Source organism: Pseudoalteromonas sp. KS88, assembly GCF_004766475.1.
GTDB lineage: Bacteria > Pseudomonadota > Gammaproteobacteria > Enterobacterales > Alteromonadaceae > Pseudoalteromonas.
In genome coordinates, this window is sequence record NZ_PYHV01000018.1 from 57672 (window position 1) to 115342 (window position 57671).

Sequence of the window (57671 nt, forward strand, 5' to 3'; positions counted from 1 at the left end):
ACCTACTTTCGCTCTGACATTTGAAGGGCTTGAGCCGCGCCAAGTGTCTGAGTTTTTAAGTAAACAGCATATCTGCGTGTGGGATGGTAACTTTTACGCTCAGGGCTTGTGTGAGCAATTAGGTGTTTTAGACAAAGGCGGTGTAGTTCGCATCGGTTGTATGCATTACAACACTATTGAAGAGCTTGATCAGCTGTTTGATTTGTTTGATCAATTATTTTAGAGCTATAAGTTATAAGCTGTAAGTTTTAAGCGACCAGAGTGCTTGGTAAGCCAAAAATCTAAATTGAGTAGATTTTTGGCTTACCGCTTACCGTTCGTTTAGCTCTGCGGAGTCCCGTATATTTGCTCTGCACGGTTAAACATCACCCATGAAGTCAAAATATACTTATCGTTAGAGATGGGCTTGTTGCCACGGTGAGTATGGGTAAAATAGCCCGGAGCAATGACCATGGTCCCTTTTTTTGGTGAAATTTTACGTTGTTGATAGTAAAACTCAGTCTCGCCACCTTCTTCAACATCGTTCAGGTAAAACATAAAGAGTAACACTCGGTGCAGCGCTTCGTTATGCCCAGCCTGTGGGTAAACTTCACTATGCCAATAAGGGTAGCCGCCTTTGTTTGTCTCGTATTTTTGCGCTTGAATATTGCCCAGGCGAAAAATCTGCTGCACTAATAAAGGCAGTTGAGGTTTGCCAATTTCATCAAAGTTAGCTTGCGTTAAATCGGTCGGCACGCCTGTTTTTGGGTGATACACTTTTAGTCCAAATGCACCAATCATCATGAAAATATGTTCTTCAAGGTATTTAAATACATAGCCTGCAGTGGTCTGCTGAATGTGTTTTAGTTGTTCTGAATATTCAGGATAATTATATAAATGTAGATCTTGGCTGTCTTTTTTAGCTAAATCTACACCGCCTGAAGTCATACCTTGTTTTAGATGCGGGCTTTGTTCAAAGAGCGTGATAAAATTATCACAAAATTCATTGCTTAGGGCGTTATCGTAAACGCGAATAAAGTCCGTCATGAGCTGCCTTTATTGGAATTATTATGTTTGTAGAAAAAATTACACCGCGCTTTAGCGAAACCGATGTACTAGGACACATCAACAATACCGTACTACCGGTATGGTTTGAAGCTGCTCGAGCGCCTATTTTCAAATTTTTTACACCAGATCTGAATCCTCACGAATGGAAATTGATCATAGCTAAAGTAGAAGTAAGTTTTGTCGGTGAGCTTTTTTATGGTCACGACGTTGAAGTTAAATCCACAATTGAGCATATTGGTTCAAGCTCTTTTGTTATTCGCCAAGAGGCTTATCAACAAGGGCAATGTTGTGCTGTAGGCAAAACCGTAATGGTGCGTTATGACTTTGAAAGTAAGTGTTCTGTCGCGCTATCAAAAGCTGAAAAAGATGCTTTGTCAGCGCATTTAGTCATGAGTGAACAGCTTTAAGACCTCTAGTTAGTGAGTCTCCAAGCAGGTACTGTTTACAGATCTCGAATGTTTTTAGAAGACAATACACTGCAACTTGTCAGTGATTAAGATAGAATGCCATCCCATTATTCTGATGATGCTTTTGGGTTACTAAATTCATGCTGTTGATGATCGATAATTATGACTCGTTCACTTATAACTTGGTGCAATACTTTCAACGCCTAGATCAAGAAGTGTTGGTAAAGCGTAATGATGAGTTAACAATATCGCAGATAAAACAATTAAAGCCGCAGCATGTTGTTATTTCACCAGGACCATGTTCGCCGAATGAGGCGGGTATATCGCTCGATGTGGTGAAACAATTAAAAGGTGTTTTTCCTGTGCTAGGTATTTGCCTTGGGCACCAAACCATTGCCCAAGCATTAGGTGCAAATGTTGTGCGCGCAAAACAGGTTATGCATGGTAAAACATCACCGGTATATCATCGTGAGCAAGGTGTTTTTAAAGGCTTAGCACAGCCGTTAACTGTATGTCGCTACCACTCATTGGTTGTTGAGCCACAAGGGTTACCCGCTGAACTTGATATAACAGCATGGACACAAACACAAACAGGTGACTTTGAGTATATAATGGGGCTTGCGCACAAAGAGCTTGCTTTAGAAGGGGTGCAGTTTCATCCTGAAGCAATATTAACAGAACAAGGGCTTGAATTACTTGCCAACTTTTTAACTCGGTTCTAGGCTTAGGGTTAATTTACCGTTCTCCGCTTATTTATTAAAGAAAAGATTAAATGACAGACATCAAGCGCCAACAGATCACAGCCAATGTTTTAGAGCAACGAGCACATGACTTATTGCTTGGTCATAACTTTGCGCAACGTCAAATTGGTTATATTCATACGCTTGAGATCAATTACGGTGAGCCGATAAAGCAGCGTACATTACTTGAAGTAGAAATGGCGGCGCATACGAAACGTAAAGAGACGAGCACAGCACACCATAAGTACCGCGCGCAGGCTAGCCAGCAGCTACACAATGCAATTGAAGCTGCAATGAAAAAACAGCTTGCTGATATAGACAGTGTATTACATGAAACAATTGGTATTGAAGATAATGTGCCTGCTATTTTAGATATCTTGTCTGTTAAGTCTGCGTCTGTCGGTCGTTTGGAGCCCCTTGTAAACGATTTGAGTTGGTTAGGGCGCGAGCTCGTCACTTTCGTAAACTTACCCTACTATCGCAAACAGCGTAATAAGCACACCTCAGTTAAGGTCGACAGTCCTTCACTTGCATTACGATACATAGGCCTTGATAACTTAAAGTTTGTGGTGCCAACATTTGCTGTTCGCCATTGGATGCCGCATAGCACAGAGCCTTTCCCATTACTTAAACGTCGCCTGCGTGATAATTCAATGGCATGTGCAATTGCCGCACAAGAAATTGCAAAATTAAATGGCGTTAATGAAATTCATGCCTTTACGCTCGGGATGTTATTAGATGTTGGCAAAATAGCATTGGTTCGCTTGTATTTGCGTACATTTGAATTAGTTTGGCGTCGTAAAGTCACTTTAGCCAGAGAAGAACAACATAAAGACTTACATACAGCACTGCTAGAATTAAAGCCAGATCCTTTGTTTTTGAGTACGTTACTCAGCGAGCAATCATTAAAAATAACAGCAAAGGTAATTGAAAAAATGGCATTTCGCTATTTGCCTTTTAACTATGTGATGGAGCAATTGACTACAGGGCTTGCAAAAGGCGATTCACTGTTGCCTTTAACAGCGGTAATGCAAAAAGCGCGCTGTTACTCGCAGTATGTTACGCTTACAGAGCACCAATTGGTTGAAAGCGATGAGGCACAGCGGTGGTTTGAGTATATAGACTTTTCTAAAGCTGAGTTGCAGCATTTAGAGAAGGTTAATTTACAGAACTTCCATATTAAATTAGATTGATCACACCCTACGATTGACCACGTTAATGCAAAGCCAGCCTGGCTTTGGCTCTGCTATCGGTAATTGTGCCTATATGATTGCAGCAGTTCTGAACGTAATCATGCAATATTTTTATTTTTACAGACTAAAACTCAACTAATTATAAAATAATTGTTAATTTTTTTGCGACTATTCATTCATCATTCAGTCCATTCTTTCTCCACTATTTCAATGTGACAGACTCCTGCAGTGAGTTACAGAGCGGCTTGATGCTCTAAAAAAGAAACAAGCGCTCACTGCAAATAGTTATTCACTATCTATGAAATAATATCTCAATCCCTTTATTTACAAGGGTTTCATGAAAGTTTTATAAGAGACAATAGCGTTAAACTCTGAAATAATGGTTACCTGAAAATTGAACCAGAGAGTCTTCTTTTAAATTTAGGCTATGCTGATTTGCATCATTGAACATGTGGTGAAGTTTATAATCTAGCGGCTTTGTACTCTCTGCGATATCACAATTAAGAGGAATTAAAATGACAGTCAATCGCGAATTATTTGATCAAGTAATGGTACCTAACTACGCACCTTCAAGCGTAATTCCTGTTCGTGGCGAAGGTTCGCGCGTATGGGATCAGCAAGACCGTGAGTATATCGACTTTGCTGGTGGTATTGCCGTTAACTGTCTGGGTCACTGCCACCCTGCATTAGTCAATGCATTAAAAGAGCAAGGTGAAAAAATTTGGCATTTATCAAATGTTATGACCAATGAACCAGCACTTCGCTTAGCTAAAAAGCTAGTTGATGCAACATTCGCTGATAAAGTTTATTTTGCCAATTCAGGCGCAGAAGCAAATGAAGCGGCGCTTAAATTAGCGCGTCGTTTAGCACTTGAAGAATTCGGTGCTGAAAAATCACAAATCATTGCATTTAATAAAGGCTTCCACGGCCGTACATTCTTTACTGTTACTGTGGGTGGTCAAGCGGCTTACTCAGATGGCTTTGGTCCTAAGCCTGGCGATATTGTACATTGTGATTACAATGACTTAGCTGCATTTGAAGCACTTATCTCAGATAAAACATGCGCCGTAATGATGGAACCTCTACAAGGTGAAGGCGGTATCATCTCACCAACAGACGAGTTCGCAAAAGGTGTTCGTGAGTTATGCGACAAACACAATGCGCTACTTATTTTCGATGAAGTGCAAACAGGCGTTGGCCGTACGGGTGAACTATATGCATATCAAGGTTTAGGCGTAACGCCAGATATCCTTACATCAGCTAAAGCGTTAGGTGGTGGTTTCCCAATTGGTGCAATGCTGACGACGACTGAAATAGCTAAACACCTTAAAATTGGTACGCATGGCTCTACATACGGTGGTAACCCACTCGCATGTGCTGTAGGTGAAGCGGCTTTTGATACAGTTAATACACCAGAGGTTCTTGCTGGCGTTAAAGAAAAAGAGGCGTTATTCCGTGAGTTATTAACCGCAATCAATGACAAGTACAACGTGTTCTCTGAAGTACGTGGTCAAGGCTTGTTGATTGGTGCTGTAGTTAACGAACAGTTTAAAGGCCGCGCGAAAGAGTTTTTAGTTGCTGGTATCAATGAAGGTGTTATGTCATTAGTTGCAGGCGCTGACGTTGTTCGCTTTACTCCTTCTCTTGTAATACCAGAAGCAGATATTCGCGAAGGTATGGCACGTTTTGAAAAAGCAGTTGCTAAAGTTGTGAACGGTTAATTACCCGTCTCATCTTATTTAGGGCAAGTAGAAAGCTTGCCCTGACATTCTAATTTACCGTTATATATAAGGGAGCAAGCGGACTCATGATGATCCTTCGCCCAATCCAGCAATGTGATTACCCAGCTTTATTGAAAATAGCCCACGAATCGGGCCATGGCTTTACGTCTTTACCGAATAACGAAGCGTTATTACAAAAGAAAATAGACCATTCATTAAGCTCATTCGCAAAAAGTGCATCTCACCCGGGTGATGAAGGTTACTTGTTTGTTCTTGAAGATAGCGAAACAGGTGAAGTCGTCGGAACTTCGGCTATTGAAGCCGCTGTAGGTTTAGATGATGCATTTTACCATTATCATTTAAGTAAAGTGATTCACTCATCACGTACGCTTGATGTATACAAAGCGGTTGATATTTTAACGCTCTGTAACGATTACACCGGCGCTACTGAATTGTGCACGTTATTTTTGAAAGATGGTTACCGTAAAAATAATAACGGTAAACTGCTGTCAAAAGCACGCTTTATGTTTATAAAACAACATCAGCAGCGTTTCGCTGAAACAGTTATTGCAGAAATGCGTGGTGTATCGAATGAAAATGGTGATAGCCCATTTTGGCAATGGCTCGAAGAGCACTTTTTCTCAATGGATTTCCCAACGGCAGATTACCTAACTGGCATTGGCCAAAAAGTGTTTATTGCTGAACTAATGCCTAAATACCCAATTTACGTGAACCTGTTAAGTAAAGGTGCACAAGAAGTGATTGGCAAAGTCCATAACAATACACGCCCAGCAATTGAGTTATTAAAAAGTGAAGGCTTCACCTTTAATGGCTACGTTGATATTTTTGATGCGGGCCCGACTGTTGAAGCGAAAGTAGGTAATATTGCGACTATTCGTAATGCCAAAAACTTTACCGTAAAAATTGGTGAAAACAGCGGTGATACGCCAGTAATGCTAGCGAATGATAAATTAAATGACTTTAGAGCAACTGTCGCACAGTTAAACTTCGATGCGACAAGTGCAGAGCTTACATTGCCACAAGCAATGGCAGACGCACTTCATTTACAAGCGGGCGATACCGTTACCGCAACAAGCTTATAATTTAGGAGAAAGTATATGACTCATCCTGCACAATTTATTAATGGTCAATGGTCACAAGGCCAAGGCGATTCATTTAATTCAGTAAACCCTGCAAATAACGACGTTATATGGCAAGCGAACTCGGCATCTGCTGAGCAAGTAGATGTTGCTGTTAACTCAGCGCGTGAAGCTTTTTACAGCTGGGCAGACAAATCATTCGAAGAGCGTTTAGCGATTGTTAAAACGTTTGCAGCAACGCTTAAAGAACATAGCGAAGAACTTGCTGTAGCGATTGCACAAGAGACAGGTAAGCCATTATGGGAAACCCGTACAGAAGCGGGTGCCATGGTAGGAAAAATCGCTATTTCTGAAAAGGCTTTTTTAGATCGCACCGGTGACGTTGAAAACCCAATGCCACAAGGTCGCGCGATGATCCGTCACAAGCCACACGGTGTTGTTGCTGTATTTGGCCCTTATAACTTCCCAGGACATTTACCTAACGGTCATATTGTTCCTGCTCTTTTAGCCGGTAACACAGTGGTATTTAAACCATCAGAGTTAACGCCTATGGTAGCTGAGCTAACGCTTAAGCTATGGGAAAAAGCAGGTTTACCAGCTGGGGTTATTAACCTTGTGCAAGGTGAAGTTGAAACAGGTAAAGCACTCGCTGCACATAAAGAGATTGATGGCTTGTTTTTCACCGGTTCATCACGCACTGGCCATATTTTACATGAACAGTTTGCAGGCCAGCCAGGTAAAATTCTCGCATTAGAAATGGGTGGTAATAACCCGCTTATCATTACTGATGTGGCAGACACAAAAGCGGCGATCCACGATATTTTGCAATCTGCATTTATTTCAAGTGGTCAACGCTGTACGTGTGCTCGTAAATTATTTTTACCAGCAGGCGAGCAAGGTGACGCAATTCTTGCTGGTTTAATTTCCGCGACTAAGGCAATCAAAGTAGGTAACTACGATGATGCTGATCAACCATTTATGGGGTCGATGATTTCATCAGCTGCCGCTGCAGGTATGGCTAAAGCACAACAGCAACTCATTGAACTAGGTGCAGAAGTTTTAGTTGAGCTTACACACACTGAAAATACCGGTTTTGTAACACCTGGTATTTTAGAGTGTAGTAATGTTACTGACTTCCCAGATGATGAGCATTTTGGTCCTTTATTAAAAGTATTCCGCTTTACAGACTTTGATAGCGCAATTGATAAAGCAAACGACACTAGTTTTGGCTTGTCGGCTGGTTTACTAAGTGATAACGCAGCTGATTATGATCACTTCTTACGTCGCATTCGCGCGGGTATTGTTAACTGGAACCGTCCAATAACAGGTGCATCAAGCGCAGCCCCATTTGGTGGTATTGGAGCGTCAGGTAATCATAGAGCAAGTGCATATTATGCGGCAGATTACTGCGCATACCCAGTTGCTTCTGTCGAACTTGAAAAAGTCGCGATGCCAGCAACATTGAGCCCAGGTCTAAAAATTGACTAATATTGTGCTCTAGTTTGGTACTAAATAATTAAAAAAGCAGCTTCGGCTGCTTTTTTTGTATTGGTTGCTGGGCAAAGGTAGCAATTAAAAGCGCTTTCTGCTTAAATCATTAGAGTCCCAATAATTTTATTACAGGTGTTTTAATTATGGTTTTAGATAGGCAAGGGTATGATGATCTCATCATGTATCTTACTCAAAATTTAGCGTTATTTGAGAAGCCCGGCGAAATAAAACCTGGCGCTCCTACGATAATGGAGTTAATTGAAGACGATATCGCTGAAAACGTTATGTTGTTATGCGAGCAACACAGTGAGCTTTCAACAGAGCAACGCGGCATGATAGTACGTGAGGTTGATGGCATTGTTTATGATTTACAAGAAGTGCTCAGCAGTGTTACTAGCAAACAGGTGACCATAGAGCAGCATGCCTTTATTGATGAGTTTGCCGGATTAGTGAAGAATTTATTTGATAATGCTGTTGCTGAAGGGGCTTAAATAAGCTGATTATCGCTTTTTATTGCATCTATTTGTGACTTGCATACAATCAAGAAAACAATTTTTTAGAGTAGAAAAATGCAAGCAAATGTAAAATGGGTTGAAGGCGATACGTTTATTGGTCTTTCAAATTCTGGTCATAATGTAGTATTTGATGCCGGCAGTGACAGCGCAGCACCAAGTCCAATGGAAATGGTATTAATGTCTGTTGGCTGTTGTTCATCTGTAGATGTGGTAAGCATTCTTAAAAAAGCTAAACAAAACTTCTCTGACGTTCAAGTGCAACTAAGCTCAGAACGTGCTGAGTCAGCTCCTCGTGTATTCACCAAGATTAACCTACACTTTGTTGTAACTGGCGATAACGTCTCTGAAAAGCACCTTGCACGTGCGGTGCAACTGTCTGCTGAAAAGTATTGTTCAGTTGCATTAATGCTTGATAAAACAGTAGAAATTACCCACAGTCACGAAGTTGTGCAACAACAGGTAAAATAACGCTTTTTCCCGTGGTGAAATTCGTATAAAATCCGCGAACTTTCATTCTGCAGTGGCAGATTTCACTAGTTTATAGGTTGGTTTATCATGAACAAACCCTTCGATAAAATTAAACTACATGGCTTTAATAACTTAACCAAAAGTTTAAGCTTTAGTATTTACGATATTTGCTACGCAAAGACCGAACAACAGCGTAAAGAATATATTGAATATATCGACGAACAGTATAATGCTGATCGACTAACCGATATTTTAGGTGAAGTGGTTGATATTATCGGCGCAAACATTCTGAATGTTTCTCGCCAAGATTATGATCCGCAAGGTGCCAGTGTCACAATATTGGTGTCTGAGGAGCCAATCGAGCAGCAGCAAACGTATGATGTTGACGAAACACCAGGGCCATTGCCTGACACTGTTGTTGCGCATTTAGACAAAAGCCATATCTGCGTTCACACGTATCCTGAAGCACATCCTGATGATGGTATTTGTACCTTCCGTGCTGATATAGAAGTATCTACGTGTGGCATTATCTCGCCACTAAAAGCATTGAACTTCTTAATTCACAGCTTGGATTCAGACGTGGTGACAATTGACTACCGTGTACGTGGTTTTACCCGTGATGTAGATGGCGTAAAACATTATATCGATCATGCGATTAATTCGATTCAGAATTACATGACTGAAGATACTAAAGAAGCGTATCAAATGATGGATGTGAACGTGTATCAAGAAAACTTGTTCCACACTAAGATGATGCTAAAAGAGACCGATTTAAATACTTATTTATTTGGTGTGTCTACAGATGACTTATCAGATGACGAAGAAGAAGAAATTCGTTCTAAGTTAACCCGTGAGATGCAAGAGATTTTCTACGGCCGTAACTTACCTGATACAGAATAAGCTCAGTTTTATTTTTAAAAAGGCGCATAACGAAAGTTGTGCGCCTTTTTTGTTTGTGCAAGATAGTGAGAGTAAAGTTAGTTTGAATAAAGTGCTCTCAGTGTCGGTGGTAAACTTGCCAGTAGACTTTAGCGCCTAATAAAAAGCAAATACCAACGTATAGCCAAACCGAGCTGGCGACTAATTGCCAAATATCAAGCTCAGTTGAGCGAATAAGTAAGGGTACTGCAATTAAAGCACGGGCTACGCATATCAATGCTATGGTTGATAAAGCCGCTGTGGTTAAAGGCATTTTTCGTATTGTGCTCGCAGCTGAGAGCGCATAGGCACCACAGGTAAATATAAGGCCAGCAACTATAATGGTAGCAACAGGCGCAAGGTAGGTGCCTTGCTGAGCTGACTCAATTAAGGCTTGCGGCGCCCTAGCAAAAGCATACCAGCTAGGCCCACCCCAAATACAGAGTAAGTGCCAGGTAGCCGCGGCAAATGCGATAACCCCTGCGCTGATTAACAGTCTCTCAGTATTATTTTTTTGCATTATCTAAATCTACTTTTATCATTCTATGGTTTCATCATCAGGAGGGGCGCCAGAATCTTCTTTACGCTTACGTTGTTCTTGTTTGGCTTTTTGAACATTCTCAAATTGCGGAGGCGGAATAGGGAATAACGAAATCAGTGGGAAGAACGATAAAAATAAAAATGCACCCCGCGACATGGTTTGACCCGAGGCCAGAATTTTTATTATGGCCCACACGATAATAAGTAACAGTAATGTGACCACAAGCCAATGTAGTAGTAATGTGCCAAGGCCAACCCTATCTAATAAATCCATTTGTTTTCAATATGGTCACTAATAAATAGTTAATGAGGGTTAATTGAACAATATCAAGTCAGTGAAACTCACTTGTTATTTGACTGCTATTGTCACCGCTTATATGCTGATAAAAAGCCATGATTAAGGTTGAATATGTCAGCAAAATTACCCCAATGTGTATTTAGAGCCGAGCAAGTACGCAGATACGAGCCTAGTGCAGCAGAGCAAAGCGCTGTGTCTATGTATACGCTGATGGAGCGTGCAGGGAAGGCAGTGTTTGAGCAGGTAATTAAACATTACCCACATGCGCAAAATTATGTCATTTTAGCTGGCGTTGGCAACAATGCTGGTGATGGCTATATTATTGCAAGCTTAGCAAAACAAGCTGGTAAACAGGTTACGGTGATTGCTGCATTACCAGATAAGCCTTTAACAGGAGATGCGCTAACAGCGCAAAAAGCGTGGTTGGCTGTTGGCGGTGAAATATCAAATTATGACCCGAAAACGATAAAAACTGCTGACATTATTATAGATGGATTACTGGGAACAGGCCTTAAAAGTGAGGTGCGAGAGCCATTTACTAAGCTAATAAAAACGGCCAACAATAGCCCTGCACCCATTGTTGCGATTGATTTACCTTCGGGCATTAATGCTGACACCGGGATTGTACAAGGTGTTGCTATTCAAGCTGAGTTTAGCGTTACTTTTGTTGGCATAAAGCAAGGCTTAGTGACGGGCGAGGGCAGAGCACACACTGGTAAATGTGAGTTTGCAGACTTAGGCGTTGGTCAAGCGTTTATCCAGTTGGCTACACCCAGCGCAGAGCTTATTAATTATGACGGCATTCAAGGCTTAACTAAGCGGCAGAACAACAGCCACAAAGCCAGTCATGGCAAGTTACTATGTGTTGGTGGTAATGCGGGCACTGCTGGGGCTATACGCTTAACAGGTGAGGCCGCGCTGCGCAGTGGTGCAGGTATGGTAAAAGTATACACTCATCCAGAGTCAGTCCTTGCAGTGAGTATTGGTCGGCCTGAGCTGATGGTCACCACGGCTGATTTAACTTCAGCACTCGAGTGGGCTACATGCATAGCCATTGGTCCAGGGCTTGGCCAAGACTCATGGGCTAAATCCACTTTTGAGGCGGTCATTCAACACTGTGTTGACCACAATAAAGCAATGGTTGTCGATGCCGATGCGTTAAATCTTATTGCTCAGCAATCAGCGCCAATTACACTGAAAAACACGGTATTCACCCCGCACCCAGGCGAAGCCGCACGGCTACTTGATTGTACCATTAATGATATAGAGTCAGACCGTTATCAAAGCGCACAAAAACTGGCAGAAACATATTTAACTACCTGTGTACTCAAAGGGGCGGGCAGCATCATCGCTGATGATTCTAATACGCGGGTATGCACAGATGGTAACCCCGCACTAGCCGTAGGCGGCAGCGGTGATGTACTCACAGGCATTATTGCAGGCCTGATTGCACAAGAGTTAACAACTGAGCAAGCTGCGTGTTTTGGTGTTACCTTGCATGCTAAAGCGGGCGATGTTTTAGCAAAGGCTGAAGGAGAGCGTGGAATGTTACCAAGTGATTTGTATATCGTTGTAAGGCAGCTGATGCAAAAATTGGCGAACAACGATAAATTTGTGAGGTGAGCAGAAAAGGTTTTAAACTTTAGTCTAAAACAATTCTAGCTTGAACAAGCCAATATTGAGTTAACATTTTCATTGATTCAACTAAATCAAAATAACTTGATGGTTTGGTCATGAATGCATTCGTGCCTAAGCTATAGCATTGTTTAATATCAATTTCTGAATCTGAGGTAGTAAAAATAATAATCGGAATATGACGGTAACGCTCCGATTTTTTTAGTTCAACTAATGCTTCTTTCCCACCCTTTCTTGGCATGTTTAAATCTAATAGGATAAGACTTGGTAAAATTTTATTTTTATCAAGTGCTTCAATTAATTGCATGCCGTCATCTACAAATTGGATTTTACTTTCGTCGACGTTGTTTTCAACAAGGGCATCGCGTATGAGCTCTTGATCATCAAGATCATCATCAGCAACTAAAATAAAGCTCACAGAGCGTAATTTTTTAGTAAATAATTTGTCGTTAAACATTGGAAACCCCTGAGTTTATGGAATGTGGCTTATCTTTGTTATTTAGCTACTTTTTCATTAAAAACAACAATTAAGTAATTTTTTACTCAAGTAGTATATACTTCAGCTAAGCAGGTGTTATATTAACTTGCTTATACCCATAACACAAACATAAGTTTATTAATAACGCGATGATATTAGATAATAGTAGTACAAATAGAGTGACAGCTCTACGCGAAAAGTTGAACCTATCGCAACAAGAGTTTGCAGATAAGATAGGCATAACTCAAGGGGCTTTATCGCAATTAGAATCGGGGAAGTCGACCTTATCTCTCAGTACTATTACTAAAATAAGCAAAGAGTTTAATGTTGACTGCAATTGGCTTATTTTGGGAATAGAGGGGTATGATGATTCGCATTTTCAGAATTATCAAAAGGTCCTAGAGTCTTCATTTATTCCACTTGTAAAGGAAGAGGCGCATGCAGGTTACATAGACCAATGCAGCGATGAAGGCTATATAAATACCTTAGATGTCTATAAAATTCCAGGATTTGAAAATGGTAACTATCGACTCTTTGAAGTAGAAGGCGACAGCATGTTGCCTACTATTCGCCCCAGAGAAACGGTTATCACTGAGCAAGTTAAAGACATTATACAGTTAGAAAACGGTTCTGTTTGCGTTGTTGTCACTAAGGATGGCATTGTCGCTAAGCGCCTTTTTCGCCATGAAACAACACCTGTCAGTTACTTATTCAAAAGTGATAACCCGGAATACAAAACTTACACTATCCACGCAGATGATATTTTAGAGGTTTGGCACGTGAAGGCAAAAATAAGCTCTATAACTGATCAGGAATCTTATATTCAAAATCAGCGTTTTCAGTCTATTGAAGATGAAATTAGACAATTAAAAGAGCATATTAATAGAGTTTTACCGCCACAAACGTAGCGGTAAAATACTAAAGCTGATTTAACTCCACTTCTCTTAGCGGCAACGTAACGTAAAATTGCGCGCCTTCATTAATGCTTGATTGTGCTGTAATGGATCCATAGTGGCGTTCGATTATTTTCTTACAAATTGCTAAGCCTAATCCTGTTCCTTCGTAGGCATGTTTAGAGTGAACACGTTCAAAGAGGTTAAATATTCTGTCTTTAAACTCACTGTTAAAACCAATTCCATTATCAATAACAGCAACGACTATATGTTCATCCGATCGTTCAATTAACTTAATTTCTATAACTGGTGGTTGATTTAAGTGACTGAATTTAAGTGCATTGAGAATTAAATTTTGAAATAAGCGTTGGATTTGCCGCTTATCGCCATAGATTTCACCGATGTCGTCTATGTGAAACTTGGCTGACTTATCAGCTATAATTAGCTCCAAATCATCAAGAATTTCGTCAAAAATATCTTGTGCTAAAAAGCGACGGAAATCTTCACCTTTTCGATTAATCCTAGAAAAGCTCAGTACCCCTTTGATGAGTTTTTGCATTCTTTCAGCAGAATCCATCATGCGTGAGATATACGAAGCGTTTTTTTCTCCAATCGGTTCTTTAGAGTTTTGCAGGCGATCGCCAAACATTTGTATTTTACGTAAAGGCTCCTGTAAATCATGAGATGCAACAAAAGCAAAACGTTCTAACTCTTTGTTAGACTCTTCAGCTGTTCTAAGTGCAATTTCAAGGTCAAGTTCGGCTTGTTGTCGGGTAAGTATTTCCGCTTTTAAAGCGACGGTTCGCTCATTAACTTTAGTTTCTAATACGTTATTTAGCTTTTTAAGTCGCTCTGATTTTTCAATTACATGATTAATCAAATGATTGCGAAACTTTAAGGCGCAAGATATTTCGTTGGCTTGCCAAGGAGTACACTTATTACGAACATTTTCTTGCCATAAACGAAATGAGCTGCGAGGCATCAGGCGATGGCTACCATCATCAAGAAACTCAATTATTTTTTCGGGCTTTCCGCCCCAATTTTTTGTTTCAATAACCTCTTTACGAAACCACATAATAAATAGGTTTTCATTGGTAGAAATAGGCATAGCGAGTACGCCGCTTGCTAACTTAGCAAACTTTCCAAATTCAGCCTGTTCATTAGATAAATGATGATTATGATAAAGTAGCTCATCTTCTAAATGATGCTCTTTTATCCATTCAAACAAATTATCAATATCTTCATTTTTAGGCACACTACCAAAATGTTCAATATCTTTTTCCAGCCGCCATGCAACACCATCAGCATGTAGCATGCTAAGTAAGGCTGGGGCTTGTTTGCGTAAACCATCAATGAAAAAGACCTCTTCAGACATATGCTCTGCTATTTCTGCACTGATTGAGGTGGCATTGGCTTCTTGAATTGCTTCAGCTGATTGCGTTTTGAGCGAGATAATATAAGAGAGCATCAGCCCCATATATTGTGCAACTTGGCGTGCTTCAAAGGGAACAACATGGCTCGAGTAATGGTGGCAAGCAATCAATCCCCATAATTTATCGGCAATAATAATGCTGATGGACATTGATGCTTTAACTCCCATATTGCGCAAGTATTGGCAATGGATAGGAGACACACTTCTTATTGTACAAGAGCTTAAATCTACCGGTTTATCTTGTGGGTAGATAGGCGATACCTCTGCATTTACATCAGCAAGTAACCTGATCGGGTTACGTAAATATAAAGCGCGCGCTTGCTTTGGAATATCTGACTCAGGAAAATGTTGGTGAAGGAATGAGTTTAACTCATCTTTTTTGGCTTCAGCCACGACTTGACCATTATATTCATGGTCAAATTGATAGAGCATAACGCGATCAAAGCCGGTTAAGTTACGAACCTCTTTTACTGCGGTGTCGTATGACGAGCTTAGCTCTTTTGAGTCAGTAATTAGATGAAGTGATTGCTTCATCAGGTAATTCATAGGGTCAAAACTTGAGTGGTCTTTCTTTTTGCTAAACTCAAGTTCAATGAGTAGATATTCATCGTTACGAGAAATAGCGCCTTTAAGCGAGGTGTCGGTCGGTTTTCCTTTTATCTCAATGGCAAGAGGGTTAATAGTATGAAAGTCTTGCTCAGCTTTGTTTCTCTGGATGATGCTGAATGTATTCGCCTCAAAAATATCACTTATATGTGAGCCTAATAAGCACTCTTTTTGCATATTTAAAAGTGGTAAAATGTTTTCGCTAAAATAGCATACCTTGAGAGTTTGAGGATCAACAACAAGCAAGTATCCATGGGGTTGAATAGAGCCAGGGATATGAATAGGTTCTTTGTGGCAATTATCTAACGAGACTTCAAACTTATTGTTCAATTTATATCTCCAAGTGATTGGGAGATTATGCTAAATGCCGCGTTCGCTCCCAACAAAATATCATCATCCGAATTGGTGTTGTGGTCATGATATTGTTTTAATGCATGTATATATTGAGCCCACTTTTCACCTCTAAGATCGCCATAGCTATAGAAAAAGCGGATCCCTTCAAGCTCATTTATCCAATTATGTTTTTTAAGCGCTCTAAATATGTGACCTCCACCCATGGTGGCGCCTTCCATTACATACATCATTCCGAATGCTTGTGATACGTTGCAGATTTTATTTAGATCAATACATTTGTTCGAATTAGCAGGTAGGGTTGGCCGAGATACTTGTAAATAAGCAATATCTTTATCTAACCAGTCAAGCTTACTGCGGCCAACAAGCAGTTGCTGTGTAGCTTTAAAGGATGATATGGCCTGTTCCATAATAGAATAGCTATTGCGCATCGCGATTAAAATATTTAAATACGTTTGTTGCGTCATATCCTTATCGAACAATATAGCTCCTAGCTGTTTTTCTACCTGAGAGTGAAGAGAGTTTGTACGATTTTTTAAAAAGGTATGGATGTTACTATGACTGCTATCTCTAATTATTTTTGTGGTGCCTGATACAGCTGAGTCCATTATTATCCTGAAAGTTTCTTAGTGGATGTGAGGTTTTTCGAACAGTATATACATAGGTACTAGTATGTTAAATAGAAATTTAAGACTAAAGTGCATGAGTAATCAGTAAGCGCTATTTTTTTAAAATCGACCCCGATAGCAAGTAAGTATCTATTTTTGGAAGTGAAGAAGCGATCAATCAAGGGCAAAAACCCAGCCGAAGCTGGGTTTTTATAAGCGAGGTGCTTAGGAGGTGATGTTTATCACATCATGCCGCCCATGCCACCCATGCCGCCCATGCCACCCATATCAGGGGCACCAGCTGGCTCATCTTTTGGAATTTCAGCAACCATGGCTTCAGTGGTGATCATAAGGCCCGCAATTGAACCTGCAAATTGTAGTGCAGAGCGCGTTACTTTAGTTGGATCTAAGATACCCATTTCAAGCATGTCGTTGTATTCGCCAGATGCTGCGTTGTAACCGTAGTTACCTTCGCCGCCTTTAACTGCGTTAATGACTACAGACGCTTCGTCACCTGCGTTAGTTACGATTTGACGAAGCGGCGCTTCCATAGCACGTAGTGCTACTTTGATACCGTGGCTTTGGTCTTCGTTGTCGCCTACAAGTGCAGCTAGTTTGCTAGCAGCACGTACTAGTGCAACACCACCACCAGGCACTACGCCTTCTTCAACCGCTGCGCGAGTTGCGTGTAGTGCATCTTCCACGCGGTCTTTTTTCTCTTTCATTTCGATTTCAGTTGCTGCGCCAACTTTGATTACTGCAACACCGCCGGCAAGTTTTGCCATACGCTCTTGTAGTTTCTCTTTGTCGTAGTCAGACGTTGCTTCTTCGATTTGTGCTTTGATTTGTGAAACACGACCGTTGATGCCATCTTCTTCGCCAGCACCGTCGATGATCGTTGTATCATCTTTAGTGATTACTACGCGCTTAGCTGTACCTAAGTCTTCGATTGTTGCTTTTTCAAGCTCAAGACCGATTTCTTCAGAGATAACAGTACCGCCAGTTAATACAGCGATGTCTTGTAGCATTGCTTTACGACGGTCGCCAAAACCAGGTGCTTTAACAGCTGATACTTTAACAATACCGCGCATGTTGTTTACTACGAGTGTTGCCAGTGCTTCACCTTCAAGGTCTTCAGCAATGATAAGTAGTGGTTTGCTTGCTTTAGCAACAGCTTCTAATGTAGGTAGTAACTCACGGATGTTCGATACTTTTTTGTCTACAAGTAGAATGAATGGGTTATCTAGTTCAACCGCGCCTTTTTCAGCGTTGTTGATGAAATATGGCGATAAGTAACCACGGTCAAACTGCATGCCTTCTACAACATCAAGTTCGTTCTCAAGTGATTGACCTTCTTCAACTGTGATAACACCAGTGTTGCGTCCTACTTTTTCCATCGCTTCTGCAATGATGTCGCCAATCTCTTTATCAGAGTTAGCTGAAATAGTACCTACTTGTGCAATCGCTTTAGTATCAGCACATGGTACTGAAAGTTCTTTAAGCTCTGCAACAGCAGCGATGATTGCTTTATCAATCCCGCGCTTAAGGTCCATTGGGTTCATGCCCGCAGCAACTGCTTTTAGGCCTTCATTTACAATAGATTGTGCTAAAACTGTAGCGGTAGTTGTACCGTCACCCGCTGCATCATTTGCTTTAGATGCAACTTCTTTCACCATTTGTGCGCCCATATTCTCAAACTTGTCTTCAAGCTCGATCTCTTTTGCCACTGATACACCATCTTTAGTGATCACTGGAGCGCCAAATGATTTGTCTAATACAACGTTACGACCTTTAGGGCCTAACGTTACACGAACTGCATTTGCTAAGATATTTACGCCAGCTAACATTTTACCGCGTGCGTCACCTGCAAAAAGTACTTCTTTTGCTGCCATGATTTTTTCCTCTAAATTCTTAAATGTTTGTTAAACGAAAAGTAGGTTTAGCCTACAATGCCTAAAATGTTGTCTTCACGCATGATCAGGTACTCTTGACCTTCGATCTTTTCAGCTTTTTCAACATACGAGCCGAATAACACAGTGTCACCGACTTTAACTTCTAATGCTCTCACATCACCGTTATCTAGAGTACGGCCATTACCAACAGCGACAACTTCTCCGCGCGTTGATTTCTCAGCAGCAGAGCCAGTTAATACAATACCGCCAGCAGACTTGGTTTCTTCTTCTAGACGCTTAACGATCACGCGATCATGTAAAGGACGAATGTTCATTTGTTTAGTTCTCCTAACAGTTTCTGAACAGGACAGAAAAAAGTTTTGTGTGTACTCGTGCAGCTAACTCAGTTGTATTTAACTGCATCGATTTAGTTGTACTCAGTAATGGGGGTAATGCGGAAAAATCCAAGAGAAAAAAATAAAAATTTTAATCTTTTCTCTCGTATTCACCATCAATTGTGGTTGGCTCACTCATTTTACGCGGTTCAGGCTCTTGTTGAGTCTGTTGCGTAAAAGGTGAAGGGCCTTGCTGCATTCCTGCACTCATGCGAACAGTTGCTTGGCTGGCAAGTCCTGCGGCTAGTTTGTTGCGAATCGATGGAGTGAGTAGTAAAAAGCCAAATACATCGGTCATAATGCCTGGGGTTAGTAATAAAACACCGGCAATGATCACACATAATCCAGTAAATAATTCTTTGGCGGGCATTTGCCCTTGGGCCATTTGTGTTTGCACATTTTGCAGTGCGCCCATGCCTTGCTGTCTAACTAGTTTTGCACCGCAAATAGCAGTTAAAATCACTAGTGCAATAGTGGCAAAGCCACCAATTACATCGGCTACTTGAATGAGTAACGCGATCTCAATAATTGGTACGAGAATAAATAACAAAAATAAAAATCTAAACATAAAGCTCTCTAAAGTGTGCTCACGTAACATCGTGATGAAATATAAATATGGGCTTACAGGTCTTTTTTCAATAGTAAACGTATAGCGTAAGTACATCGCTACACTTTGCTTTAGCTATCAGCTACTATGAGTTGGGCAGAATTAACAACTAAAGGTTCAATATGATGACAACTCATTTTCGACTAGTTTTTACCACATGTGAAAACGCTACTGAGGCGCGTGCTATGGCAGAGCAGTTGGTTAGCCTAAAATTAGCCGCGTGCGTTAGCATTTTACCCAATGTTGAGTCAGTTTATATGTGGGAAGGTGAAGTAACGCAGGCTACAGAATGCAAGCTGCTGATTAAAACTAAGTCTGAAAAAATGAATCAAGTTATCCAAACTATAAAGCAGTTACATAGTTATGAGATTCCTGAAATTCAGGTGGTTGATGTATCAACGGGCAATTTAGCCTATTTTAATTGGATGGATGAGGTACTTAATTAATGCGGTTTTTTGTTTTCTTGCTTTGTACGCTGTGGTTTGTGCCAGCACAGGCTGCGTCTAATAATTTATTGAATGATTTACTACAGCCTGCTGAGCAAACGTTTTTACCTGTAGATCAAGCCTTTAGTTTTGACTTTGATCAGCAAGGAAGTACTTTATTTATTGGCTGGGACATAGCCCCTGGTTATTACCTTTATAAAAAGAAGCTTGAGATCATTGCTAAAGATGCTGATATCAAGGTTCCAGAGCTAGGTGAAGGGGTGGTGATTGAAGATGAGTTCTTTGGTAAAACTGAGGTCTTCTTCGACTCATTTAGCGTGGTAAGTAAATTAAGCAATGTAGCGCAACAAGGTGTAGTGAAAGTACGCTATCAAGGCTGCGCCGAAGCAGGACTTTGCTACCCTCCTGAAATTATTACCATTCCACTGAGCGTTATTTCAGGTGAAAACCCGCCCTCAAGTAATAGCGCGACAGACACATCAAGCGCATTAGCTGCTCTTAATAGTGATCCATCAGCTGTAAATGAAACTGCTGCTGTACAACAAGATGACGTTGAAAAAGAACAAAACTTTACCGAAAAACTGGCATCACAAGGTTTGCTAACTAATTTAGCTATTTTCTTTTTAGTGGGTATTGGCTTAGCATTTACTCCTTGTGTATTTCCTATGTTTCCTATTTTGTCGAGCTTGATTGCTGGGCAACAAAACCTCTCCACAAAAAAAGCATTTTCACTATCGTTTGTGTACATTCAAGGCATGGCGGTGACTTATGCGGCATTGGGCTTAGTGGTGGCATCGTTAGGTGGGCAAGTGCAGGGCTACTTACAGCACCCCTATGTTTTGATCAGCTTTAGTTTATTATTTGTTTTATTAGCCATGTCGATGTTTGGGTGGTACGAAATAAAGTTACCAAGCTCTATGATGAATAAGCTCACTCAAGTGAGCAATAATCAAAAAGGCGGCAATTATATTGGTGTATTTTTGATGGGGGTTTTATCTGGCTTGATAGCATCACCTTGCACAACAGCACCATTATCAGCAGCTCTATTATTTGTTGCTCAAAGCGGCGATTACTTAGTTGGCGGTTTAACGCTTTATGTTTTAAGCCTTGGTATGGGCATACCATTATTGTTGTTAGGTACCTCAGGCGGAAAATTACTGCCTAAAGCAGGCGGTTGGATGGAGCAAGTTAAAACCCTATTTGGTTTTATTATGTTGGTTGTGCCGCTAATACTGTTAGAGCGTATTGTTGATTTTGACATCATACTATTAATGGCAGGTTTATTAGCACTGGCAACAGCGCTTTATTTACATCATTGGCAAAGTTCTCAAAACCAAGGCAAGCTCAAAACTGCACTGTGGTTTGCAGCAACCTTGTTAGTTATTGCGGGTGCCAGCTTGACTAAAAATTACATTTGGCCAACGCCAGTGGTGACAGCTCCTGCTGAACAGCAATCACAAAAGCGTGAATTTAAATTGGTTGCTGATTTAGCTGAACTGAAGCAAGCAATTAGTGATGCAAACGATGAAGGTCGTTTGGTAATGGTAGATTTGTATGCTGAATGGTGTGTTGCGTGTAAAGAGTTTGAAAAATACACCTTCCCTGAACAAAATGTGCAAGCCGAGTTTGCTCACTTTGAGTTATTAAAGATTGATCTCACTGAAAGCGATGAAACCACCATTGAAGTGATGGAAGAATATACGGTATTTGGTTTACCAAGTATCTTGTTCTTTAATACGCAAGGTGAAGAGCTTGCAGCGCAACGTGTGACAGGCTTTTTAGACGCAGACGACTTTACTGAACAGCTTATTAATGTGCGTGAGTATGCTAAATAACTACTTTTTGTACAATTTAATACAACGCCACTCTCTGTAGTGGCGTTTTTGTTTCTTGGGTATACCTAGTCATTAGACCAGTATTTTGCTGCTATTTACATCGAACTGGCTATAATAGGTGGTTAACGTGAGAAATACTTGTTATTTTATGTTTAACCCCAAGCTAATTAGTGGGTTTTATAGTAAAAATGGCTTAACTCATTATTTATAGGATTATCGCGTATTATGGCTGCAAAATTTAAGATTTTTGTTCTAAATGGCCCTAACTTAAATATGCTTGGTAAGCGTGAACCAGAGAAATATGGTTCACAAACACTGGGCGAAATTATGAGCGAACTAACAACCCTCGCCCATGGTCTAGATGTTGAGTTAACGCATTATCAAAGTAATAGTGAACAAGCTTTAATTGAGCATATACATAGTGCTTGGCAAGTTATTGATTGCATAATTATCAATCCAGCAGCATTTACGCACACAAGCGTAGCTTTACGTGATGCATTGCTAAGTGTTGATATCCCGTTTTATGAAGTGCACTTAACTAATGTGCATGCGCGGGAGGCGTTTCGTCATCATTCGTATTTTTCGGATGTAGCACAAGGCGTGGTATGTGGATTAGGTGCAATGGGTTATCGCGCAGCATTAGAAGCGGCGGTTAGTCGGTTGCAAAACGCAAATTAATTTTAAACACACAAACTAGAAGGCGGGTCGTTCATGGATATTCGCAAGATCAAAAAACTAATTGAACTAGTAGAAGAATCAGGTATTGCTGAATTAGAAATCACCGAAGGTGAAGAGTCAGTACGTATAAACCGTAACAATATGAGCGCAGGTCCAGCTTACGCTCCACAATATGCTCCTCAGTATGCACCAGCTCCAGCAGCGGCACCAGCACCTGCGGCTCCAGCAGTATCAACTGAAGCGGCAGCGCCAGCAGCACCAACCGGTCATCAAGTATTATCACCAATGGTTGGTTCTTTTTATGCAGCAGCATCACCAGAAGCACCTGCATATGTTGAAGTGGGTTCTAAAGTTAATGTGGGTGACACACTTTGTATCATCGAAGCAATGAAAATGATGAACCAAATTGAGTCAGACAAAGCCGGTACAGTAAAAGCTATTTTAGTTGAAAATGGTGAGCCAGTAGAATTTGATCAACCTTTATTCATCATTGAATAATAGTGCAACCTTAGAGGCCAACTCTCATGTTAGATAAAGTAGTCATTGCAAATCGAGGTGAAATAGCACTTCGTATATTGCGCGCCTGCAAAGAGCTTGGGATCAAAACGGTTGCTGTGCATTCAACGGCGGATCGCGATCTTAAGCACGTATTGTTAGCAGATGAAACAATCTGTATCGGTAGACCTTCAGCAACTGAAAGTTACTTAGACATTCCGCGTATTATTGCTGCGGCAGAAGTAACCGATGCGGTTGCGATTCACCCAGGTTATGGTTTCCTTGCTGAAAACGCTGATTTTGCAGACCAAGTTGAGCAAAGCGGTTTCGTATTTATTGGTCCTAAAGGCGATACTATTCGCCTAATGGGCGATAAAGTATCGGCAATCAATGCTATGCGTAAAGCGGGTGTGCCGTGTGTTCCAGGTTCTGACGGTCCAGTATCAGATGACAAAGAGCGCAACATGCAAATTGCTAAGCGTATCGGTTACCCGGTAATCATCAAAGCAGCTGGTGGTGGCGGTGGTCGTGGTATGCGAGTTGTACGTAACGAATCAGAGCTTATAGATTCAATCGCACTGACTCAGCAAGAAGCAAAGCAGTTCTTCGGTAATAGCATGGTTTACATGGAGAAATTCCTTGAAAACCCACGCCATATCGAGATTCAAGTACTTGCTGATGGTCAAGGTAACGCGGTTCACTTAGGTGAGCGTGACTGTTCAATGCAGCGTCGTCATCAAAAAGTAGTTGAAGAAGCGCCAGCGCCGGGTATCACTGCTGAAGTACGTAAATTCATTGGTGAACGCTGTACACGTGCGTGTATCGAGATTGGTTATCGTGGTGCAGGTACGTTTGAGTTCTTATATGAAAACGGCGAGTTCTATTTCATCGAAATGAATACCCGTATTCAGGTTGAGCACCCTGTAACTGAAATGGTTAGTGGCGTTGACTTAATTAAAGAGCAGTTAAAAATTGCTGCTGGTCAGCCGTTGTCTTTCACACAAGATGACGTGGTTATTCGTGGCCATGCTATTGAATGCCGTATCAATGCAGAAGACCCTGAAACGTTTATTCCTTCGCCGGGCAAAATTACCCGCTTCCATCCTGCGGGTGGCCTAGGTATTCGTTGGGATAGCCATATTTATGCAGACTATAAAGTACCACCACACTATGACTCAATGATTGGTAAGCTCATTACTTACGGTGAAAACCGTGATGTAGCTATTGCCCGTGCACGTAATGCATTAAATGAGTTGGTGATTGACGGTATTAAAACCAATACGCCACTGCATAAGAAAATCTTAGCAGATGAAAACTTCCAAAATGGTGGAACCAATATCCACTATCTTGAGAAGAAATTAGGTTTATAAGCATTTATAAAACTAATAATTTAAAAAACCGGCAACTTTGCCGGTTTTTTTAGCTCTAACGAACAGTGGCACTGTATTCGCGATACAAAAATAATCTGGTATGATTAATACAGTAATAACTTATTTGTTTTTCATGAGGTAATAATGGCCCTGAGTGTTGGTTTTCAACTTGCTGATGAAGCAGCAACGGTCGCAATGGGTAATAAGCTTGCAAGTTTAACTGAGCAAGGCGTGGTTATTTATTTACATGGTGATTTAGGCGCCGGAAAAACCACATTAACACGGGGTATAGTGCAAGGGTTCGGCCATCAAGGTAAGGTTAAGAGTCCAACCTATACATTAGTCGAGCCTTATGAATTAGCAAAAGCCAATGTGTACCACTTTGATTTATACCGCTTGGGTGACCCTGAAGAGCTAGAATATATGGGTATTCGTGATTATTTTTCAAATGATGCAATTTGTGTTGTTGAATGGCCTGAGAAAGGCGGGGAGTGTATACCTGTTCCTGACTTAGATATTACAATGCGCTATGTTGGTGAGGCCCGTGAAATTGAAGTTTGTAGCGTGAGCCAGCGCGGCAAAGCAGTAGTAGAGCAATTAACTCGAGATTAAAAAATAATAATTAAAGGTGTAGTGGATCAGATGGGTCGAGTAGTCATTAAATGGGTGTGTGCTTGTTTGTTATTTGCAATAAGCCAAGGGGTTTTTGCACAGAACACTATTAACAGTGTGCGTGTGTGGCCGTCTCCTGATAGCACTCGTGTTGTTTTTGATTTAACTGACAAACCAGACTTTAGCTACTTTATGCTGAAGAATCCTTTACGCCTCGTGGTTGACTTAGAACATACTAATAAAATTAAAAACCTGCCTAGCATTCCTAAAAAACATCAAATTGTTAGTAAACTGCGTTATTCCAAAGCTAAAAATAGTAAAGGTGTACGTTTTGTTTTTGAGCTAACCGGTTCAGTTAAACCGGTATTATTTGCTTTGGCTCCAACTGGGCCATATAAAAATCGTTTAGTGGTAGACCTTTACAACAAAGAACAGGCAAAACCCGTTGCGCAAAGTAGCAATACCGCAGTTAAGAAACGTGAATTAAGTAAACAACGGGACATTGTGATTGCTATTGATGCAGGCCACGGTGGTGAAGACCCTGGCTCCATAGGGCCATCAGGCACCTATGAGAAAACAATTACATTGCAAATTGCAAAACGTTTAGAGCGTATGATTGATGCCGAAAAAGGTATGATTTCTAGAATGGTACGCCGAGGTGATTACTTTGTTAATTTAAACACTCGAACTAATCGTGCGCGAGAGAAAAAAGCAGACTTTTTTGTATCAATTCATGCTGATGCATTTACTAGCCCTCAGCCCAGTGGTGCGTCTGTGTGGGTTTTATCATTGCGCCGTGCCAACTCTGAAATAGGTAAATGGCTTGAGGATAAAGAAAAACATTCGGAACTTCTTGGCGGTGCAGCAGGTGTAATAAAAAATACCGCCAGCGAGAAATACTTAGCACAAGCGTTGCTTGATATGTCGATGGATCATTCCATGAAAACGGGCTTTAGCGTTGCTGAAGAAGTGATGGATGAACTAAAAAAAGTAGCCAAAATGCACAAAAAGCGTCCGCAAGCGGCAAGCTTTGGGGTATTAAAGTCTCCAGATATCCCGTCAATACTGGTTGAAACTGGGTTTATTTCCAACCCACGTGAAGAGCGCTTGTTGAAAACAGCGGACTATCAAGAGCGGCTGGCGAGAGCAATCTTTACTTCATTGAAAAATTATTACCTTAAAAACCCACCCGATGATTCGTTGTTTGCATCATTAAAATCGCAACACCCGACCACACATAAAGTTCGTCCAGGAGAGTCATTAAGCTTACTTGCGAATCGCTATGGGGTGAGTGTGAATAAATTGAAACGCGCCAATAAACTCAAATCAAACACTTTATTTATCGGCCAAGAGCTCGATATCCCACAAAGCTAAAATCGTTAGGATGAGTATGAGTATTGAAATATTACCAGCGCGATTGGCTAACCAAATTGCAGCAGGTGAAGTGGTTGAAAGGCCAGCGTCTGTTGTTAAAGAGTTGGTTGAAAATAGCTTAGACGCAGGTGCAACGCGTATTCAAATTGATATTGAGCGTGGCGGCCACAAACTTATTCGAATTAGAGATAATGGTTCAGGCATTAATAAAGATGAGCTTACATTGGCGCTGTCTCGTCATGCTACGAGTAAACTAAAATCCCTGGATGATTTAGAAAATATTTGTTCATTGGGCTTTCGTGGTGAAGCTTTAGCATCAATTAGTTCAGTATCTCGGTTGACGTTAAGTTCGAAGACTAAAGCGCAAGAGGCAGCGTGGCAAGCTTGTGCTGAGGGTCGCGATATGGCAGTGCAAGTCAAACCGACCGCCCACCCTGACGGCACCACGATTGAAGTAAAAGACTTATTTTTTAATACGCCAGCACGGCGTAAGTTTTTACGTACTGAAAAGACCGAGTTTAATCACATTGATGAGCTCATTAAGCGGATTGCCCTAAGCCGCTTTGATGTATCGATTACCTTAACGCATAACGCTAAAGTGGTACGCCAATATCGCGCCAAAACAGATCCTAACCAAGCAATTACCCGGGTCGCGCAAGTTGCTGGTAAAGCATTTGCTGAGCAAGGTTTGTATATTGAGTCCGGTGATACAGGTTTGCAGTTACACGGTTGGGTATTACCTGTGGGTTCAAGCAATACCACGCAATACACCTATGTAAATAATAGGATGATGCGTGACAAACTGATTTTGCATGCTATTCGCCAAGCATTTGAAGAAGTGGCAGGACAAGAAGAGTTACCCGGCTTTGTGATATATATTGATATTGATCCGCGCCAAGTTGATGTAAACGTGCACCCGGCAAAACATGAAGTACGCTTTCATCAGGGGCGCTTAGTGCATGACTTTATTCTACAAGCCGTAAAACAAGTCGTTGTGCCTTTGCAGGATGACTTTGTAGCACCGCAAATACTAGCGCAGGCGCAACCAAGTGAGCGCTTCTCAAGTGCGGCGTCAGTTGAGCAAGCTGACGTGTTTGATTACCCAAAAACGCCTTTGCAACCGAGTCAGCCTGTTAGCTATTCGGGTGGCTCATCCCGTGCAGGTGGCTCTGCTGCGAGTGGGCCTTCTGGGCAAAGAGAAAGTAAAGCGTCGCTTCATGATGTGAACGCATTTTACCAAGGGGTAAGTGAACAACATGCCGCACATTTTGATAGTGTAGCCACCTTAACAACACAACACACACCAGTCTTAGCGCCTGCACAGAGTATTAGTACAACCTCATTAATAGTACAACAAGATGGTAGTTGTGTTTTCACTGAGCAACAGCAACTTTATTGCTCTCATTTTAAATATGCTTTAGCTGATTACTGGCAGCAGCAAATTACAGAACAAGCAAGCCTTGAAGGTAAAGCACTACTGCTCCCTGTGCGCGTCAACATTAGTGTTGACGACCAAAAAGTATTAACCGAGCAGCAGTCATGGTTTAATTTACTAGGATTTGAGCTCAATATTGAAAAGCAATTTGTAATGGTGAAAAAGCTGCCTCATAGTTTGTATTTACTAGATGTAAGCCAAGCCATTGACGCTTTGCTGCTAATCAGCAAAAAACAACTCGATAACCTAACAGATTGGCTTAATTGGCAGCAGAGCAACGTGCCTGAACGCTATTTTTCAAGCCAAACATTTGCAGGCGAGTTACAACAAATGAAAAATAATCCGCAAACAATTCAACGTTTGCGCGAAAAAGCAGTTAAAATAGACCTACATCACTATTTAACACAGCTAGATTAGGGTTAACGCGTTGAGTAATTTACCGGTCATATTTTTAATGGGTCCAACAGCAGCAGGCAAAACTGCACTCGCTATTGAGCTTTGTCAGCATTTAAAAACCGAAATAATCAGCGTTGATTCAGCCTTAGTGTATAAAGATATGGATATCGGTACAGCCAAGCCAAACGCGCAAGAGTTAGCGCTAGCACCACATCATTTGATTGATATGATAGATCCTGCCCAAAGTTACTCTGTGGCCGATTTTCGTCGTGATGCGATTGAAAAAATTGACCAATTTCATAAACAGGGTAAAGTGCCTGTATTGGTTGGGGGGACAATGATGTATTTTAAAGCACTCATTGATGGTTTGTCGCCGTTGCCAGAGGCATGCCCTGTTATTAGAGCTGAACTTGAAGCACAAGCACAACAGCATGGCTGGCCTGCGCTTTATAAGGAGCTGGTTGCGGTAGACCCGCAAGCGGCAGAAAAAATGAGTGAAAACGATTCTCAGCGTATTAATCGTGCGTTAGAGGTTTATCGTTTAACAGGTAAAACAATGACTCAGCTGCAAAAACAAAAGCAGCCAAAGTTACCTTATACGTTTCATCAATTTGCTATTGCGCCTGATGATCGCGCTGATTTACATGAGCGTATAGAACAAAGGTTTAAAATAATGCTTGATGAGGGGTTTGAAAAAGAAGTTTCGTCCCTATATCAACGTAATGATTTGCACCCAAACTTACCCTCTATTCGTTGTGTAGGGTATAGACAAATGTGGGATTACATTGCTGGCGAGACAGACTATGATGACATGGTGTTTCGCGGTATTGCAGCCACTCGACAACTTGCTAAACGTCAGTTGACCTGGTTGAGAAGCTGGCCCGAGGTAACTTGGTTAACGACCGGTGATGAAGAAAACTTGCAACGTGTTGTAAGTTCGCTAAGCTAGTAGTAGTTGAATATTTTTTAGCTTTGTTAAATGAGTTCAGCCACTTAATTATAATAACACCTAGAACGAAGGATAATAACATGGCAAAAGGCCAATCGTTACAAGACCCATTTTTGAATGCGCTACGTCGTGAGCGTATTCCAGTATCAATCTTTTTGGTTAATGGCATCAAACTACAAGGTAAGATTCAGTCGTTTGACCAATTTGTAATTTTACTTGAAAACACAGTAAATCAAATGGTGTATAAACACGCCATTTCAACAGTAGTCCCTGCTCGCGCAGTAAACTTCCAAGGTGTTCAAGGAAGTGAAGAAGGTGATGAGCAGCCAGAACCTGGAAATTTTTAAATTAGGAGCGTAATGCTTGTTTGACCGTTATAAAGCCGGCGAACAGGCAGTCTTAGTTCATATTGACTTTCCTCAAGAAGGAGATCGCGAAGATCTTCATGAACTGGAAATGTTAGTATCTTCTGCTGGTGTTAGCAGTTTGGCGGTTGTGCAAGGCAGCCGTCAATCACCACATCCGAAACTATTCGTCGGTAGCGGTAAAGCAGAAGAAATTGCTGAGATTGTCAAAATCCACAATGCAGATGTCGTCATATTCAATCATCAACTCAGACCCTCTCAAGAGCGTAATTTAGAGCTTGTTTGTCAATGTCGAGTGCTTGATAGAACGACCCTGATACTTGATATCTTTGCTCAGCGAGCGCGTACCCATGAAGGTAAGTTGCAAGTTGAGTTAGCACAGTTGCGTCACATGTCGACTCGTTTAATACGAGGCTGGACCCACCTTGAGCGCCAAAAAGGCGGTATTGGTCTACGTGGGCCAGGTGAGACACAGCTCGAAACCGATAGACGTTTATTACGCGCGCGTATTCAAAGTATCCGTGCACGCTTAGATAAAGTAGCAGTGCAACGTGAGCAAGGACGCAGAGCAAGAAACCGTAATGAAATTCCAACAGTCTCTTTAGTTGGTTATACTAATGCGGGTAAATCTACTTTATTCAATCGCATTACCAACTCAGATGTTTATGCAGCGGATCAGCTGTTTGCAACCCTAGACCCAACATTACGTAAACTTGAAATAGGCGATGTAGGTTCAGTCATTCTTGCCGATACGGTTGGTTTTATTCGTCATTTACCTCATGACTTAGTTGCTGCTTTCAAAGCGACGCTGACGGAAACCCGTGAAGCTGACTTACAGTTGCATGTTGTGGATGTGGCTGATGCACGTCGCAAAGAAAATATAGAGCAGGTACAATCGGTTTTAAAAGAAATTGAGGCAGATGAAGTGCCGCAATTACTCGTTTATAATAAAATTGATGCACTGGAAGATGTTGCTCCACGAATTGATCGTGATGACGAAGGCATGCCTATAAGAGTATGGTTGTCTGCACAAAGTGGTCTTGGTTGTGAGTTGCTTTCAGAGGCGATAAGCGAACTGCTTGCTAAGAAAATGTTCGCGCATACACTCAAACTTGCACCGCAATATGGGCGCTTACGCGCTTCATTGTTTAGTTTAAACGCTGTGCATGAAGAAGATTTTGATGAACACGGGCAGTGGTTGTTGACCACACGTATGCCAATGGTTGAATGGAACAAATTAAAGAAAGAGTTTGGCCCAGAAATCGATTCATTTATTTTATAGATGTAAAAATTTACTGCATGCTGTCGTTTTTAGTATGAGAACGGCAGTATATTTGGTAGATTTAACACAATTACCTAAATTATTTAGATAACAATGGAGTATAGCTATGGCCTGGAATGAACCGGGTAATAATGGCAATGACAAAGATCCGTGGAACAAAAAAGGCGGACGTGATCAAGGCCCACCTGATTTAGACGAGGTGTTCCGTAAATTCAGCAATAAGTTTGGTGGCATTTTTGGCGGTAATAAATCCGGTAAAGATGGCGGCGGGCTTGGTGGCGCGGGTTTATCATTCGTGCTTATTATTGCAGCAATTGTATGGGCATTGAGTGGTATTTACACTGTTAAAGAAGCTGAGCGTGGTATCGTTTTACAATTTGGTCAATACGACCGAATTGCACAACCAGGTCTTCGTTGGAAAATGACGTTTATTGAAACGGTTATACCAGTGGACATTGAGGCTGTTCGTTCGTTATCAACATCAGGTTTCATGCTAACTGAAGACGAAAACGTAGTAAGCGTTGAGTTTCAAGTTCAGTACCGTGTCATTGACCCTTACCTTTACAAGTTCAGTGTCACAAATGCTGACTCTAGCTTAGAAGAGGCACTAGAAAGCGCGCTACGTTATGTTGTTGGTCATTCTAAAATGGATCAAGTTTTAACAAATGGCCGTGAAATTGTGCGTCAACAAACGTGGGATGAACTTAATCAAATCATTGAACCTTACAACTTAGGTTTAATCGTTACCGATGTGAACTTTAAAGATTCACGCCCACCTGCTGAAGTAAAAGACGCTTTCGATGATGCTATTGCAGCACAAGAAGATGAGCAGCGTTTTATTCGTGAAGCTGAAGCTTATGCTCGTGAAATTGAACCGCGTGCACGTGGTCAAGTTACGCGTATGACCCAAGAAGCAGAAGGTTATGGCGAACGTATCATTTTAGAAGCACAAGGTGAAGTTGCTCGTTTTGAGAAGCTATTACCAGAGTATCAAGCTGCTAAAAGAGTAACACGTGAACGTTTATACATTGATACTATGCAAGAAGTGCTAGGCAATAGCTCTAAGGTGTTAGTTGACGTGAAAGGTGGTAATAACATGATGTATTTACCGCTTGATAAAATCATGGAAAAACAAGGCACAGCTACTCGTGTAGCGTTACCGAGTTCTAGTGATATAAATGATTTACGTAATAAAATAAATACATCACGCAATAGCACCGTGAACTCAGGTTCAGACCGCTTTAGCGCAGATCGCTTTAACGACGGGAGATAAGCGTAATGAAAAACTTTAGTTTAGTTCTATTATTAGCTGCCGTTGTTTTGTCATTTTCGTCGGTATTTGTAGTACCTGAAGGGCAAAAAGCAATTGTGATGCTATTTAGTAAAGTACAAAAAGACAGTGACGATAAAGCCATTGTCTACAGCCCTGGCTTACAGTTCAAGGTACCTTTTTTCAGTCAAGTACGCCGTATGGATGCGCGTATTCAGACACTAGATGGTGCACCTGACCGTTTTGTAACCAGTGAGAAAAAAGACTTAATCGTTGATTCGTTTGTAAAATGGCGAGTAAACGACTTTAGCGCTTTTTACTTACGTGCACGTGGTGATAAGCAATATGCTGAAACACTACTTAAGCAAAAAGTAAATAACGGCCTACGTACTAACTTTGGTTCACGTACAATTCGTGAAATTGTATCTGGTGAGCGTAGTGAGTTGATGGAAGAAGCATTAGTGCAAGCCTCTGAAAGTGCAAAAGAGCTGGGTATTGAAGTGCTTGATGTGCGTGTTAAGCAAATCAACTTACCACAAGAAGTAAGTAGCTCGATTTTCCAACGTATGCGTGCTGAGCGTACTGCTGTGGCAAAAGAGCATCGTTCTGAAGGTCAGGAAAAAGCAGAAACAATTCGTGCAGAAGTTGATCGTCGTGTAACAGTAATGCTTGCTGATGCAGAGCGAAATGCGCGTGCAGTGCGTGGTGCTGGTGATGCGCAAGCAGCGGCTATTTACGCAAATGCTTATAACAAAGATGCTGAATTCTTTAGCTTCGTTCGTTCATTAGAAGCCTATAAGCAAACGTTTAAAGATAAGCAAGATGTGATGGTATTATCACCTGATAGCGATTTCTTTAAATACATGAAGGGCGCTACAGCGCAGTAATTTTTTCCTTCATAACTAGACCAAATCCAAACCCTGTGTATGCAGGGTTTTTCTTTTAGTAAAACGAATTTTTATGAATAACTTAATGTTATTCAACCAGTTAATTTTTATTGTAGGTATTGCTTTTGCCTCTCGCAGAAAAAATAACCTAAACGGGGTGATCTTTGCCCTCATTTTCTGGTAAAATCTCGTCCTAATTTTTTCTAAGTGAATTTACAATGGGCAAAAACGTTGTTGTATTAGGCACCCAATGGGGTGACGAAGGTAAGGGTAAGGTAGTTGACCTCCTTACAGACAAAGCATCTTTAGTAGTTCGTTACCAAGGTGGCCACAATGCAGGGCATACTTTAGTAATCGACGGTGAAAAGACAGTTTTACACCTTATTCCATCGGGTGTATTACGTGACAATGTTAAGTGTGTGATTGGTAATGGTGTTGTAGTTTCACCAGAAGCGCTAATGAAAGAGATTGGCATGCTTGAAGAACGTGGCGTACCAGTACGCGAACGTTTATTGATCAGTGAAGCATGTCCGCTAATTTTGCCTTTCCACATCGCATTAGATGTAGCCCGTGAAAAAGCACGTGGTAATAAAGCTATCGGTACTACAGGTCGTGGTATTGGTCCAGCTTACGAAGATAAAGTAGCCCGTCGTGGTTTACGCATCGGTGATTTATTCAACCCTGAATTATTTGCTGCAAAACTTAAAGAAGTATTGGAATACCATAACTTCACACTAGTGAACTACTACAAAGTAGATGCAGTTGATTTCCAACAGACTTTTGATGATGCAATGGCTGTTGCTGATATCCTTAAAGCAATGGTTGTTGATGTTACTGAATTACTAGATCAAACTCGTCTTGCTGGCGAAAATATCTTGTTTGAAGGTGCTCAAGGCACGTTACTTGATATCGATCATGGTACTTACCCATACGTAACATCGTCTAATACGACTGCCGGTGGTGTTGCAACGGGTGCTGGTTTTGGTCCATTAAACCTTGATTACGTGTTAGGTATTATCAAAGCATACACAACGCGTGTAGGTTCTGGTCCTTTCCCTACAGAGCTTTACGATGGTGTTGAAAAACAAGACGAAATCGGTAAACACTTAGGTACAGTTGGCCATGAGTTTGGGGCAACAACGGGTCGCCTTCGTCGCACAGGTTGGTTAGATGCAGTGGCAATGCGCCGCGCGGTACAAATTAACTCAATCTCAGGTTTCTGCTTAACTAAACTAGACGTACTTGATGGTTTAGAAACGTTAAAAATCTGTACTGGTTACAAACTTGAAGATGGCACAGTTACTAACGTAACGCCACTTGCTGCTGAAGGTTACGAGAAAGTAACACCAGTATACGAAGAAATGCCAGGCTGGTCTGAAAACACAGTCGGCGCGACGTCTGTTGATCAGTTACCACAAGCAGCGCTTGATTACATCAAACGTATTGAAGAAATCACAGGCGTACCTGTTGATATTATTTCTACTGGCCCAGATCGTGTAGAAACTATGGTATTACGCAGCCCGTTTGCATAAATACTGTTAGTACTAAAAAAGCTGCCTAGTGCAGCTTTTTTTGTGTCTTTATTTCAATATGGAACGATCTTTGTATAAACTTTATTAAGATGGTTTTAAAATTAAAGTGGCCTAAATGCGTTTGTTATCTTGTTTATCATTAGTGTTGTTATCAATGCTGCCTGTTAGTTACGCCAAAGCAGATGAGCCTTTAACGGCTGTCCCTTTGTATACTGAAACAGAGCTGTTAGCGCTGATCAATAAAAATACCCATTTAGCTCGCGTAAAGGCAGATGATTGCCAGTTAGTGCAAGATATTGAAGCGAGAGCCAATAAAATGGCACTGCCGTCTTATCAGTTTTTATATGGCGATATGCTGGCATATGCTGTGTGTGTTGATCGCAATGTTGAACTAGGTGTTTATTATATGCGCCAAGCTGCAAATCAAGGTTTGGCAGCGGCATTGGAACAACTTGGCCGCTATTATGACGTTGGCCAACTAGTGCAAAAAGATAAAGCTATGGCAGTCACTTACCTACGTGAAGCCTCAGCGCAAGGTAATTTAAAAGCCCAATTAAGGTTAGTTAAACTATTTAACGATGGTTTTGGCAGCCCACGTGATTATGAAGATGCCTATAGATGGTTATTTCATGCCATGGTTGCTGACATGGCAACCCATAAAAAAATAGAACGTGCACTAAGCCAACTAGCGAAAAAAATGCCTGATAGTGTTATCGCTCGCGCTCGCTTACCGATGTAACTAGATTTAACTCTATCTCTTTTATTTAACAAGACCTTGTCAGTACTCATTGAAGAAATTACCTCAATTGTATTTTGTTATGGTATATCATATCCAAACTGTTGATTTTAATAAATATTACTTTTTTTCTTAACCTCATTGTCATTGATAATCACCGTTAGCTTCATAAATCTTCACTAATATCTCTCCCGTACTTTAACTCATCCCCCTTGGGGCTAACGATTCTATATCAAAAACATAGAGACGGAATTTAGAATGAAAATCAATAAAATTGCGACCGCAATTGGGTTTACATTGGCGATATCTGCAGTAGCAAATGCAGGTGTTTTACCGCAAAGCCAAACACAAAGCCAGTGGTACGAAAGTGCTCAAACTACACTTGCTACTAAGCAAAACCAAGCTCAAGAAGAACAACAAACTAAAGCTAAAAATGTGATCTTGTTTGTGGGTGATGGCATGGGTGTATCCACGTTAACTGCAGCACGTATATTAGCTGGCCAACGTGAAGGTCAATTGGGTGAAGAAGGGTTGCTTAGTTTTGAAGCATTTCCTTATTCAGCTCAAGTAAAAACATACAATGTGGATGCGCAAACACCAGACTCTGCAGGCACAATGACTGCAATGGCCTCTGGTGTGAAAACCGATGTGGGTGTGATTGGTGTTAATGAAAGCATTCAACGAGGCGATTGCTCTACCGTGTTTGGTAATGAATTAATTACCACTACAGAGTTGGCTGAAATTAAAGGTTTAGCAACGGGTGTGGTATCAACCGCGCGCATTACTCATGCGACACCAGCAGCGACTTATGCCAAATCAGCAGATCGTAACTGGGAAGATGTATCTGATATGCCAGAAGATGCAGTGACCGATGGTTGTGAAGATATTGCATCGCAGTTAGTGAATTTTGAAAAAAACCTAGAGGCAAGATTTCTAGGTACTGATGTTGACGGTATAGATGTTGTAATGGGTGGCGGACGTCGTCACTTTTTACCAAAAGATGCTGCTTTTAACTCAGATGATGCAATGAGCGAAGTAGAAGGCGATAGAACAGATGAACGTGACTTAACAGCTGAATGGCAAGCAAGCTATCCTGATGGCCAATATGTAATGGATAAAGCAGGTTTTGAGGCTATATCTGCGGATACAAAGCAAGTATTGGCGTTGTTTAATGAATCACATATGCAGTATGAGGCAGATCGTGAGAATGATATCGCAGGTGAGCCTTCGTTATCTGAAATGACAGCCAAAGCCATTGATATCCTAGGTAATAATGAAAAAGGCTTCTTTTTGACGGTGGAGTCAGGTCGTATTGACCATGCTCACCATGCCGGTAATGCCTATAACGCGTTAAACGATACCATTGAGTTTGCTAAGGCTGTACAAGCTGCGGTTGATAATACCAACCCTGAAGAAACACTCATCTTAGTAACAGCCGACCACAGCCATGTATTTACGATTGCAGGTTATCCAAAACGGGGTAACCCAATTTTAGGTAAAGTTGTGGCGGTAGGTAAAGAAGATCCTACGCTTGCAGCAGATGGCATGCCTTATACAACGGTAGGTTATGCAAATGGCCTAGGCTATAGAGATTTAGGTGATGAAACAAACGCAGATGCTGCTTATCTTGAAGGCCCTAATGTAGGCCGTCATGATTTAACCACTATTGATACCACAAGTGCAGGCTTTCACCAAGAGGCAACAGTACCTCTTGGCTCTGAAACACATGCTGGTGAAGACATTACACTTCATGCCAAAGGACCGGGTGCACAACTTGCGCAAGGTGTAGTAGAGCAAAATGTAGTGTTTCACTTAGTTAATCAAGCACTCGAATTAATTAAACAATAATGGCGGCTAACATGAAAAAATTAAACCTACTATCTTTAGCTGTTGTAGTCGCATTAACTGGCTGCTCAGATGACGATAAAGATTATAAATCTCTAATTGTAAATAACACTTTGCCAGTAGGGTCTGAGCAGTGCGTCAATGGCGGCACCGAAAAGCTTGAAGGTGAAGATACGAACCGTAACGGTGAGCTAGATGCCGATGAGGTATTAACAACTACAGTTACATGTAATGATCCAGCAAGTTCTTTAACACCTCAGCAGTTAGTAAATTTATCGACTAACCAATGGTTTAAAGATGCAAAAGTGAAAATGGCAACAAGCCAAGACAATATTGAAAAAATAGTAAAAGAATCAGGCAAAGCAAAAAATATTATTTTATTTGTGGGCGATGGCATGGGTGTATCAACCGTGACAGCAGCACGTATTCTTGCAGGTCAGCTTGAAGGTAAAATGGGTGAAGAGCACCTATTAAGCTTTGACACCATGCCGTTCTCTGGCTTTTCTAAAACGTACAATGTAGATGCTCAAACACCGGATTCAGCAGGCACAATGACAGCAATGGCGTCGGGTGTTAAAACCGACGTAGGCGTAATTGGTGTTGATGAAGACATCGAGCGCGGCGACTGCTCAACGGTTGCTGGTAATGAGCTTGTCACCGCGACTGAACTTGCTGAAATTAATGGTTTAGCAACTGGTATTGTATCGACGGCTCGCATCACTCATGCAACACCTGCTGCGACATATGCAAAATCTGCAGACCGTAACTGGGAAGATGTATCCGACATGCCTGAAGATGCCGTAACAGGTGGGTGTGAAGATATTGCTTCTCAGCTTGTTAACTTTGAAGCCAACTTAGAAGCACGCTTTGCAGGTGTTGATGTAGATGGCCTTGAAGTAGTAATGGGGGGTGGTCGTCGTCACTTTTTACCAAAAGATGCCGCTTTCAACTCTTCAGATGCAATGAGTGCTGTTGAAGGGGATCGCACAGATGAGCGAGATTTAACAGCCGAGTGGCAGGCTAAATACCCTGATGGTCAATATGTTATGGACCAAGCTGGGTTCAATAACCTTGATACAGAAAGTGTTTCGCAAGTATTTGGTTTATTTAATGAATCGCATATGCAGTATGAAGCAGACCGTGCGAATGATATCGCTGGTGAACCATCATTATCAGAAATGACGTCTAAAGCGATTGATGTACTTGATAATAACGACAAGGGTTTTTTCCTTACGGTTGAATCAGGACGAATTGACCATGCTCATCATGCAGGCAATGCTTACAATGCGCTAAATGATACCATTGAACTATCAAAGGCTGTTCAAGTCGCTATGGATAAAACCAGCGTTGAAGACACCTTGATCATTGTAACGGCCGACCACAGCCATGTATTCACAATTGCAGGCTACCCAAAACGAGGTAACCCAATATTAGGAAAAGTGGTAGCGGTTGGCAAAACTGAGCCAAGCATGGCTGCAGATGGCATGCCATATACCACGGTTGGTTACACTAATGGTTTAGGTTACAGAGACTTAGGGGGCGAAACGAATGCAGATGCATCCTACCTTGAGGGACCAGCAGTGGGTCGTTTTGATTTAACATCAGTCGACACAATGAGCCCTGGTTTTCACCAAGAAGCAACGGTACCACTTGGTTCAGAGACACATGCAGGTGAAGATGTTGGTGTTTATGCAATAGGCCCAGGCGCACACCTGGTAACAGGCACAAACGAACAAAGCTTCCTGTTCCATGTAATGGATTATGCTGGTGACCTTGTTAAAAATGCAGATGCAAAACTAGCCAAGTAATTGGTCAGTTAATTTGCAATTAAAGAGCAACTCACCTGAGTTGCTCTTGTCATAAATATGCCAAATCAACGCGATACAGTAATACCTACTCTAATCAAAGAAATTACATGCCATGAAACTACTTATTTTATCTATGCTTTTGTTAAGCCCATTTGCCAGTGCTGTTGAGTGCAAAACCGATAATCAATATGTGCAAGCTAATTACAAAGTAAGCGAGCAAACTAGCCACAAATTGTCTGCAAAGGAGCAATTATTCACATTATGGCGTACTCCGCGTCAAGTTGCGCAACAAAGTGAACAGCTGGTTGAGTTGTGGCAGCAGTTGAGAAATCAGCAAATTCGTCCTATTCGCTACTTTACTCAGGCAAAACGAGGAATTGAATATCATCCCTCTGAAGTAAAGGGTCAGTTAGATTTTAGCAGTAAGTATCAATTAATCAGTGATCAGCTACTGGCAAAGATGCAACTGCAAAGTGAGCAGGGCGATGGGTGTGACACAAAGCAATATTACCGTTTGAAAAAAGCAGATACTGTTATTGAGGTTGTTTGGTTAAGTAATCAGCAATTAGTCGAATCGATGCAGATTCAAAAGGCTAACTACAGTCGCAAAATATCATTACAATCAGTGAGCTTTAACAAACAAAAAGTACTTGAGCAGTTTGCTCGTTGGGATAAGTACCAAACCACAGACTATGCGGATATTGGCGACAACGAAAGCGACCCGTTTTTAGCCAAAATGATTAACCTAGGCTTTGTTGAGCATGGCGCGACTGGTTTTTACGATACAAATGGGAAGACTTTAAAAAGCAATCATCATCACCACTAATATGCGTATGGGTTTTATCGGGGTAATTAGTTTACGTTTAAAACTGGTAAAATAAAGCTTCCTACTTTAACTTTAGTGTATCAACATCAAATAATGAGAAAGCCATGAGCACACAAAAAGTAAACCATCCTCACGGGGTGTTTTGTTGGTCAGAATTATGTACGCACAACTGGGCTAAAGGTAAAGCATTTTACACTGGGCTATTCGAGTGGGGCTATGATGACCAACCTATAGGTGATGACTTATATTACACCATGCTACAAAAGCAAGGCGATGATATTGCCGCTATGTACCAGATGCCAGAAGAGCAAAAAGCCGCGAATGTGCCAAGTCATTGGCTTACTTATATTGCTGTTGATGATATTGATACCTTGGCAGCCAAAGCGCAGCAGTTAGGTGCTGAAATAGTTGCAGGTCCTCATGATGTTATGGATGCCGGCCGAATGGTGCTTATAAATGAACCCGGTGGCGCTATGTTTGCTTTATGGCAAGGTAACCAGCATGTTGGGTGCCAGCGCTTGGGGGAGCTAAATACACCATATTGGCACGAGCTAGCCAGTAGAGACAGTGAAAAAAGCCGTGAATTTTATTGCCAACTTTTAGGGTGGGAAAGTGAAATAAAGCCCATGGAAGGTATGAACTATACTCTGTTTAATGTCGCTGGTAAGCCTGTGGCCGGCATGATTGAAATGACCGAAGAGTGGCCAGCTGACATTCCAGCTCATTGGATGATTTATTTTGCAGTAAGCAATTGTGATGAGGCAGCAGCAAAAGCCCAGCAATTAGGTGGTGAAGTGTGTGTGCCTCCCACAGATATACCAGAAGTAGGGCGCTTTAGTGTGATCACAGACCCGCAAGGGGCAGTGTTTTCAATTATGACCTCCGCAATGGATGATGTTAAATGTGGTTAGTTTGAGCATAGTGTTTTATAAATTACCAAAATAAGCGCTGAGGCGCTTTTTTTATTTTTATTTGCCCCAAGTACATTGTTATCATTTTTATTGGAGCTAATTTATGACTAAGCATGTAGTTATTACAGGCGCAAATAGAGGTATAGGCCTAAGTTTATGCCAACAATACTTAGCAAAAGGCTATCAGGTTACTGCAATCGTTCGCGAACCAAGTGATGCGTTAAAAGCGCTCGATGTTACTATTATTAGTAATATTGATGTTGCAAATGAGGGCGACATTGTAGCGCTACAAAATCAGTTGCATGGACATAAAGTTGATCTTTTAATCAATAATGCGGGCGTGTTTTCAAATGAAAGCATGGCAGATATGGACTTTGCTGCTATCAATCAGCAACTAACAATTAATGCAGTTGCCCCAATTAGGGTTACTCATGCACTACTTCACAGCTTAGGTGTTGATGCGAAAGTGGCAATGATCACCAGTCGTATGGGGTCAATAGCAGATAATGGCTCAGGTGGATACATTGGTTATCGGATGTCTAAAGCCGCACTTAATGCAGCATCTGTAAGTTTAGCTCACGAGCTAAAAGGTAAAAATATAGCGGTAGGGCTTTTTCACCCCGGCTTTGTTCAAACTCAAATGGTTAATTTCGCAGGTGATATTTCACCAGAGCAAGCTGCGGAGCGCTTAACTCAACGTATTGATGAACTCAACCTAGAAAGTACCGGCGGGTTTTGGCATTCAAACGGTGAGACCTTGCCTTGGTAATAGCTGTTTGTAATTTAATCTGTATAAATAGTGGTGCCTTTTAAAGCGCACCGCTACTAAAATCTTTCCCTAATTTTGATCCTATTTTTTGCTATAATCGTTTGAATGTAAGCCCAAACAGCCCCTTTTAGAGAGCCGCACATGGAATTAGAGCAAGATAGCAACCTAACCCTTCCGTTATTTCTTTTTGATGAAACGTTAAACCAACGTGATTTAGAGCAGCCTGATTTATTATTAACAATCGTATTAGACGATGAGTTGTTAACACAGCTTTGCCAAAACCCAAGTGTTGACAGCAGTATCGGGATCACTATCAATGAATACCAATTAGACGCACAGAATGAAAGTTTTGCTGCACTGACAGAATTGGCTCACCAAGCGCAATTAACACTGACACACGGGCCATTACTCAGTGCAATGTTAGATGCTGAAAATGATATGACATTCGTATCACCACAGATGGATATGATGCCAACATTTGACTTAGGTGATAAGGACGAGTAAACGCATGAAAAAATCCTTATTGCTAAGCGTGGCGATTATTATATTAACCGGTTGCGCATACCTTGGGGCTGCTCATTATGATGAACTATTCGGGCCCGAAAATGTTCAGCAGCGAATTGTAGAACATGACTCAGGCGCTGGTCGCGAATTTTTACAGCATGTGCAACCTGTACTAGATACTCGATGTGTTGTTTGTCATGGGTGTTACGATGCTCCTTGCCAATTGAAACTATCTTCACCGGAAGGTATTGACCGTGGCTTGAGTAAAGAATTAGTGTATGACGGCACGCGTTTACTTGCTTCAAAGCCTAGCCGCTTACTTTATGATGCAGCTGATACCGCTGGGTGGCGTGAGAAAAATTTCTCACCGGTACTCAACGAGCGCGGTCAAACAGAGCAAGGTAATTTAGCAGGGAGCGTTTTGTATAACAGTTTAGTGTTAAAAATGAGCTCACCTCTACCAGAAGATGACGTCTTGGGCGACGAATTTGATTTTGCACTAGATCGCACCCAATCATGCACGGGCATAGAAGAATTTGACCGCTTAGCAAAAAGCCAACCACATGCAGGCATGCCCTATGGCCTACCAGGTATTACCCGAAGCGAATTTAAACACCTAGAAAAGTGGCTTAAAAGCGGTGGCAAAATGGCTCATATTGAGCCACCAAGTAAAGAGGCAACCGCGCAAGCTCAGCGCTGGGAAAGCTTTTTAAATCAAGACAGCTTAAAGCATCAGTTGGCTGCACGCTATATTTACGAGCATTGGTATTTAGCGCATATATACTTTGAGCAAAAAGGCGAACAGAGCTTTTTCAAATTGGTACGCTCTAGTACGCCGCCAGGACAAGCAATTAAACTTATTAACACGCGCCGTCCATATGATGATCCAAAAGTGGATCGTGTTTACTACCGCTTGATGCATGAGCGCTCCACTATTTTAGCTAAAACGCATCTTCCCCTAGCCCTAAACGATAGCAAGTTAGCACGCATATACAGCCAGTTTATCGAGCCAGATTACACAGTTAAAAAAATGCCAAGCTACAAGCCTGAAGTGGCATCTAATCCATTTAAAGCCTTTGCTGTTATACCGGTAAAATCAAAGTATCAGTTTATGCTGGATGAAGCTGAGCTAATTATAATGGGCTTTATTAAAGGACCTGTGTGCCGTGGGCAAATTGCATTAAATGTGATTAACGACCATTTTTGGGTCGCGTTTGCGGATCCTGATAAAGCGGCGACACCACAAGTTGGCCAAATGCTCCTGCAACATGAAGATGCACTGGCACTTCCTGCAGCAGAAGAAAGTAACGCATTACCAATTTCTAGCTGGGTAAAATACGCTAACCGTCAAAGCACATACATTGAAGCTAAAGTAAAACTTGCCAATGAAATGTTTAAAAATGGCGAGCATTTAACCACGGATCTTTTATGGCGTGGTGAAGGTGTGAATGACAATGCCGCACTGACTATTTTCCGCCACTTTGATAGCGCAACCGTTGTAAAAGGGTTTATAGGGCAAGAGCCAAAAACCATGTGGGTACTTGATTATGCGCTATTTGAACGTATTCACTATTTATTAGTGGCAGGCTTTGACGTGTATGGCAATATCGGTCACCAACTAATAACGCGTTTATACATGGACTTTTTAAGACTCGAAGGCGAACAAAACTTTTTAGCGTTGCTGCCAAAACAACAGCGAAAAGAGTTGAATGCTAATTGGTACCGTAAATCACCGACAAGTTTGACTAACTTTTTTAAATATGGTGAGCAATTTAGCCAAGCAACGGGTATTGAATACAAAACCAATCACCATCAACAAGAGCTTTACGGTTTAATTAAACAGGTATTAAAACCCGTATTAAGCCCGCGTTACGACTTTACAAAAGTACCTCAGCCCTTGCAAAAATTAAATAATATGCCAGCAAAAGCAGTTAACCTATTACCGCAAATTTCTTACGTGTTGGTTAAAGAAGGTGACGCTGGACATCAGGCGTATACCTTAATTCACCACAACGCACATTATAATATTTCTAGCTTACTAAATGAGGAAGGTCAGCGAGCATATGCTGAAGATACAGTGACAATTGTGCCTGGCTTCATTGGTGATTACCCTGAAGCAATCTGGTATTTAAACAATCAACAGCAAGTGGATAGCTTTACACAGCAATTGCCTAAAATAAAAGATGAGGCGGATTACAGAGCGTTAAAGAGCCAGTTTGCGATCCGCAGAACACATCCTCAATTTTGGCAATATAGTGATATTTTGCATGATGTGGCTAAAGAATATCGGCAAATTGAATATGGTTTATTTGATTATAACCGCTTAGAGAATCGTTAAGTTTACGAAGAGAGTATCAAAAAAAACCTCGTTTTATACGAGGTTTTTTATTTTATACAAAGTGTTACTTTTGCATTGCTAGGCTACAATTATACCCAAGCCACCTCAAGGTGCAGAATTCAGCGTTTCACAGGAGCTTAATATTAAGGCGTTACTTTGCAAGAATGGCACTCCCTTTTAAGAAGGAACAACCATTATTTGCAATCAATGCCTTGCCTGAATCGCTTTTAATTCCAACGACGCTCACATTTTGAGATGGCTTGGGTATAAATAAAATTTAAAGTAACAAGGGGGGGCTATGATAGAGGTAATTGCTAAAATTCGGTCACGTTATCGCCTTGCTTTGTTGGCGATTGCGATTTTAAGTACCGCCGCAGCTCTAATTTTGCAATTCTTCTTATCAATCCAAAAAACGGATGCCCATGTAATCAATATCGCTGGTAAACAGCGCATGCTTTCACAAAAAATAGCCTGGCATGTCAATGTAGTTAGCCAAAAAGATGACGCTCAACATCGTCATTCTCTAGAGCAAGCAGTTACAGCCTTTAAAAAGGGGCATAACTTTTTATTGCAAACCAATGCGGCTGGTGAGTACGTTCTTCTGAATGACGCGCTCAAAGATTATTACTTTTTAGCACCAAATAATTTAGCGCAACACAGTGAACTGTTTATCGCAGCTGCCACTGCATTTGTGCAATCTGACTTCGAGAATGACAGCAATATACCTGATAGTTTAAATATCAAAACTGTTGAGCTTTTATTAAAAAAACTTGATCACGCCGTCGGCTTATTTGAGGACCAATCCAATAATAAAGTCACTATGGTGTCTAACATTGAATTAGGTGTTTGGTTATTCACTTTATTACTGTTGCTTGTGGAATTAAGGTTTATTTTTAAACCAATGGAAAAACATATAAAAACCACACTCGATAAATATCAAAAGCAAAAACAACATGCCGAATCTCTTAGTCAAAATAAACAGCGCTTTATTGCCAGAGCAGGCCACGAATTGAGAACACCACTGCAAGGCCTACTCAATGCAGTGGAGCAGTTAGAGGCGTCAGATGCGCAAAATGCTTTGCAGCAACAAGCGCATTACTGCTCACATCGGCTACTTAATATTTTGGATGAGTTAAATGAAGTTCAACAAATGAGCTTGGGGCAATGGACGTTAGTACCGAGTAAAGCAAATTTACGGCAGTCCCTTGATACAGTTATTCAATCCTATCAATTTGCCTGTCAGAAAAAAGGGCTAATATTAGAAAAACACTTAGCAGACTCTTTAGATTGTATGGTTGAACTGGATCATCGTCGTTTTCAACAGGTGGTGAGTGAACTGATATCTAATGCATTAAAATTTACCGAATCAGGTAAAATTAGCATTGAAGCGTCTATTACAAATAATCAGCAACTTAAATTAATAGTTGCTGACACCGGCATAGGCTTTAAAAACTACTACCCTTACTTATCAACCAATGAACATACTCAACAAGATAATCACTTTCAAGGAATGCAAGTGGGGTTAGCGCGTGTTCAACATATTTTACAAATGCAACAAGGCCATATTGAGTTTTCAGAAAACGAGCCCCACGGCGCATGCATAAATGTTTTGCTTCCTATAGCAATACAACAACCTCAAACACAACAGCCTTTACCTACTAACTTGCATTGTTTAATAGTTGAAGACAATCCGTTAAATGCAATGATACTTAAAGGGATATTAAAGGAGATAGGTTACACCAATGAGTTAGCTGAAAATGGCTTGATTGCGACCGCCAAAGCAGAAGAAAACAGCTATGATCTCGTGTTTATGGATTTAAACATGCCTGTCATGGATGGGTTTAAAGCGATTGAAGTTATTCGCCAAGAATTAAACTTAACCATGCCTATTATTGTTGTTACTGCGAATATGTCACAAACTGATATTGATCGTACGGTACTACTAGGTGCAAATGCACATGTGTTTAAACCAATTAATTTAGAGACAATCAAAAAAGCCCTTACCGACACAATCAATAAGGGCTAACCAAGGATTTTTTCTAAAAAGTTTAATGTCTGTTGCCTTTGCGGATTAAAATTCGTTCAAACCTGGGCGGTTTAATCGCGGCGCGAGGTTTGTAACCTAGTGGGCTAAGTCAAAATCGGGCAAAGCCTGTTTAGCATTGATGCTGCGTTTTCACCTATTTATGGGAAATAACCACACCACATAGGCGCTGCCCTGCCTAAATACCAAACAGGTTGCTGCAAATTCAACCTTAAAAGGTTAACTGACCCTAATGTTTTACTTTTATATCGCCTACACCCACTTCAATCTTTACTGTATGCGTGCCATTACCTGAATATTCACTTTCAGAGCTCACCATTTTACGAGTTGTTTTTGCATCACTTACAAACCCAGAAATTCGTGTATCACCCACACCGCTATCTAGCGAAATATATTTATAATCATCACTTTGGCTATCAATACGTACAGCACCAACACCGACTTCAATATCAGCGCTATTAGCAAAGTCATTGATTTCAATATCACCCACGCCCAAGTCTAAATTAACGGCTAAGCTGCGTGGCACGGTAACAGTCCATGTTTGTTGAACATCGTCATTATCCAAGCTCAGGGCCAGCTCACTGCCCGTCTGCTGAGTATCAATGGTTAGGCTTTCAATTTCGTCACTGTTATTAAACCAGCCATTATTTTTTGCTTCTAATTCGACCGTCACCTTAACTTCATTGCCATCGTACGTGCTGATATCAAGGCTACCCACAGGAAAGCTAATATCTAATGTAGTTTGTGTATCAACCGCAAAAGACTGATTTATTTGATGTTCTGATTTTGCTAATGCTTGTGTACTCAAAAACGCTGTTAATGCCGTTAATAATAATAATTTCTTCATAACGTTACCTGTTGTGTGTATGTATTTATTAATTAGTCGCAAAGGAATTATAAAAGGTTTAAAGCACGGCAAATTATTTTATCAAAGTTGAGCCACCCATTTAGCACCTTAGTACTTCTCTAAAGCGGAGCGCCTCTTGAACTCTTTGTGAATAACAGACTTAAATCTATTTGCATCATGAGTAATGAATGAACGGGAGCCGAGAAGTTAGTGTTGATAATTGATAAGCCAGTACGAGCATCATCATCCGATTGAATCAAAATAGGAACTCAGCTATGGTTAATCTATTAGTAAAACACATTAAAAGCGGGTTACTTTAAATGCTCGTTAGTTAGCAAGGAAGCTATGAAGCCAGAAAAGCCTACAATTTGGGCAATGCGTGAATTTGAACCGTCAGCAAAATGCCCTAGCTGCAACTTGATAATGTATTTAGGCAATAGATGCCCGCACTGTGAGCATTTATTAAGTCAATCAGAGCAGGAAGCTCAAACATTGTTTTGGCGAAAATCTCAAAATAAAGGTTATATTCTTGGTCTAATATTTTTTGTGACCGCTTTATTTGTATTGCCATGGCTATTTAGTACATAGCAATATACGATGACTCCAAAAGTTTACAGAGTTTGAATTGACTCTAGGTACCGTACTTTTGATGGTTTATTTTCATTCAGGAAAAACAATCTAACAGGCTGCTTTTAAACAGATTTCTTGAGCGTTCTAGCTGAGTTGTCCAAGCATTTAAATCGTTTGGTAGTGCTGCGCACATGTAGGTCGTGCTTTAGCGCGTCAATCTCAAAAGGCGCAGGTTGTCGCCATAAATGACGACCTACATTAGAGCATTTAGTTACAAGCGAGTAACGGTTATCCCTTGGTCTTTAAACTGCTTTAATAAACCGTGCTGTTCGGGTAAGTGCAGGGCGCCTACAGCAATAAATAATTGCTCTTTAGCTAGGCGTGGGGTGAGCTCTTTTACCCAGTTGTTATTACGTTCAATCAGCATCACTTGTTCGCTGATTTCGCCGTAGTTACTGTCGTCAAAGCTTTCGTTGTAGTACTTGGTTAGTATTGCCATGTCGCCATTTTTCCATGCATCTACAAGTGCAATAAAGTAGGTTTCAACATCGGCGAGTTGCTCAAACGTTTCTTCTATCATTTCATTACTTAGCAGCGACATGTGGTTAAACATTTCCATTTGGTACTCTAACGTTTCGAGTTCGCCTACGGCTTTGTTTTTGCTTTTCGCATAAGCAAGTACTTGCTTGTCGATGCCGTTTTGATCTGAAAATCCGGCATTTTGAAATTCGATTTGCATCATGGTGACCATGACTGCCCACGGTGCAAGGCCGTCAAACATGGCAATATCAATCGACTTTTTGCTGAAGTATTCTTTTAATTTTGCGTAGTTTTGCTCAGACAATTCACTTTTTAGGGTTTTGCCGTTTTTTAGCATCATAAATGGCATAGAGCGGCGCTGCATTTCCATCGGCCCAATTGCACTGATGTCGACCTCGACAATTACTTTATCAGTTGCATCAATGGCTTTAGTAACTTTGCTTGGTAAACCTTTCATGCTGGTATCACCCACATGAACAGTGCCAAACAGATACGATTTAACACCGTTTTTTTCAAGTTGCCAAAGGCCGGGCTCTGCATTACTGGCAAAGCTGAGTGTGAGTAAAATAGCTAAAATAAAGTAGCTACTTATACGCTGCGTGAAGTTCATAATTATCCTTATTGTTGAGTTGCTACTGCAATAATATACCTAAGTGCCTTAATTAGGCGATGAGTTGCTACTACAATCATATACCCAAGTGCCTTAATTATACGAGCAGTTGTTATTTTATTACAAAATGCTTTTTGTTTCTGATATGGCTTCTTTTGGATTTTATCATTTAAATCTATCGAAAGTTTATGCAAGTTTTGCTAAAAATGAATCAAACCTTGAAACGGGTATTACTAGGTATGAATTATCAATAAATTGCTATATTTGAAAGCTTAATTCGTATTTTTCTAAATTTTGAATTTTTAAACCAGTAAACTCAATTGTTGCAAGGTTTTTTAGATTGTTTTTAGGGTTGACTTAACACGGGCATCGCGGTACTAATAGATAAAGACAGCGAGGATGCAAACGCTCCTGCGCTAATTAAACAAATTTACGGTATTTATTACATGCTTACAAACACACTAAACCTAGTCCTAATTAACGTCGTGGTGATTATTATTACCGCGGGGGCTACTTAGTGCTTTAAATTTGTAAAGCATCGAAAAGCCCCCCGCACTTAACAAGTCGGGGGGCTTTTTAGTTTCAGGGTATAGATTTAGTAATTGAGCTTAAAATGTCACTGAGGAATGGGGATTTATTAATGACAGGCGCAGAGTTAACAATCGATTTATTAGCCAAGCATGGCGTAAAGGATGTATTTGGTTACCCAGGTGGTGCCATCATGCCTATTTACGACGCTTTGTACGGCGCGCCAGTAAAGCATTATTTGACTCGTCATGAGCAAGGTGCAGGGTTTGCAGCAGTAGGCTTTGCACGCAGCACGGGCAAGTTAGGAGTATGCTTTGCAACATCGGGACCAGGGGCTACAAATTTAATCACCGCTCTTGCTGATGCCATGATGGATTCTGTGCCTCTTTTAGCGATTACAGGGCAAGTACCCACTGCGGCTATCGGCTCTGACGCTTTTCAAGAAATCGATGTTTTAGGTATGTCGTTATCATGTACAAAACACAGCTACATGGTTGAGCGTGCTGAGGACTTGGCTGAAATATTACAAGAAGCGATTCACTTAGCACAAAGTGGCCGACCTGGTCCGGTTTTAGTGGATATCCCAAAGGACATTCAAATGGCTCAAGTTCCTTTTCAACCTTGGCTTGCCGCAGATGATTACTTACCTCAGCTTGATTTAAACCAAGTTGCCATTGCGAATGAGCTGTTAAGCGAAGCGCAGCGCCCAGTTGCTTACGTAGGTGGTGGTGTGCAGGCAGCGGGTGCGCAGAATGAACTGATGCAATTTCTAGAAAAAACCCAAATGCCAGCGGTTTCAACATTAAAAGCGCTTGGCAGTGTATTACCCGATTACGAGTATGATTTAGGTATGCTGGGTATGCATGGTGGTCAAGCGGCTAATTTAGCCGTACAAGAGTGTGATGTACTGGTGTGTATAGGTGCACGGTTTGACGACCGTGTAACTGGTAACTTAGGTAAGTTTGCAGCAAAGGCAAACGTGATCCACTTAGATATCGATGCTGCTGAAGTGGGTAAACGCAAACCTGCTAAAGCGTCGTTAATTGCAGATTTAAAAACGTCACTGCCTCAGCTTGAATGCTTTGTAACCCCCGACGCTTGGCGTGAGCACAGTAAAGAGATGATGGTAAAACATGCATGGCGTTATGACTACCCAGGTGAAAAAGTATTTGCGCCGTATTTATTGAATCAACTTAGTCAGCGCATGCCCAGCACTGGCGTAGTGTGTTGCGATGTAGGCCAGCATCAAATGTGGGTTGCACAGCACATGAAATTTAGTCACCCAAGTAATCACTTAAGCAGTGGTGGTGCAGGCACTATGGGATTTGGTTTACCGGCCGCTATTGGCGCTCAGGTTGCCCGCCCAGATGATTTTGTAATGACGGTATCTGGTGATGGCTCAATCATGATGAATATTCAAGAGTTGGCCACGATTCGCCGTAACAATTTGCCGGTAAAAATACTTATCCTTGATAACCAACGCTTAGGTATGGTGCGTCAATGGCAAGAGCTGTTTTTCGAAGGTCGCTACAGTGAAACAAACCTATCGGATAATCCTGACTTTGTGCAGTTAGCTGCGGTGTTTGGTATTCCTGGGCAAACAATTACACATGCTAACCAAGTGGATGATGCAATCTCTGCGTTGGTTAATAGTAAAGGTCCTTACATAGTGCATGCCTGTATTGATGATAAAGAAAATGTGTGGCCGTTAGTTCCCCCTGGTGCGGCAAATGATCAAATGATGACGGAGAGTGCAAAATGAAACACAGTTTAACCATTGCCTTAAAAAATCAGAGTGTTGCTGTTGAGCGCTTTTTACGAGTAGTTCGTCATCGTGGCTTCGACTTAACCCATTTTCAGCTCAATGTAGACGATGGTCAATATCATGTGGCCATGACGGTCGATAGTGATAAACCTATCTATTTATTGACCACCCAACTAACTAAGTTAGTTGATGTAAAACAGGTCACATTACAAAGTGTGCATCAGCAGCAAGCGGTGTAGCGCAACAGCAAAATCAACAGAGCTGGTGGGTTAGCCTACCAGCAATAAAATTTTAAGAATGAGGAACAGCCTCGCGGCTGAAAATTGAGGTAATTATGGCTAAATTAAGAAGTGCAACAACAACAGAAGGTCGTAAACGCGCAGGGGCACGCGCATTGTGGCGTGCAACAGGTATGACAGACACTGACTTTGGTAAACCGATCATTGCTGTTGTGAATTCGTTTACGCAATTTGTGCCAGGTCACGTTCACCTTAATCAGCTCAGCGAATTAATGGCTGAAACCATCACCCAAGCAGGCGGTGTACCAAAAGAATTTAATACCATCGCGATTGATGATGGCATTGCTATGGGCCACGGTGGCATGCTGTATTCATTGCCTTCACGTGATTTAATTGCCGATTCGGTTGAATATATGGTTAACGGTCACTGTGCTGATGCCATGATCTGTATTTCAAACTGCGACAAAATCACCCCAGGCATGATGCTGGCGGCACTGCGTTTAAATATCCCCGTGATTTTTGTATCTGGCGGCCCCATGGAGGCGGGTAAAACCAAGCTAGCCAATATTGATATTAAACTCGATTTAGTTGATGCCATGGTTAAAGGTGCTGATGAATCGGTAAGTGATGCTGATTCAGAGCAAGTAGAGCGCTCAGCGTGTCCTACCTGTGGTTCATGCTCAGGCATGTTTACTGCAAATTCAATGAACTGTTTATTAGAAGCCATTGGCCTTGCACTACCTGGCAATGGTACAACGCTTGCGACCCATAAAGACCGCAAACAACTGTATGTAGAAGCGGGTGCACGTATTGTTGATTTATGCCGCGAGTATTACCAAAAAGATAACCAAGATGTATTGCCACGTGCGATTGCAAATAAAACGGCCTTTATGAACTCGATGGTGGTTGATATTGCCATGGGGGGCTCGTCAAATACTGTATTGCATTTGTTGGCTGCCGCTCAAGAGGCTGGTGTCGATTTTGATATGTCACATATAGATGAATTATCTCGTAAAACACCGTTTTTATGCAAAGTGGCACCCGCTACTGCACAGTACCACATTGAAGACGTACACCGCGCAGGTGGCATGATGGCTATTGTGCGAGAGCTTGGTAAGGCCGGTTTAGTGGATTTATCAGTGAACCATGTGGCTGGCATGACAATGGGTGAGCTCGTTAAAAAATGGGATGCCACAGATCCAGATAATAAAGCGGCGCAAAAGTTTTATCGCGCAGGCCCTGCTGGAATTAGAACAACAAAGGCAATGAGCCAAGAGTGTCGTTGGGATGAAGGTGATAATGACCGTGAAAATGGCTGTATTCGTAGTGTCGAACATGCATTTCGCCAAGATGGTGGCTTAGCGGTACTTGCGGGTAATTTGGCCGTTGATGGCTGTATTGTGAAAAGTGCAGGCGTGGTTGATGAAATGCTGCATTTTGAAGGCACAGCCGTGGTGTATGAATCACAAGATGATTCAGTTGAGGGCATATTAAATGACGAAGTAAAAGCCGGTGATGTAGTGGTCATTCGTTATGAAGGCCCTAAAGGTGGCCCTGGCATGCAAGAAATGCTTTATCCAACCAGCTATTTAAAATCAAAAGGCCTTGCTGAAAAGTGCGCACTTATTACAGATGGTCGCTTTTCTGGTGGTACTTCGGGTTTATCAATTGGCCACGTTTCACCTGAAGCCGCAAGTGGCGGTGCAATAGCGTATGTTGAAAACGGCGACAAAATCATTATTGATATTGCGACTCGTGAAATCACACTTGCCTTAACTGATGAAGAGCTTGAAGCACGTAAACAAAAACAATTGGCTCGTGGTAAGCAAGCTTATAAGCCGCTTGACCGTGACCGTTATGTATCATCAGCGTTAAAAGCGTATGCGCTACTAGCAACCAGTGCTGACAAAGGTGCGGTTCGTGATTTGGCTAAACTGGAGGAGCTTAGTTAATTATGGTTTCTCAAGAGCTCGATTATTTTCGCGCTATCATTCAGGCTAACATGGAGCCACTGGCAAAAGTCACAGAGGTAAGCGAAATGCCTACCTTGAGTGAACGCCTTGGGAACCATGTTTGGTTAAAACGCGAAGATCAGCAACCCGTTTATTCGTTTAAATTGCGTGGCGCATATAATAAATTAGTAAAATTACCCAAAGGCTCAGTGGTGATCACTGCTTCTGCGGGTAATCACGCGCAAGGCGTAGCGCTGAGTGCATCACATTTAGGTCATCAGGCAACTATTGTCATGCCTGTCACAACGCCTGAAATAAAGGTTAATGCAGTACGCGCCCTTGGTGGCGAAGTGGTGTTGCATGGTCATCATTTTGATGCGGCCAAAGCCCATGCGCTTGAACTTACTGAAAAGCGTAATGGGGTATTTGTTCCGCCGTTTGACGATCCTGATGTTATTGTTGGCCAAGGCACAGTGGCACGCGAGTTAATGCAGCAACTTAACCAACTTGATGCGGTGTTTATTCCTGTAGGTGGCGGTGGCTTGCTTGCTGGAATGGCGGTGTATATAAAATCATTACGCCCGGATATCAAAGTAATTGGCGTTGAAGCCGAAGAAAGCGCTTGTTTACAAGCGGCACTTGAGGCCGGTGAACCTGTTGAACTTGAGCGTGTTGGGAGTTTTGCCGATGGTGTAGCCGTAAAAATTATTGGCCGTGAGACCTTTCGCTTAGCACAAAAGTTTTGTGATGAAGTGGTTACTGTGTCGGGTGATGAGATATGTGCAGCGATGCAGGATATCTTTGTTTCAACCCGCGCTATTGCTGAACCTTCGGGTGCACTTGCCACTGCAGGGCTTAAAAAGTGGAGTCAACAAAGCGGGCTTAAAGGTTTGCATTTAGCGGCTATCTTATCTGGTGCTAATTTAAACTTTGATCGTCTGCGCTATGTTGCAGAGCGCACAGCACTGGGTGAGAAAAACGAAGCCTTGTTAGCAGTCACAATTCACGAGGAAAAAGGCAGTTTTAAACAGTTTTGCACTTCTCTTGGTGGCAGAGCGATTACAGAGTTTAACTACCGTTATGCAGGACCCGGTGAAGCACAAATATTTGTAGGTGTGGCGTTGCGTCAAGGTCAGCAAGAACTTGACGAGCTTAAAAACGACTTAACAACTAACGGTTATGCATTTTGTGATTTATCAGATAACGAATTAGCTAAATTGCATGTGCGTTATATGGTTGGGGGGAAAGCGCCCCAGCAAATGCAAGAACGCTTGCTGCGCTTTGAATTTCCAGAGTACCCAGGCGCGTTAGCTCGATTTTTAGATACCCTTGGTAGTAATTGGAATATCACTTTATTTCATTATCGCAATCATGGCGGGTCTATGGGGAATGTATTGGCTGGTTTTGCCATTGAGCCAAGTCAATTCGAGGTGTTTAATGAACACTTAAATCGCTTGGGCTACAATGTACAGGACGAAACACAAAACCCATGTTTTACTCAGTTTTTAACAACTCAGCCTCCCACAACAACAGCTTATGCTGCCAACAATTAATTGCCAGTTTCTGGTCCAGGTGAATACTGGGCCAGAAACGTTGCCTTATTGATATCATTACCTATAGTTATATCTAAACGGTTCGGTGCAGGAAAAAACATTGCTATTAAAAGGATTTATTGCAACGGTCAGTGTCGTTTTTGGATTATGTTGCTTTCACGCAGTAGCTGAAACAAAAAACGTAACCTTGTTGCTTAAGTGGACTCATCAGTTTCAGTTTGCAGGCTACTACATGGCACAGGAAAAAGGCTTTTACGAAGAAGCCGGGCTTACTGTGAACATTGTCCCAGCAATAAAAAGTGACCCTGATACCTTTAATAAAGTTCTCGGGGGACAGGCTCATTTTGGGGTTGGCCACTCTGGTATTCTTCAGCATCGTATTGACGGTAAACCTTTAGTCGCCATGGCGTCAATATTACAATTTTCGCCTTATTGTTGGATGGTTAAACAAAGTTCAGATATCTTCCATCCCCACGATTTTAAAAATAAACGTGTTAGCAGTATTAGTAGAAAAGAAAGTGCCGAACTCCTGGTGATGTTGGAGCAAAGTGGTATTTATACAGAACAACTTCCTGTTTATCACGGTATCGATGCTGAAAAAGAATGGCTTAACGGTGAGTTAGATGCGATGCAAGTTTACGTCACCAATGAGCCGTTTCAAATGTTGCAAAAAGGCATCGAACATCGACTTATATGCCCGCAAAAATACGGTATTAATGTCTACAGTGATATTCTTTACACAACACAGAGCGTACTTGCTGCCAACCCCAAAATGGTCGAAAAATTTTACAAAGCAAGTTTAAAAGGTTGGCGCTATGCAATGATGCATTTAGAAGAATCGATAGCGATTACCGCAGAAAAATATGCTACTCATAAAAGTCTTGATGAGTTAACCAATGAAGCTGAAGTACTCAGTGATTACATTTTACCACCAGATACCAAGCTTGGTGCGATGTCGATGCCTAAATGGCGCTTAATAGCCGATTTATATAACCTTGAGGCGGGTAGCTTTGATAAGGTTAAGCTTGGTTTTATCTATCATTACGATACACCCGAAGAGATTGAACTGTCGTGGATGCTCATCGCTGCAATTGTTCTGAGTATTTTATTCCTCCCGCTTTATTTACGACTGATGTTTAAAAAAAGCGTATAATGATAAAATAATTCCTAATCGTTAAACTTTATGACCCTTGCTGAGCAGTTTACAGCCCTAGATAATCTCCTTTATGCAACACGCCAATATTGGCAGTGTACTGCGTTTGATTATGATGAACTTCCATGGACATCCTTGTCAGCACCACTCGCGCAGTTATCTGATAACGACGTTGCAAAGTTAGACAGCGATCAAGATGCGCTCTACAGATTTTTTAGTCCGCTAATTGAAGGTGTTGAACAACTGCCCAAATTAAGTGCATTATCGGCGGCGCAGGCTAAGCGTACTGATTATCCTTTTTGGATCAGTAATGGTATTAAAGGACGTAAATTCGAGCAGTTACAGGATTTTGTTGCGGCACTAGGTGTGCCAACCGAGCCAGTACTTGAATGGTGTGCAGGTAAAGGGCACTTAGGACGCATGCTGGCATATAATAAAGCACCGAAAGTGCACAGTATTGAGTTGCAACAACATCTATGCGAACAAGGACAACATAGCGCCCAACAGCAAGGCCTTGCGATGAAGTTTAGCCAAGCGGATGTGTTAACCGACGATGTAGCTCATTATTTCGAGACACAACAACATGCAGTTGCTTTGCACGCATGTGGCGCTTTGCATCAGAGCTTTATGCAGCAGGCCTGTAGTGCTCAAACACAACAAATTAGCTTATCTCCATGTTGTTACCACCTGTTCACCGACGATATGTATGAGGCAATGAGTGAATTGGCTAAATGCAGTAAGTTAAATATGCGCCACCGAGATCTCAAACTTGCTTTACAGGAAACGGTTACCGCCCCTTCACGGGTTGCTAAAGTACGTAAAACGGAAGTTGAATGGCGGTTAGGCTTTGATGCTATGAGAAAAGAAATTACCGGTTCTACAACGTATGTCAGTGTACCGTCAGTAAATAAAGCGGTGTTCTCAGATTCATTTAAATCATTTTGTGCATGGGCGGCAGATAAAAAAGCGTTAGAAATACCGCAAGATATTGATTATGAATATTTTTTATTGAAAGGTCAGGTGCGAAAAAAGGTCACAGAGCGCATCGAACTGGTTCGACATGTGTTCCGCAGAGCAATTGAAGTTTGGCTTGTGCTCGATCGTGCTTTATATTTGCAGCAACAAGGTTATCAAGTCACCGTGAACACATTTTGTGAAAAGCAATTAACACCTCGCAATATCTTGATCAAAGCACGCTTACCGATATAAATAGATAAGAGATCCAATGAGAAAGTTAAAAAACTTATTTGAAAATAATAAACGCTGGGCAGAGCGTACTTGTAAAGACGATCCAGACTTTTTTAAAATTTTATCTATGCAACAAAATCCAGAGTACTTATGGATTGGGTGTTCCGACTCGCGAGTACCAGCGAATGAAATTGTTGATTTAATGCCCGGTGAGCTATTTGTGCATCGTAATGTGGCGAATGTGGTGGTTCACACTGACCATAATTGTTTGTCTGTCATGCAATACGCTGTTGAAGTGTTAAAAGTAAAACACATTATGGTAGTGGGTCATTACGGCTGTGGCGGTGTGCAAGCGGTACTGAATGATGCCAAGTTTGGCCTTATCGATAATTGGTTGCGTCATGTAGGTGATGTTAAAGAGAAGTACATTAGCAACATCGATAACATGCCAGAACAAGCGCGATTAGATTGCTTAATTGAGCTTAATGTGATTGAGCAAGTGCGCAATGTATGCCGTACTAATATTGTGCAAGAGGCATGGTTACGTGGGCAAGATTTGACAATTCATGGCTGGGTATATGGCTTAGCTAATGGCCATCTGACTGATTTAGAAACGGTAGTAACATGCTCTGATGAAGTAACTGAGACTTATAAAAGTGCAGCGAAAAAAGTGTTTGAGCGTAG

At 41.5% G+C, this 57671-nt stretch carries 54 protein-coding genes (2 of these 54 cut by a window edge); 43 read left to right on the forward strand and 11 right to left on the reverse strand.

Annotated features, from left to right (window positions below):
- Window positions 1–223: the end of a cysteine desulfurase-like protein gene (locus tag C7Y70_RS11435; RefSeq protein ID WP_135475017.1), read on the forward strand. Its footprint begins 1010 nt before the window's first position; the window shows 223 of its 1233 coding nt (coding positions 1011–1233); the start codon falls outside the window, past its left edge; it ends in the stop codon at window positions 221–223.
- A 98-nt stretch (window positions 224–321) separates the two neighbouring features.
- Here the strand turns inward: C7Y70_RS11435 and C7Y70_RS11440 are convergent, their stop codons facing one another.
- The gene (locus tag C7Y70_RS11440) at window positions 322–1026 is read right to left on the reverse strand and encodes a 2OG-Fe(II) oxygenase (RefSeq protein ID WP_099295448.1); all 705 of its coding nucleotides are present in this window, start codon (window positions 1024–1026) and stop codon (window positions 322–324) included.
- A 23-nt stretch (window positions 1027–1049) separates the two neighbouring features.
- On the opposite strand from C7Y70_RS11440, the gene C7Y70_RS11445 reads away from it, so the two are divergent.
- The 9 genes from C7Y70_RS11445 (at window position 1050) to speD (ending at window position 9582) form a co-directional block, all read left to right on the forward strand.
- A complete protein-coding gene (locus C7Y70_RS11445) occupies window positions 1050–1454 on the forward strand; it encodes a thioesterase family protein (RefSeq protein WP_135475018.1) in 405 nt (134 codons plus the stop codon).
- 140 nt (window positions 1455–1594) lie between these two features.
- Window positions 1595–2176, forward strand: a complete 582-nt coding sequence (locus C7Y70_RS11450) for an aminodeoxychorismate/anthranilate synthase component II (protein WP_135475019.1) — start codon at window positions 1595–1597, stop codon at window positions 2174–2176.
- A gap of 50 nt (window positions 2177–2226) precedes the next feature.
- Window positions 2227–3387, forward strand: coding sequence for an HDOD domain-containing protein (locus C7Y70_RS11455; RefSeq protein WP_135475020.1), 1161 nt, complete (start codon window positions 2227–2229; stop codon window positions 3385–3387).
- Between the two features lie 515 nt (window positions 3388–3902).
- On the forward strand, window positions 3903–5108 hold the full coding sequence (locus C7Y70_RS11460; protein ID WP_135475021.1) for an aspartate aminotransferase family protein: 1206 nt from the start codon (window positions 3903–3905) through the stop codon (window positions 5106–5108).
- 86 nt (window positions 5109–5194) lie between these two features.
- Window positions 5195–6211, forward strand: coding sequence for an arginine N-succinyltransferase (gene astA / locus C7Y70_RS11465; protein ID WP_135475022.1), 1017 nt, complete (start codon window positions 5195–5197; stop codon window positions 6209–6211).
- 15 nt (window positions 6212–6226) lie between these two features.
- A complete protein-coding gene (gene astD, locus C7Y70_RS11470; RefSeq protein ID WP_135475023.1) occupies window positions 6227–7696 on the forward strand; it encodes a succinylglutamate-semialdehyde dehydrogenase in 1470 nt (489 codons plus the stop codon).
- Between the two features lie 146 nt (window positions 7697–7842).
- Window positions 7843–8190, forward strand: a complete 348-nt coding sequence (locus C7Y70_RS11475; RefSeq protein ID WP_058560821.1) for a DUF3802 family protein — start codon at window positions 7843–7845, stop codon at window positions 8188–8190.
- Between the two features lie 78 nt (window positions 8191–8268).
- Window positions 8269–8682: an OsmC family protein gene (locus C7Y70_RS11480; RefSeq protein WP_099295441.1), complete on the forward strand. Its 414-nt coding sequence runs from the start codon at window positions 8269–8271 to the stop codon at window positions 8680–8682.
- Between the two features lie 87 nt (window positions 8683–8769).
- Window positions 8770–9582 (forward strand): adenosylmethionine decarboxylase, encoded by an 813-nt coding sequence (speD, locus tag C7Y70_RS11485; RefSeq protein WP_058560823.1) that lies wholly within the window; start codon window positions 8770–8772, stop codon window positions 9580–9582.
- Between the two features lie 97 nt (window positions 9583–9679).
- Here speD and C7Y70_RS11490 read toward each other — a convergent pair whose 3' ends face one another.
- Together C7Y70_RS11490 and C7Y70_RS11495 are read right to left on the reverse strand one after the other, a co-directional pair.
- Complete coding sequence (locus tag C7Y70_RS11490) at window positions 9680–10120, reverse strand: hypothetical protein (protein ID WP_135475024.1); 441 nt, start codon at window positions 10118–10120, stop codon at window positions 9680–9682.
- Between the two features lie 18 nt (window positions 10121–10138).
- Entirely contained in the window at window positions 10139–10414 is a 276-nt protein-coding gene (locus C7Y70_RS11495) for a hypothetical protein (protein WP_135475025.1), read from the reverse strand.
- Window positions 10415–10549: 135 nt separating this feature from the next.
- Here C7Y70_RS11495 and C7Y70_RS11500 point away from each other — a divergent pair, with 135 nt between their 5' ends.
- Window positions 10550–12061 (forward strand): NAD(P)H-hydrate dehydratase, encoded by a 1512-nt coding sequence (locus C7Y70_RS11500; RefSeq protein WP_135475026.1) that lies wholly within the window; start codon window positions 10550–10552, stop codon window positions 12059–12061.
- A 19-nt stretch (window positions 12062–12080) separates the two neighbouring features.
- Here the strand turns inward: C7Y70_RS11500 and C7Y70_RS11505 are convergent, their stop codons facing one another.
- Complete coding sequence (locus C7Y70_RS11505) at window positions 12081–12530, reverse strand: response regulator (RefSeq protein WP_099295437.1); 450 nt, start codon at window positions 12528–12530, stop codon at window positions 12081–12083.
- A gap of 200 nt (window positions 12531–12730) precedes the next feature.
- Between C7Y70_RS11505 and C7Y70_RS11510 the strand changes: the two genes are divergently transcribed.
- A complete protein-coding gene (locus C7Y70_RS11510; RefSeq protein WP_167850812.1) occupies window positions 12731–13459 on the forward strand; it encodes a LexA family transcriptional regulator in 729 nt (242 codons plus the stop codon).
- Window positions 13460–13469: 10 nt separating this feature from the next.
- Here the strand turns inward: C7Y70_RS11510 and C7Y70_RS11515 are convergent, their stop codons facing one another.
- From C7Y70_RS11515 to C7Y70_RS11535, 5 genes are all read right to left on the reverse strand, one after another.
- Entirely contained in the window at window positions 13470–15812 is a 2343-nt protein-coding gene (locus C7Y70_RS11515) for an ATP-binding protein (protein WP_135475028.1), read from the reverse strand.
- Window positions 15809–16441, reverse strand: a complete 633-nt coding sequence (locus C7Y70_RS11520) for a biliverdin-producing heme oxygenase (protein WP_135475029.1) — start codon at window positions 16439–16441, stop codon at window positions 15809–15811. Before C7Y70_RS11520 ends, C7Y70_RS11515 begins: the two co-directional genes overlap by 4 nt.
- A gap of 242 nt (window positions 16442–16683) precedes the next feature.
- Complete coding sequence (groL, locus tag C7Y70_RS11525) at window positions 16684–18333, reverse strand: chaperonin GroEL (protein WP_099295433.1); 1650 nt, start codon at window positions 18331–18333, stop codon at window positions 16684–16686.
- 47 nt (window positions 18334–18380) lie between these two features.
- A complete protein-coding gene (locus C7Y70_RS11530; RefSeq protein WP_016709118.1) occupies window positions 18381–18668 on the reverse strand; it encodes a co-chaperone GroES in 288 nt (95 codons plus the stop codon).
- Window positions 18669–18819: 151 nt separating this feature from the next.
- A complete protein-coding gene (locus C7Y70_RS11535) occupies window positions 18820–19296 on the reverse strand; it encodes an FxsA family protein (RefSeq protein ID WP_135475030.1) in 477 nt (158 codons plus the stop codon).
- Window positions 19297–19460: 164 nt separating this feature from the next.
- Here C7Y70_RS11535 and cutA point away from each other — a divergent pair, with 164 nt between their 5' ends.
- From cutA to C7Y70_RS11650, 23 genes are all read left to right on the forward strand, one after another.
- Complete coding sequence (gene cutA, locus C7Y70_RS11540) at window positions 19461–19781, forward strand: divalent-cation tolerance protein CutA (RefSeq protein ID WP_099295432.1); 321 nt, start codon at window positions 19461–19463, stop codon at window positions 19779–19781.
- Window positions 19781–21616: a protein-disulfide reductase DsbD gene (locus C7Y70_RS11545; RefSeq protein ID WP_135475031.1), complete on the forward strand. Its 1836-nt coding sequence runs from the start codon at window positions 19781–19783 to the stop codon at window positions 21614–21616. The genes cutA and C7Y70_RS11545 overlap by 1 nt, the downstream gene beginning before the upstream one ends.
- A 225-nt stretch (window positions 21617–21841) precedes the next feature.
- The gene (aroQ, locus tag C7Y70_RS11550) at window positions 21842–22294 is read left to right on the forward strand and encodes a type II 3-dehydroquinate dehydratase (protein ID WP_099295430.1); all 453 of its coding nucleotides are present in this window, start codon (window positions 21842–21844) and stop codon (window positions 22292–22294) included.
- A 33-nt stretch (window positions 22295–22327) separates the two neighbouring features.
- Window positions 22328–22792 carry an acetyl-CoA carboxylase biotin carboxyl carrier protein gene (gene accB / locus C7Y70_RS11555; RefSeq protein ID WP_135475032.1) on the forward strand — a complete coding sequence of 155 codons (465 nt, stop codon included), beginning with the start codon at window positions 22328–22330 and terminating at the stop codon, window positions 22790–22792.
- Window positions 22793–22818: 26 nt separating this feature from the next.
- Entirely contained in the window at window positions 22819–24159 is a 1341-nt protein-coding gene (gene accC, locus C7Y70_RS11560; protein WP_099295428.1) for an acetyl-CoA carboxylase biotin carboxylase subunit, read from the forward strand.
- Window positions 24160–24303: 144 nt separating this feature from the next.
- Complete coding sequence (gene tsaE, locus C7Y70_RS11565) at window positions 24304–24771, forward strand: tRNA (adenosine(37)-N6)-threonylcarbamoyltransferase complex ATPase subunit type 1 TsaE (protein WP_135475033.1); 468 nt, start codon at window positions 24304–24306, stop codon at window positions 24769–24771.
- A 30-nt stretch (window positions 24772–24801) separates the two neighbouring features.
- Window positions 24802–26145, forward strand: a complete 1344-nt coding sequence (locus C7Y70_RS11570) for an N-acetylmuramoyl-L-alanine amidase (RefSeq protein ID WP_099295426.1) — start codon at window positions 24802–24804, stop codon at window positions 26143–26145.
- Window positions 26146–26161: 16 nt separating this feature from the next.
- A complete protein-coding gene (gene mutL / locus C7Y70_RS11575) occupies window positions 26162–27997 on the forward strand; it encodes a DNA mismatch repair endonuclease MutL (protein ID WP_135475034.1) in 1836 nt (611 codons plus the stop codon).
- A 10-nt stretch (window positions 27998–28007) separates the two neighbouring features.
- Window positions 28008–28925: a tRNA (adenosine(37)-N6)-dimethylallyltransferase MiaA gene (miaA, locus tag C7Y70_RS11580; RefSeq protein WP_099295424.1), complete on the forward strand. Its 918-nt coding sequence runs from the start codon at window positions 28008–28010 to the stop codon at window positions 28923–28925.
- Window positions 28926–29005: 80 nt separating this feature from the next.
- Window positions 29006–29272, forward strand: a complete 267-nt coding sequence (gene hfq / locus C7Y70_RS11585; protein ID WP_058560837.1) for an RNA chaperone Hfq — start codon at window positions 29006–29008, stop codon at window positions 29270–29272.
- A 16-nt stretch (window positions 29273–29288) separates the two neighbouring features.
- A complete protein-coding gene (gene hflX, locus C7Y70_RS11590) occupies window positions 29289–30572 on the forward strand; it encodes a ribosome rescue GTPase HflX (protein ID WP_058560838.1) in 1284 nt (427 codons plus the stop codon).
- Window positions 30573–30678: 106 nt separating this feature from the next.
- Window positions 30679–31845: an FtsH protease activity modulator HflK gene (gene hflK / locus C7Y70_RS11595; RefSeq protein ID WP_099295423.1), complete on the forward strand. Its 1167-nt coding sequence runs from the start codon at window positions 30679–30681 to the stop codon at window positions 31843–31845.
- Between the two features lie 5 nt (window positions 31846–31850).
- Complete coding sequence (gene hflC / locus C7Y70_RS11600) at window positions 31851–32729, forward strand: protease modulator HflC (protein WP_099295422.1); 879 nt, start codon at window positions 31851–31853, stop codon at window positions 32727–32729.
- Window positions 32730–32947: 218 nt separating this feature from the next.
- Window positions 32948–34261, forward strand: coding sequence for an adenylosuccinate synthase (locus C7Y70_RS11605; protein WP_099295421.1), 1314 nt, complete (start codon window positions 32948–32950; stop codon window positions 34259–34261).
- A 115-nt stretch (window positions 34262–34376) separates the two neighbouring features.
- Window positions 34377–35000: a tetratricopeptide repeat protein gene (locus tag C7Y70_RS11610; protein WP_135475035.1), complete on the forward strand. Its 624-nt coding sequence runs from the start codon at window positions 34377–34379 to the stop codon at window positions 34998–35000.
- 255 nt (window positions 35001–35255) lie between these two features.
- Entirely contained in the window at window positions 35256–36845 is a 1590-nt protein-coding gene (locus C7Y70_RS11615; protein ID WP_099295419.1) for an alkaline phosphatase, read from the forward strand.
- Between the two features lie 11 nt (window positions 36846–36856).
- On the forward strand, window positions 36857–38650 hold the full coding sequence (locus C7Y70_RS11620) for an alkaline phosphatase (protein WP_135475036.1): 1794 nt from the start codon (window positions 36857–36859) through the stop codon (window positions 38648–38650).
- Between the two features lie 112 nt (window positions 38651–38762).
- On the forward strand, window positions 38763–39476 hold the full coding sequence (locus tag C7Y70_RS11625) for a hypothetical protein (protein WP_099295417.1): 714 nt from the start codon (window positions 38763–38765) through the stop codon (window positions 39474–39476).
- 104 nt (window positions 39477–39580) lie between these two features.
- Entirely contained in the window at window positions 39581–40387 is an 807-nt protein-coding gene (locus C7Y70_RS11630; RefSeq protein ID WP_099295416.1) for a VOC family protein, read from the forward strand.
- Between the two features lie 103 nt (window positions 40388–40490).
- Window positions 40491–41156, forward strand: a complete 666-nt coding sequence (locus tag C7Y70_RS11635) for an SDR family oxidoreductase (protein WP_135475037.1) — start codon at window positions 40491–40493, stop codon at window positions 41154–41156.
- Window positions 41157–41297: 141 nt separating this feature from the next.
- Complete coding sequence (locus C7Y70_RS11640; RefSeq protein WP_135475038.1) at window positions 41298–41660, forward strand: hypothetical protein; 363 nt, start codon at window positions 41298–41300, stop codon at window positions 41658–41660.
- 4 nt (window positions 41661–41664) lie between these two features.
- Window positions 41665–43998 (forward strand): fatty acid cis/trans isomerase, encoded by a 2334-nt coding sequence (locus C7Y70_RS11645; RefSeq protein ID WP_135475039.1) that lies wholly within the window; start codon window positions 41665–41667, stop codon window positions 43996–43998.
- 298 nt (window positions 43999–44296) lie between these two features.
- Window positions 44297–46024: a response regulator gene (locus C7Y70_RS11650; RefSeq protein ID WP_135475040.1), complete on the forward strand. Its 1728-nt coding sequence runs from the start codon at window positions 44297–44299 to the stop codon at window positions 46022–46024.
- 247 nt (window positions 46025–46271) lie between these two features.
- On the opposite strand, the gene C7Y70_RS11655 is transcribed toward C7Y70_RS11650, so the two are convergent.
- On the reverse strand, window positions 46272–46889 hold the full coding sequence (locus tag C7Y70_RS11655; RefSeq protein WP_135475041.1) for a hypothetical protein: 618 nt from the start codon (window positions 46887–46889) through the stop codon (window positions 46272–46274).
- 345 nt (window positions 46890–47234) lie between these two features.
- Here C7Y70_RS11655 and C7Y70_RS11660 point away from each other — a divergent pair, with 345 nt between their 5' ends.
- Window positions 47235–47477: a hypothetical protein gene (locus C7Y70_RS11660; RefSeq protein ID WP_135475042.1), complete on the forward strand. Its 243-nt coding sequence runs from the start codon at window positions 47235–47237 to the stop codon at window positions 47475–47477.
- Between the two features lie 253 nt (window positions 47478–47730).
- Here the strand turns inward: C7Y70_RS11660 and C7Y70_RS11665 are convergent, their stop codons facing one another.
- Window positions 47731–48609, reverse strand: coding sequence for a TraB/GumN family protein (locus tag C7Y70_RS11665; protein ID WP_135475043.1), 879 nt, complete (start codon window positions 48607–48609; stop codon window positions 47731–47733).
- 640 nt (window positions 48610–49249) lie between these two features.
- Between C7Y70_RS11665 and ilvG the strand changes: the two genes are divergently transcribed.
- The 7 genes from ilvG to can form a co-directional block, all read left to right on the forward strand.
- The gene (gene ilvG, locus C7Y70_RS11670) at window positions 49250–50899 is read left to right on the forward strand and encodes an acetolactate synthase 2 catalytic subunit (RefSeq protein ID WP_135475110.1); all 1650 of its coding nucleotides are present in this window, start codon (window positions 49250–49252) and stop codon (window positions 50897–50899) included.
- On the forward strand, window positions 50896–51141 hold the full coding sequence (gene ilvM, locus C7Y70_RS11675; RefSeq protein WP_099295407.1) for an acetolactate synthase 2 small subunit: 246 nt from the start codon (window positions 50896–50898) through the stop codon (window positions 51139–51141). Before ilvG ends, ilvM begins: the two co-directional genes overlap by 4 nt.
- 95 nt (window positions 51142–51236) lie before the next feature.
- Window positions 51237–53093, forward strand: coding sequence for a dihydroxy-acid dehydratase (gene ilvD, locus C7Y70_RS11680; protein WP_135475044.1), 1857 nt, complete (start codon window positions 51237–51239; stop codon window positions 53091–53093).
- Between the two features lie 2 nt (window positions 53094–53095).
- Window positions 53096–54646 (forward strand): threonine ammonia-lyase, biosynthetic, encoded by a 1551-nt coding sequence (gene ilvA, locus C7Y70_RS11685; protein ID WP_099295405.1) that lies wholly within the window; start codon window positions 53096–53098, stop codon window positions 54644–54646.
- A gap of 100 nt (window positions 54647–54746) precedes the next feature.
- The gene (locus tag C7Y70_RS11690) at window positions 54747–55799 is read left to right on the forward strand and encodes an ABC transporter substrate-binding protein (RefSeq protein WP_135475045.1); all 1053 of its coding nucleotides are present in this window, start codon (window positions 54747–54749) and stop codon (window positions 55797–55799) included.
- 30 nt (window positions 55800–55829) lie between these two features.
- Window positions 55830–57008 carry a methyltransferase gene (locus C7Y70_RS11695; protein ID WP_135475046.1) on the forward strand — a complete coding sequence of 393 codons (1179 nt, stop codon included), beginning with the start codon at window positions 55830–55832 and terminating at the stop codon, window positions 57006–57008.
- Between the two features lie 16 nt (window positions 57009–57024).
- A protein-coding gene (can, locus tag C7Y70_RS11700; RefSeq protein WP_099295402.1) for a carbonate dehydratase crosses the window boundary here: on the forward strand, window positions 57025–57671 show its 5' portion. It continues 10 nt past the right edge of the window; the window shows 647 of its 657 coding nt (coding positions 1–647); its start codon is at window positions 57025–57027; the stop codon falls past the right edge of the window.

What these genes read in the sequence shown, in the direction of transcription:
- C7Y70_RS11440 (WP_099295448.1), bottom strand. Translation starts at nt 1,026, where the DNA reads ATGACGGACTTTATTCGCGTTTACGATAACGCCCTAAGCAATGAATTT.
- C7Y70_RS11445 (WP_135475018.1), top strand. Translation starts at nt 1,050, where the DNA reads ATGTTTGTAGAAAAAATTACACCGCGCTTTAGCGAAACCGATGTACTA.
- C7Y70_RS11450 (WP_135475019.1), top strand. Translation starts at nt 1,595, where the DNA reads ATGCTGTTGATGATCGATAATTATGACTCGTTCACTTATAACTTGGTG.
- C7Y70_RS11455 (WP_135475020.1), top strand. Translation starts at nt 2,227, where the DNA reads ATGACAGACATCAAGCGCCAACAGATCACAGCCAATGTTTTAGAGCAA.
- C7Y70_RS11460 (WP_135475021.1), top strand. Translation starts at nt 3,903, where the DNA reads ATGACAGTCAATCGCGAATTATTTGATCAAGTAATGGTACCTAACTAC.
- astA (WP_135475022.1), top strand. Translation starts at nt 5,195, where the DNA reads ATGATGATCCTTCGCCCAATCCAGCAATGTGATTACCCAGCTTTATTG.
- astD (WP_135475023.1), top strand. Translation starts at nt 6,227, where the DNA reads ATGACTCATCCTGCACAATTTATTAATGGTCAATGGTCACAAGGCCAA.
- C7Y70_RS11475 (WP_058560821.1), top strand. Translation starts at nt 7,843, where the DNA reads ATGGTTTTAGATAGGCAAGGGTATGATGATCTCATCATGTATCTTACT.
- C7Y70_RS11480 (WP_099295441.1), top strand. Translation starts at nt 8,269, where the DNA reads ATGCAAGCAAATGTAAAATGGGTTGAAGGCGATACGTTTATTGGTCTT.
- speD (WP_058560823.1), top strand. Translation starts at nt 8,770, where the DNA reads ATGAACAAACCCTTCGATAAAATTAAACTACATGGCTTTAATAACTTA.
- C7Y70_RS11490 (WP_135475024.1), bottom strand. Translation starts at nt 10,120, where the DNA reads ATGCAAAAAAATAATACTGAGAGACTGTTAATCAGCGCAGGGGTTATC.
- C7Y70_RS11495 (WP_135475025.1), bottom strand. Translation starts at nt 10,414, where the DNA reads ATGGATTTATTAGATAGGGTTGGCCTTGGCACATTACTACTACATTGG.
- C7Y70_RS11500 (WP_135475026.1), top strand. Translation starts at nt 10,550, where the DNA reads ATGTCAGCAAAATTACCCCAATGTGTATTTAGAGCCGAGCAAGTACGC.
- C7Y70_RS11505 (WP_099295437.1), bottom strand. Translation starts at nt 12,530, where the DNA reads ATGTTTAACGACAAATTATTTACTAAAAAATTACGCTCTGTGAGCTTT.
- C7Y70_RS11520 (WP_135475029.1), bottom strand. Translation starts at nt 16,441, where the DNA reads ATGGACTCAGCTGTATCAGGCACCACAAAAATAATTAGAGATAGCAGT.
- groL (WP_099295433.1), bottom strand. Translation starts at nt 18,333, where the DNA reads ATGGCAGCAAAAGAAGTACTTTTTGCAGGTGACGCACGCGGTAAAATG.
- C7Y70_RS11530 (WP_016709118.1), bottom strand. Translation starts at nt 18,668, where the DNA reads ATGAACATTCGTCCTTTACATGATCGCGTGATCGTTAAGCGTCTAGAA.
- C7Y70_RS11535 (WP_135475030.1), bottom strand. Translation starts at nt 19,296, where the DNA reads ATGTTTAGATTTTTATTTTTGTTATTTATTCTCGTACCAATTATTGAG.
- cutA (WP_099295432.1), top strand. Translation starts at nt 19,461, where the DNA reads ATGACAACTCATTTTCGACTAGTTTTTACCACATGTGAAAACGCTACT.
- C7Y70_RS11545 (WP_135475031.1), top strand. Translation starts at nt 19,781, where the DNA reads ATGCGGTTTTTTGTTTTCTTGCTTTGTACGCTGTGGTTTGTGCCAGCA.
- aroQ (WP_099295430.1), top strand. Translation starts at nt 21,842, where the DNA reads ATGGCTGCAAAATTTAAGATTTTTGTTCTAAATGGCCCTAACTTAAAT.
- accB (WP_135475032.1), top strand. Translation starts at nt 22,328, where the DNA reads ATGGATATTCGCAAGATCAAAAAACTAATTGAACTAGTAGAAGAATCA.
- accC (WP_099295428.1), top strand. Translation starts at nt 22,819, where the DNA reads ATGTTAGATAAAGTAGTCATTGCAAATCGAGGTGAAATAGCACTTCGT.
- tsaE (WP_135475033.1), top strand. Translation starts at nt 24,304, where the DNA reads ATGGCCCTGAGTGTTGGTTTTCAACTTGCTGATGAAGCAGCAACGGTC.
- C7Y70_RS11570 (WP_099295426.1), top strand. Translation starts at nt 24,802, where the DNA reads ATGGGTCGAGTAGTCATTAAATGGGTGTGTGCTTGTTTGTTATTTGCA.
- mutL (WP_135475034.1), top strand. Translation starts at nt 26,162, where the DNA reads ATGAGTATTGAAATATTACCAGCGCGATTGGCTAACCAAATTGCAGCA.
- hfq (WP_058560837.1), top strand. Translation starts at nt 29,006, where the DNA reads ATGGCAAAAGGCCAATCGTTACAAGACCCATTTTTGAATGCGCTACGT.
- hflK (WP_099295423.1), top strand. Translation starts at nt 30,679, where the DNA reads ATGGCCTGGAATGAACCGGGTAATAATGGCAATGACAAAGATCCGTGG.
- hflC (WP_099295422.1), top strand. Translation starts at nt 31,851, where the DNA reads ATGAAAAACTTTAGTTTAGTTCTATTATTAGCTGCCGTTGTTTTGTCA.
- C7Y70_RS11605 (WP_099295421.1), top strand. Translation starts at nt 32,948, where the DNA reads ATGGGCAAAAACGTTGTTGTATTAGGCACCCAATGGGGTGACGAAGGT.
- C7Y70_RS11610 (WP_135475035.1), top strand. Translation starts at nt 34,377, where the DNA reads ATGCGTTTGTTATCTTGTTTATCATTAGTGTTGTTATCAATGCTGCCT.
- C7Y70_RS11615 (WP_099295419.1), top strand. Translation starts at nt 35,256, where the DNA reads ATGAAAATCAATAAAATTGCGACCGCAATTGGGTTTACATTGGCGATA.
- C7Y70_RS11620 (WP_135475036.1), top strand. Translation starts at nt 36,857, where the DNA reads ATGAAAAAATTAAACCTACTATCTTTAGCTGTTGTAGTCGCATTAACT.
- C7Y70_RS11625 (WP_099295417.1), top strand. Translation starts at nt 38,763, where the DNA reads ATGAAACTACTTATTTTATCTATGCTTTTGTTAAGCCCATTTGCCAGT.
- C7Y70_RS11630 (WP_099295416.1), top strand. Translation starts at nt 39,581, where the DNA reads ATGAGCACACAAAAAGTAAACCATCCTCACGGGGTGTTTTGTTGGTCA.
- C7Y70_RS11635 (WP_135475037.1), top strand. Translation starts at nt 40,491, where the DNA reads ATGACTAAGCATGTAGTTATTACAGGCGCAAATAGAGGTATAGGCCTA.
- C7Y70_RS11640 (WP_135475038.1), top strand. Translation starts at nt 41,298, where the DNA reads ATGGAATTAGAGCAAGATAGCAACCTAACCCTTCCGTTATTTCTTTTT.
- C7Y70_RS11645 (WP_135475039.1), top strand. Translation starts at nt 41,665, where the DNA reads ATGAAAAAATCCTTATTGCTAAGCGTGGCGATTATTATATTAACCGGT.
- C7Y70_RS11650 (WP_135475040.1), top strand. Translation starts at nt 44,297, where the DNA reads ATGATAGAGGTAATTGCTAAAATTCGGTCACGTTATCGCCTTGCTTTG.
- C7Y70_RS11655 (WP_135475041.1), bottom strand. Translation starts at nt 46,889, where the DNA reads ATGAAGAAATTATTATTATTAACGGCATTAACAGCGTTTTTGAGTACA.
- C7Y70_RS11660 (WP_135475042.1), top strand. Translation starts at nt 47,235, where the DNA reads ATGAAGCCAGAAAAGCCTACAATTTGGGCAATGCGTGAATTTGAACCG.
- C7Y70_RS11665 (WP_135475043.1), bottom strand. Translation starts at nt 48,609, where the DNA reads ATGAACTTCACGCAGCGTATAAGTAGCTACTTTATTTTAGCTATTTTA.
- ilvG (WP_135475110.1), top strand. Translation starts at nt 49,250, where the DNA reads ATGACAGGCGCAGAGTTAACAATCGATTTATTAGCCAAGCATGGCGTA.
- ilvM (WP_099295407.1), top strand. Translation starts at nt 50,896, where the DNA reads ATGAAACACAGTTTAACCATTGCCTTAAAAAATCAGAGTGTTGCTGTT.
- ilvD (WP_135475044.1), top strand. Translation starts at nt 51,237, where the DNA reads ATGGCTAAATTAAGAAGTGCAACAACAACAGAAGGTCGTAAACGCGCA.
- ilvA (WP_099295405.1), top strand. Translation starts at nt 53,096, where the DNA reads ATGGTTTCTCAAGAGCTCGATTATTTTCGCGCTATCATTCAGGCTAAC.
- C7Y70_RS11695 (WP_135475046.1), top strand. Translation starts at nt 55,830, where the DNA reads ATGACCCTTGCTGAGCAGTTTACAGCCCTAGATAATCTCCTTTATGCA.